This window comes from Streptomyces sp. Z26 (assembly GCF_003665095.1).
Taxonomy (GTDB): domain Bacteria; phylum Actinomycetota; class Actinomycetes; order Streptomycetales; family Streptomycetaceae; genus Streptomyces; species Streptomyces phytohabitans.
On sequence record NZ_RCHV01000002.1, the window covers coordinates 2,188,128 to 2,245,798 of the forward strand.

47 protein-coding genes, 1 other RNA gene and 1 pseudogene (2 of these 49 cut by a window edge) are annotated in these 57,671 nt (G+C 74.0%); 16 read left to right on the forward strand and 33 right to left on the reverse strand.

The window, feature by feature from the left end; genetic code table 11:
* From D7M15_RS09770 to D7M15_RS09805, 8 genes are all read right to left on the reverse strand, one after another.
* Positions 1–2,051, reverse strand: partial view of a 2Fe-2S iron-sulfur cluster-binding protein gene (locus D7M15_RS09770; RefSeq protein ID WP_240649209.1) — the 5' portion only. The gene continues 286 nt to the left of window position 1, outside the view; the window shows 2,051 of its 2,337 coding nt (coding positions 1–2,051); it begins with the start codon at positions 2,049–2,051; its stop codon lies off the left edge, out of view.
* The gene (locus D7M15_RS09775) at positions 2,048–2,914 is read right to left on the reverse strand and encodes an FAD binding domain-containing protein (RefSeq protein ID WP_121517152.1); all 867 of its coding nucleotides are present in this window, start codon (positions 2,912–2,914) and stop codon (positions 2,048–2,050) included. Before D7M15_RS09775 ends, D7M15_RS09770 begins: the two co-directional genes overlap by 4 nt.
* 379 nt (positions 2,915–3,293) lie before the next feature.
* A complete protein-coding gene (locus D7M15_RS09780; protein WP_121517153.1) occupies positions 3,294–5,066 on the reverse strand; it encodes a beta-N-acetylhexosaminidase in 1,773 nt (590 codons plus the stop codon).
* Positions 5,067–5,161: 95 nt separating this feature from the next.
* A complete protein-coding gene (locus D7M15_RS09785; protein WP_121520514.1) occupies positions 5,162–6,022 on the reverse strand; it encodes a carbohydrate ABC transporter permease in 861 nt (286 codons plus the stop codon).
* Between the two features lie 23 nt (positions 6,023–6,045).
* Positions 6,046–7,086, reverse strand: coding sequence for a sugar ABC transporter permease (locus D7M15_RS09790; protein ID WP_121517154.1), 1,041 nt, complete (start codon positions 7,084–7,086; stop codon positions 6,046–6,048).
* Positions 7,083–8,381 carry an extracellular solute-binding protein gene (locus D7M15_RS09795; protein ID WP_121517155.1) on the reverse strand — a complete coding sequence of 433 codons (1,299 nt, stop codon included), beginning with the start codon at positions 8,379–8,381 and terminating at the stop codon, positions 7,083–7,085. Before D7M15_RS09795 ends, D7M15_RS09790 begins: the two co-directional genes overlap by 4 nt.
* 326 nt (positions 8,382–8,707) lie before the next feature.
* On the reverse strand, positions 8,708–9,004 hold the full coding sequence (locus D7M15_RS09800; protein WP_121517156.1) for a DUF3039 domain-containing protein: 297 nt from the start codon (positions 9,002–9,004) through the stop codon (positions 8,708–8,710).
* Positions 9,005–9,137: 133 nt separating this feature from the next.
* Complete coding sequence (locus D7M15_RS09805) at positions 9,138–9,794, reverse strand: YqgE/AlgH family protein (protein ID WP_121517157.1); 657 nt, start codon at positions 9,792–9,794, stop codon at positions 9,138–9,140.
* A gap of 253 nt (positions 9,795–10,047) precedes the next feature.
* Between D7M15_RS09805 and murA the strand changes: the two genes are divergently transcribed.
* A complete protein-coding gene (gene murA, locus D7M15_RS09810) occupies positions 10,048–11,373 on the forward strand; it encodes a UDP-N-acetylglucosamine 1-carboxyvinyltransferase (RefSeq protein ID WP_121517158.1) in 1,326 nt (441 codons plus the stop codon).
* 93 nt (positions 11,374–11,466) lie between these two features.
* Here the strand turns inward: murA and D7M15_RS09815 are convergent, their stop codons facing one another.
* The 7 genes from D7M15_RS09815 to D7M15_RS09845 form a co-directional block, all read right to left on the reverse strand.
* The gene (locus tag D7M15_RS09815; protein WP_121517159.1) at positions 11,467–11,748 is read right to left on the reverse strand and encodes an HU family DNA-binding protein; all 282 of its coding nucleotides are present in this window, start codon (positions 11,746–11,748) and stop codon (positions 11,467–11,469) included.
* A gap of 498 nt (positions 11,749–12,246) precedes the next feature.
* Positions 12,247–13,692, reverse strand: coding sequence for an NAD-dependent malic enzyme (locus D7M15_RS09820; protein WP_121517160.1), 1,446 nt, complete (start codon positions 13,690–13,692; stop codon positions 12,247–12,249).
* Positions 13,693–14,143: 451 nt separating this feature from the next.
* A complete protein-coding gene (locus D7M15_RS09825; RefSeq protein ID WP_240649609.1) occupies positions 14,144–16,612 on the reverse strand; it encodes a UvrD-helicase domain-containing protein in 2,469 nt (822 codons plus the stop codon).
* A 254-nt stretch (positions 16,613–16,866) separates the two neighbouring features.
* Positions 16,867–17,721, reverse strand: a complete 855-nt coding sequence (locus tag D7M15_RS09830; protein WP_121517161.1) for a zf-HC2 domain-containing protein — start codon at positions 17,719–17,721, stop codon at positions 16,867–16,869.
* Positions 17,718–18,239, reverse strand: a complete 522-nt coding sequence (locus D7M15_RS09835; protein WP_276314445.1) for a sigma-70 family RNA polymerase sigma factor — start codon at positions 18,237–18,239, stop codon at positions 17,718–17,720. The genes D7M15_RS09830 and D7M15_RS09835 overlap by 4 nt, the downstream gene beginning before the upstream one ends.
* A gap of 190 nt (positions 18,240–18,429) precedes the next feature.
* The gene (locus D7M15_RS09840; RefSeq protein ID WP_121517163.1) at positions 18,430–19,566 is read right to left on the reverse strand and encodes a uroporphyrinogen-III synthase; all 1,137 of its coding nucleotides are present in this window, start codon (positions 19,564–19,566) and stop codon (positions 18,430–18,432) included.
* A gap of 230 nt (positions 19,567–19,796) precedes the next feature.
* Positions 19,797–20,651 carry a maleylpyruvate isomerase N-terminal domain-containing protein gene (locus D7M15_RS09845; protein ID WP_121517164.1) on the reverse strand — a complete coding sequence of 285 codons (855 nt, stop codon included), beginning with the start codon at positions 20,649–20,651 and terminating at the stop codon, positions 19,797–19,799.
* Positions 20,652–20,759: 108 nt separating this feature from the next.
* Here D7M15_RS09845 and D7M15_RS09850 point away from each other — a divergent pair, with 108 nt between their 5' ends.
* The gene (locus D7M15_RS09850; RefSeq protein ID WP_240649211.1) at positions 20,760–21,713 is read left to right on the forward strand and encodes a MerR family transcriptional regulator; all 954 of its coding nucleotides are present in this window, start codon (positions 20,760–20,762) and stop codon (positions 21,711–21,713) included.
* 40 nt (positions 21,714–21,753) lie between these two features.
* Here D7M15_RS09850 and D7M15_RS09855 read toward each other — a convergent pair whose 3' ends face one another.
* The gene (locus D7M15_RS09855) at positions 21,754–22,200 is read right to left on the reverse strand and encodes an ATP-binding protein (protein ID WP_121517165.1); all 447 of its coding nucleotides are present in this window, start codon (positions 22,198–22,200) and stop codon (positions 21,754–21,756) included.
* Positions 22,201–22,312: 112 nt separating this feature from the next.
* Between D7M15_RS09855 and D7M15_RS09860 the strand changes: the two genes are divergently transcribed.
* From D7M15_RS09860 to D7M15_RS09875, 4 genes are all read left to right on the forward strand, one after another.
* Complete coding sequence (locus tag D7M15_RS09860) at positions 22,313–23,146, forward strand: helix-turn-helix transcriptional regulator (RefSeq protein ID WP_240649212.1); 834 nt, start codon at positions 22,313–22,315, stop codon at positions 23,144–23,146.
* Positions 23,143–23,379 carry a DUF397 domain-containing protein gene (locus tag D7M15_RS09865; protein WP_121517167.1) on the forward strand — a complete coding sequence of 79 codons (237 nt, stop codon included), beginning with the start codon at positions 23,143–23,145 and terminating at the stop codon, positions 23,377–23,379. The genes D7M15_RS09860 and D7M15_RS09865 overlap by 4 nt, the downstream gene beginning before the upstream one ends.
* 226 nt (positions 23,380–23,605) lie before the next feature.
* Positions 23,606–23,935, forward strand: a complete 330-nt coding sequence (locus tag D7M15_RS09870; RefSeq protein ID WP_121517168.1) for a hypothetical protein — start codon at positions 23,606–23,608, stop codon at positions 23,933–23,935.
* A complete protein-coding gene (locus tag D7M15_RS09875) occupies positions 23,932–24,324 on the forward strand; it encodes a hypothetical protein (RefSeq protein ID WP_121517169.1) in 393 nt (130 codons plus the stop codon). Before D7M15_RS09870 ends, D7M15_RS09875 begins: the two co-directional genes overlap by 4 nt.
* A gap of 150 nt (positions 24,325–24,474) precedes the next feature.
* On the opposite strand, the gene D7M15_RS09880 is transcribed toward D7M15_RS09875, so the two are convergent.
* Together D7M15_RS09880 and D7M15_RS09885 are read right to left on the reverse strand one after the other, a co-directional pair.
* Positions 24,475–25,218 (reverse strand): chitinase, encoded by a 744-nt coding sequence (locus D7M15_RS09880; RefSeq protein ID WP_121520518.1) that lies wholly within the window; start codon positions 25,216–25,218, stop codon positions 24,475–24,477.
* Between the two features lie 226 nt (positions 25,219–25,444).
* A complete protein-coding gene (locus tag D7M15_RS09885; protein WP_121520520.1) occupies positions 25,445–26,485 on the reverse strand; it encodes an oxygenase MpaB family protein in 1,041 nt (346 codons plus the stop codon).
* A 146-nt stretch (positions 26,486–26,631) separates the two neighbouring features.
* On the opposite strand from D7M15_RS09885, the gene D7M15_RS09890 reads away from it, so the two are divergent.
* Positions 26,632–27,285, forward strand: a complete 654-nt coding sequence (locus D7M15_RS09890; RefSeq protein WP_121517170.1) for a class I SAM-dependent methyltransferase — start codon at positions 26,632–26,634, stop codon at positions 27,283–27,285.
* 22 nt (positions 27,286–27,307) lie between these two features.
* On the opposite strand, the gene D7M15_RS09895 is transcribed toward D7M15_RS09890, so the two are convergent.
* Positions 27,308–27,880, reverse strand: a complete 573-nt coding sequence (locus D7M15_RS09895) for a hypothetical protein (RefSeq protein ID WP_346428790.1) — start codon at positions 27,878–27,880, stop codon at positions 27,308–27,310.
* 103 nt (positions 27,881–27,983) lie between these two features.
* Positions 27,984–28,427: pseudogene (locus tag D7M15_RS29510) on the reverse strand (helix-turn-helix transcriptional regulator); the annotation flags it as partial.
* Between D7M15_RS29510 and D7M15_RS09900 the strand changes: the two are divergent.
* Positions 28,426–29,277 (forward strand): NAD(P)H-binding protein, encoded by an 852-nt coding sequence (locus tag D7M15_RS09900; RefSeq protein WP_121517171.1) that lies wholly within the window; start codon positions 28,426–28,428, stop codon positions 29,275–29,277. The pseudogene D7M15_RS29510 and the gene D7M15_RS09900 overlap by 2 nt on opposite strands.
* 102 nt (positions 29,278–29,379) lie before the next feature.
* On the opposite strand, the gene ssrA is transcribed toward D7M15_RS09900, so the two are convergent.
* From ssrA to ftsE, 5 genes are all read right to left on the reverse strand, one after another.
* Positions 29,380–29,751: a transfer-messenger RNA gene (ssrA, locus tag D7M15_RS09905) on the reverse strand.
* A 128-nt stretch (positions 29,752–29,879) separates the two neighbouring features.
* Complete coding sequence (smpB, locus tag D7M15_RS09910) at positions 29,880–30,359, reverse strand: SsrA-binding protein SmpB (RefSeq protein WP_121517172.1); 480 nt, start codon at positions 30,357–30,359, stop codon at positions 29,880–29,882.
* 18 nt (positions 30,360–30,377) lie between these two features.
* Positions 30,378–31,661, reverse strand: a complete 1,284-nt coding sequence (locus D7M15_RS09915; RefSeq protein ID WP_240649214.1) for a S41 family peptidase — start codon at positions 31,659–31,661, stop codon at positions 30,378–30,380.
* 67 nt (positions 31,662–31,728) lie between these two features.
* Positions 31,729–32,640 carry a permease-like cell division protein FtsX gene (gene ftsX, locus D7M15_RS09920; protein ID WP_121517174.1) on the reverse strand — a complete coding sequence of 304 codons (912 nt, stop codon included), beginning with the start codon at positions 32,638–32,640 and terminating at the stop codon, positions 31,729–31,731.
* A gap of 99 nt (positions 32,641–32,739) precedes the next feature.
* The gene (gene ftsE, locus D7M15_RS09925) at positions 32,740–33,429 is read right to left on the reverse strand and encodes a cell division ATP-binding protein FtsE (protein ID WP_121517175.1); all 690 of its coding nucleotides are present in this window, start codon (positions 33,427–33,429) and stop codon (positions 32,740–32,742) included.
* 293 nt (positions 33,430–33,722) lie between these two features.
* Between ftsE and D7M15_RS09930 the strand changes: the two genes are divergently transcribed.
* Complete coding sequence (locus D7M15_RS09930) at positions 33,723–33,920, forward strand: hypothetical protein (RefSeq protein ID WP_121517176.1); 198 nt, start codon at positions 33,723–33,725, stop codon at positions 33,918–33,920.
* 232 nt (positions 33,921–34,152) lie between these two features.
* On the opposite strand, the gene D7M15_RS09940 is transcribed toward D7M15_RS09930, so the two are convergent.
* The 5 genes from D7M15_RS09940 to D7M15_RS09960 all read right to left on the reverse strand — a co-directional run bounded on the left by D7M15_RS09940 (position 34,153) and on the right by D7M15_RS09960 (position 42,078).
* Positions 34,153–34,974: a collagen-like protein gene (locus D7M15_RS09940; protein ID WP_121517178.1), complete on the reverse strand. Its 822-nt coding sequence runs from the start codon at positions 34,972–34,974 to the stop codon at positions 34,153–34,155.
* A 262-nt stretch (positions 34,975–35,236) separates the two neighbouring features.
* Positions 35,237–37,192 (reverse strand): N-acetylmuramoyl-L-alanine amidase, encoded by a 1,956-nt coding sequence (locus tag D7M15_RS09945; protein ID WP_121520522.1) that lies wholly within the window; start codon positions 37,190–37,192, stop codon positions 35,237–35,239.
* Between the two features lie 199 nt (positions 37,193–37,391).
* Positions 37,392–38,507, reverse strand: coding sequence for a peptide chain release factor 2 (gene prfB / locus D7M15_RS09950; RefSeq protein ID WP_121517179.1), 1,116 nt, complete (start codon positions 38,505–38,507; stop codon positions 37,392–37,394).
* A gap of 106 nt (positions 38,508–38,613) precedes the next feature.
* The gene (locus tag D7M15_RS09955; protein WP_121520524.1) at positions 38,614–39,996 is read right to left on the reverse strand and encodes a serine/threonine-protein kinase; all 1,383 of its coding nucleotides are present in this window, start codon (positions 39,994–39,996) and stop codon (positions 38,614–38,616) included.
* A gap of 354 nt (positions 39,997–40,350) precedes the next feature.
* On the reverse strand, positions 40,351–42,078 hold the full coding sequence (locus tag D7M15_RS09960) for a serine/threonine-protein kinase (RefSeq protein ID WP_121517180.1): 1,728 nt from the start codon (positions 42,076–42,078) through the stop codon (positions 40,351–40,353).
* A gap of 534 nt (positions 42,079–42,612) precedes the next feature.
* On the opposite strand from D7M15_RS09960, the gene D7M15_RS09965 reads away from it, so the two are divergent.
* Entirely contained in the window at positions 42,613–46,233 is a 3,621-nt protein-coding gene (locus D7M15_RS09965; RefSeq protein ID WP_121517181.1) for an FHA domain-containing protein, read from the forward strand.
* 84 nt (positions 46,234–46,317) lie between these two features.
* Here D7M15_RS09965 and D7M15_RS09970 read toward each other — a convergent pair whose 3' ends face one another.
* The 3 genes from D7M15_RS09970 to D7M15_RS09980 are packed head-to-tail and all read right to left on the reverse strand — an operon-like array spanning position 46,318 to position 50,134.
* Positions 46,318–48,777, reverse strand: coding sequence for an ABC transporter permease (locus D7M15_RS09970; protein WP_121517182.1), 2,460 nt, complete (start codon positions 48,775–48,777; stop codon positions 46,318–46,320).
* Positions 48,774–49,580: an ABC transporter ATP-binding protein gene (locus D7M15_RS09975; protein WP_121517183.1), complete on the reverse strand. Its 807-nt coding sequence runs from the start codon at positions 49,578–49,580 to the stop codon at positions 48,774–48,776. The genes D7M15_RS09970 and D7M15_RS09975 overlap by 4 nt, the downstream gene beginning before the upstream one ends.
* 38 nt (positions 49,581–49,618) lie before the next feature.
* Positions 49,619–50,134, reverse strand: a complete 516-nt coding sequence (locus tag D7M15_RS09980; RefSeq protein ID WP_121517184.1) for a PadR family transcriptional regulator — start codon at positions 50,132–50,134, stop codon at positions 49,619–49,621.
* Between the two features lie 203 nt (positions 50,135–50,337).
* Here D7M15_RS09980 and D7M15_RS09985 point away from each other — a divergent pair, with 203 nt between their 5' ends.
* From D7M15_RS09985 to D7M15_RS10010, 6 genes are all read left to right on the forward strand, one after another.
* On the forward strand, positions 50,338–51,600 hold the full coding sequence (locus D7M15_RS09985) for an ABC transporter substrate-binding protein (protein ID WP_121517185.1): 1,263 nt from the start codon (positions 50,338–50,340) through the stop codon (positions 51,598–51,600).
* A gap of 241 nt (positions 51,601–51,841) precedes the next feature.
* Positions 51,842–53,512, forward strand: coding sequence for a glycoside hydrolase family 13 protein (locus D7M15_RS09990; RefSeq protein WP_121517186.1), 1,671 nt, complete (start codon positions 51,842–51,844; stop codon positions 53,510–53,512).
* Between the two features lie 279 nt (positions 53,513–53,791).
* The gene (locus D7M15_RS09995) at positions 53,792–55,120 is read left to right on the forward strand and encodes an ABC transporter substrate-binding protein (RefSeq protein ID WP_240649216.1); all 1,329 of its coding nucleotides are present in this window, start codon (positions 53,792–53,794) and stop codon (positions 55,118–55,120) included.
* Positions 55,121–55,137: 17 nt separating this feature from the next.
* Complete coding sequence (locus tag D7M15_RS10000; protein ID WP_121517188.1) at positions 55,138–56,529, forward strand: ABC transporter permease subunit; 1,392 nt, start codon at positions 55,138–55,140, stop codon at positions 56,527–56,529.
* Complete coding sequence (locus tag D7M15_RS10005) at positions 56,526–57,467, forward strand: carbohydrate ABC transporter permease (protein ID WP_121517189.1); 942 nt, start codon at positions 56,526–56,528, stop codon at positions 57,465–57,467. The genes D7M15_RS10000 and D7M15_RS10005 overlap by 4 nt, the downstream gene beginning before the upstream one ends.
* A gap of 74 nt (positions 57,468–57,541) precedes the next feature.
* A protein-coding gene (locus D7M15_RS10010) for a hypothetical protein (RefSeq protein ID WP_121517190.1) crosses the window boundary here: on the forward strand, positions 57,542–57,671 show its beginning. 1,388 nt of this gene lie beyond the right edge of the window; only the first 130 of its 1,518 coding nucleotides appear in the window; it begins with the start codon at positions 57,542–57,544; the stop codon falls past the right edge of the window.

The following is a 57,671-nucleotide window of genomic DNA, read 5'->3' on the forward strand; positions in this document are numbered from 1 at the left end:
TGGTTGCCCTCCAGCAGGTCGTGCACCGCCATCGCGAGGCCCGGCACGCAGAAGCCGCACTGCACGGCGCCGCACTCGGTGAGCGCGCGCTGCACGTCGGAGGGCGTGCCGTTGACGGCCAGGCCCTCGACCGTACGGACGTCGCTGCCCGCGGAGGTCGCCGCGGGCACCAGGCAGGACGCGACGAGACGGCCGTCGACCAGTACGGAGCAGGCGCCGCACTCGCCCTGCGAGCAGCCGTCCTTGGCTCCGGCGAGGCCGAGGCGCTCGCGCAGCACGTAGAGCAGGGACTCGCCGAGCCAGGCGCCGGTGACGGGCCGGTCGGCGCCGTTGACGTGCAGTACGTACGAGGTGTGCGGGTGCTGGCTGACGGTCGGTTCGAGGACGGCGGGCGCGGGCTCCTCCGGGACGGCCGGGTGGCCGTCCGGCGCCTCGGGCGCGGGGGCGCCGTCGGGGTCCGCGGCGTACGCGGGGGCTCCGTCGGCCGCCGCGTCGTCGCCGGGCGCGTGGTCCGCGCCGGGGACGTCCGGGGTGTCCGAGGTGTCCGGGGCGTCGGCGTGCTCCGCCTCTGCCGCCTCCGCCGCCTCCGCCGTGTCGTCGGCGTCGGCGTCCGGGGACGGCTCGTCGGCGGCGCCCTCCTCGGCCACCGCGTCCGTACCGGCGTCGCCGGTCGGGGGTACGGGGATGTGGTACTCGCCGGAGTCGTCCGCGCGCGCGTGGTCCGTACGGTCCTCGCCGCCGTCCCAGCGCGGAGCGCCGCCGGGGGCGCCGCCGTGGGCGGGCGGGTTCGCCGCCGGGAGCGGGCCGCCGGGGGGCGGCGGGGGTCCGGGCAGTACGGCGTCGACGGACGCGGGGTCGACCGGGGCCGGACCGGCCTGCCCGGCCAGCCGCAGGCCGAGCTGGTGGCCGATGTCCCCGGTGGGCACGCCCTCGGGCGGGGTGTGGTCGTGCGCGGTCGGGCCGGGCGCCTCCCCCGGCAGCCCGCCGGGCATCGGGCCCGCGCCGCCGCCGAGCGCCTCCGGCACTCCGGGCGGTCCCGCGTACGGGCCCGCGGCCTCCGCGGGCAGCTCGCCCGGCGTGCCGTGGGTGCCGACGGACGGGTCCGGCCAGTGCGTACCGCCGGGGACCGGCTGCGCGCCGGGCCCCGCGCCCGCGAACGGCACCTGGCGGCGGGCCAGCCCGTCCGCGAGGTGCGCGTCCTGCGCGGCGACGTCCTCCGGTGCGGGCGGCGCCCACGCGGCGGCGCTCTGCGCGCCCGGCCCGTACCCGCCCGGCGGTCCCGCCGCGCCGAACGGCCCGTCGTACGCGTCCGGCCCGTCGTACGCGCCGTCCCCCGGCCCGTCCCCGGACCCGTGCGCCGCCGCGCCTCCGGCGCCGAGCGGCCGCCGCTGGGTGCGTGCCTCGTGCGAGCCCGCGAGCGCCGCCGCGGCGCCCTGGCCCATCGCGGCGCCTCCGGCGCCCTGCTCGGCCCCGGGTGCGCCGTCGGCGTCGTGCGGGCCGTGCGCGTCCGGTTCCGGTGCGCCCGCCGCGCCCGGGGCGTCGTCCGTGCCGGGCTCGGCGAACGGCAGTGTCCACTGTCCGGTCGACGACGGGTCGACCGTCGCCGCGGGGGTCATCGGCGCGGCCGGGGCGCCGGGTTCCATGGGGGGCGGCGTGTAGCCGCCCTGGCCGGTGCCGGGCGCGGCCAACGGGCTCCCGCCGTCGAACTCGCCGGTGCCGTACGCCCCGTGCTCGCCCTGCGGCCCGTCGGAGCCGCCCTGCGGCTGGCGCGGGCCCGTGGGCCACGGGCCGTCGGGCATGTGCACGAAGCTGGTGGCCTCGGTGTCGTACCCGCCGCCCCAGCCCTGGGACGCGGCGGCGGGCAGGTGCTGCGCGTACGGCTGCGGGTGGCCGCCGTGGGGCGTGCCCTCGGGGTGCTCGCTCTCGTAGTGCTCGGGGGCGTACTGCTCGGGCGGGTGCTGCGCGCCCTGGTAGGGGCCGCCCTGGTACGGGCCGCCCGCGTACGGCGCGCCCGCGTACCGCTCACCGTCCGGCTGCGGCTCGTTGCTCATGCGAGTGCCCTTCCGAGTCCCCGGCGGGCCAGTGCCGCCACCGTACGCCGCAGGTGCAGTGCCACCGGCGGGAGCGGGGGCGGCGGTTCGCCGCCCTCCGTCGCGGGCTGCGGGTCGGGGATGCAGGCCATCGCGACGTAGTCGCCGAAGGCGGCCAGCGCCTCCGGCGGGAGCGTGCGCTGCCCGTCCCAGTCGATGAGGGAGGACACCCACTGCTCCGCCTCCAGCGGCCGGAGCGGCATGGGTGCCACGGCGCCGATCGCGCACCGTACGTGGCGCCGCGCCGGGTCCAGTACGACCGCGGCGGAGGCGAGGGCGCGGCCGGGGCCGGTGCGGCCGGTGGCCTTGAGGAAGGTCTGGGGGGCGTGCAGCAGCGGGACGCGTACGTAGCCGACGAGTTCGCCCGCGTGCAGCATCTCCATCCCGGCAAGCAGGTGGCTGGCGGGGACCTCGCGCCGGGAGCCGCCGGGGCCCGCGATGAGCGCGGTGGCCTCCAGCGCGGCGAGCACGGGGAGGGTGTCGCCGGTCGGGGCGGCGCTCACCAGGTTCCCGCCGAGGGTGCCCGCGTTGCGGATCTGGGCGGGTCCGGCCGCGCGCGCGCTGGCGGCGAGCGCGGGGATGAGCGCGGCGAAGTCGGGGCGGCCCAGACGGGCGAGGGTCAGTCCGGCGCCGAGGAGGGCGTTGCCGTCCAGGTACTCCCAGCCGCGGATCTCACCGATGCGGCCGAGGCCGACGAGCGCGGCGGGGCGCAGCTGTCCGGAGTTCACGCTCGCCATCAGGTCGGTGCCGCCCGCGACGGGCACCGCGGCGGGCGTCGCGGCGAGTGCCGCCACGGCCTCGTCGAGGGTGCCCGGCAGGGTCACCGGCTGCGCCGCCGGGTGTTTCTCCGCCGCTCCGGCGGGTGGCGAGACCGGCTGCGCAGCGGACTGCGCGGCCTGTGGCGCATGCGGTGCGTGCGTGCTCAATCCAGCTGCCCCTTCCCCGGTCGTCCCGGCTGCACTGCCGTACGGTACGTGCTCGCAACCCGGACATGGCAACTCTGGCACATCCCGACCGGCTGGTGACGCGAGGGTCCGTGAAGGGATGATTCGTCCGCTCGGCGCCCTGTGAAACACGTTGTGGCGCGATGTCGCCCTTGAGCGTCAATTGCGGCCCTTACAGGGGTTTGTGGGCTTTTCCCATCCTGACGCGCGGGCGCCGCGCCGTCGTTGGCGGGCGGCCCGGCACGCGCGTCGGGGAGGCTCACACGATCGGGGGTCGGCCCTCGATCGGACGGCCGAGCACGCCGGGGCGGCGCTGCCGGGGGTACGGGCCGCCTTCGGGCCGGTAGTCGACGCCGAGCGCGTCGAGGCGGGCGAGGTGCGCGCGCCGCAGTCGGTCCCGGAAGCCCTCGAAGTCCCGCTCCTCCGGCGCCGGCAGCGGGGACCAGGCGACCTCGGCGAACGCGGTGAGGCGCGGGAAGACCTGGTAGTCGACGCGCTGCCGGGTCTCGGTCACCTCGGTCCACATGTTGGCCTGGGCGCCGATGACGTGCTCGGCGGCGGGTGTGCCCGCGAGTTCGGGCGGTACGGGCTCGAAGTGGTAGACGTCGCTGAGGGTACGCACGTAGCCGATCGGCACGGGCTCGTCGGCGCCGCCGTCCTGCCGGTGGTCGAGGTACACCTGCTGCTCGGGGCACATCACGACGTCATGTCCCGCCGTGGCGGCGGCGATTCCGCCCGCGTAGCCGCGCCAGGAGGAGACGGCGGCGCCCTCGGTCAGGCCGGTGGGACGGAGGCGTACGGACGCGTCAGCGGCGTCCGCGGCACCGTCCGTACCGCCGTCCGTCGTCGGCGCGGCGCCCTCCAGGATCTCGTCCCAGCCGATGAGGCGCCGCCCGCGCGCGGCCAGCCAGCGGTCGAAGTGCCGGATGAACCACGCCTGGAGCGCGTCCTCGTCCGGCAGCCCCTCCCGCCGCATCCGCTCCTGCGCGACGGGCGACGCCCGCCACTGGTCCTTGGGGCACTCGTCGCCGCCGACGTGCACGAAGGGGGAGGGGAAGAGTTCCAACACCTCCTCCAGCACGCCCGCGTAGAAGCGGAGGACGGCGTCGGTGGGGGCGAGCACGTTCGGGTTGACGCCCCAGTCGTCCCAGACGCCGAGCGCGGAGGTGTCGACGACGTCGGTGTTGCCCAGCTCCGGGTAGGCGGCGACGGCGGCCTGGGAGTGGCCGGGGAGTTCGATCTCCGGTACGACGGTGACGTGCCGTTCGGCGGCGTACGCGACGATCTCGCGGATGTCGTCCCGCGTGTAGTGACCCCCGTGCGGGCGCTCGTCCCAGAGGTCGGACGCGCGGTGGCCGACCTTCGTACGGGGGCGCCAGGCGCCGACCTCGGTGAGCCTCGGGTAGCGGGCGATCTCGACGCGCCAGCCCTGGTCGTCGGTGAGGTGCAGGTGCAGCACGTTGAGCTTGTGCGCGGCGAGTTGGTCGATCCGGCGCAGCACCTCGTCCTTCGGCTGGAAGTGCCGCGCGGTGTCCAGCATGAGGCCGCGCCAGCGAAACCGGGGCGCGTCCTCGATCCGTTGGGCGGGTACGCGCCACGCGCGCGCGGGGCCGGTGGGGGCCTGCCGGTACGCGTCGGGGCCGAGCAGCTGCCGCAGGGTCTGCGCGCCCCAGAACACCCCCGCGGCGGCGCCCCCGGTGATCAGCAGGCCGGTCGGCCCGGCGTCCAGGCGGTAGCCCTCCGGGCCGAGTTCGGCGTGGACGGCAGGTTCGACCCGGAGCCGTACGGGAGCGCCCGCGTCACCGCCCGTACGGCCGCCCGCCGCGTCGCCGCGCGCCGTACCGCCGCCGCCCTCCCCCGCGCCGTACGGCGGCAGCGCCAGCCCGGTGGCCGCGCCGAGCGCGCCGCGCAGCCAGCGCGCGACGCCCTCCGTACCGGGTCCGGCGTCCAGGGCGCTGCCGGGCCCCAGCACGTAGTCGCCGCCGCCTCCGGCGGTGACGGAACGGGGTGCCGGGATCAGGTCGTGCGGCATGTCGGTGCTCCCCCTCGGGGCGTGCGGGGCGTACGGGTCGGGCGGTGCGGGCGGTACGGGCGCGGGTCGCGCCGACGGGTGCGCCGGGGCACCCGTCAGTCCTTCATGGCTCCCCCGATGCCGGACACGAGATGCCGCTGCACCGCGACGAAGAAGATCAGCACGGGGATCGTCATCACCGTCGAGGCCGCCATCACACCGCCCCAGTCGGGGGTCTCGGTGTCGAAGAAGACGAGCAGCGCCATCGGCAGCGTGGAGTTCTCGGTGGCGCTGATGATGAACGACTTGGCGAAGAGGAAGTCGTTCCAGGTGGAGATGAACGAGAAGACGCTCGTCGCCACGAGCCCCGGGAAGACCAGCGGGAAGAGGATCTGCCAGAGGAAGCGGGTGCGGCTGGCGCCGTCGATGAACGCCTGTTCCTCCAGCGCCTCCGGGACCGCCTTCACGAACCCGCGCAGCATCCAGATGGCGAACGGCAGCGAGAACGCGATGTGCGGAAGGATCAGCGACGTCAGGGTGTTGAGCGCGTCGACGTCCCGCATGAGGAAGAACATCGGGATCGTCAGCGCCTCGATGGGCACCATCTGCGCCGTCAGGAACATGATCAGCAGCGTCGTACGGAACTTGAAACGGAACCTCGTGACGGCCGTCGCCGCGAGGAACGCGATGAGCGCCGACACCAGGACGACGACGCTCGCGACGAGCAGGCTGTTGAGGAAGTAGCGGCCGAAGTCCTGCTGTTCGAAGACCCGTCGGAACGAGTCCAGCGAGGGGGACAGCGTCCAGGGGCGCGGCTCGTCGGACTGGACCTCGCCCGCGGGCTTGAGCGCGGACAGCACCATCCAGTACAGCGGGAACGCCACCACCGCCGCGACCAGCAGCGCCGCCGCCTCCGCCGCGAGCCGCCACGGCCTGCGGGGCCCGCGGGGCCGCCACGCGGCGCGGGCGCCCGGCACCCGCGCGGCCTTCGTCGTCGTGCTCACAGGTCCTCACCCCTCCTGCGCAGCAGCCGCAGATAGACGAGCGTCACGCCCAGCAGGATCAGCAGCATCACGACGCCGATGGCGGAGCCGAGGCTGTACTGCGAGGAGGCGAACGCCTCCTGGTAGGCGTAGACGTTCAGCACCAGGTTCTGCCCGGCGATGCCGCCGCCGTCCGTCATCACGTAGATCTGCGTGAAGACCTTGAAGTCCCAGATCACCGACTGGATCGTGACGACGATCAGGATCGGCCGCAGCATCGGCGCCATGACGCTGCGCCAGGTCCGCAGCGCCGACGCGCCGTCCAGCGACGCGGCCTCCAGCACCTCGCTCGGAATGGCCCTGATCCCGGCGTACATGGTGACCATGACGAACGGGAACGAGCACCACACGACCTCGAAGAAGACGAGCGCGAAGGCGCTGTAGCGGCCGTACGTCCACGAGTGGTCGCCCAGCCCCAGCACCTTGTTGACCGGCCCGAAGTCCGGGTCGAAGAGGAACACCCAGACCGTGGACCCGGTGATCGCGGGCGTCGCCCAGGCGCCGAGCGCGGCCATCATCAACACCAGCCGCGGCACCAGCCGTACGCGCGTGAGCAGCACCGCCAGGGAGCAGCCGACGGCCATGGTGCCGGTGACGCAGGCCGCCGCGAAGACCACCGTGGCCAGCAGCACGTCCCAGAACTTGCGGTCGCCGAACAGCTCGGCGTAGTTCGCCAGCCCCTGGAACGAGGTGGGCTCGCCGCCGCTGACCTGCGCCTGGGTGTACTCCAGCAGGGAGATCAGGCCGAGTTGGTAGATCGGGTAGGCGAGCAGCGCCGCCAGCACCACCAGCGCGGGCGCGAGGTAGAGCCACGGCGTCCAGCCGCTGCCGCGCCGGGGCGGGCGCGCGCCGCGGCGCGGCGCCTTCGCGGCGCCCCCGGCGGACCGGCCGGGCCCCGAAGCGGAACCCGTACCGGAACCCGCGCCGGAGCCCGTACCGGCCCCGGCGCCCGTACGCGTGCCGGGGCCCGCGCCCGAGGCGTCCGCCGTGGCGCTCACTGGGCGAAGGCCTCGTCCATCTGCTGGGCCGCGCCCTCGGAGGCGTCGGCCACGTCCTTCTTGCCGCTGACGACCTGCTGGAACATCGTCGGCAGCACCATCCCGGCGTCGATCTTCGCCCAACCGGGGCTGGCGGGCACGAACTTCGCCCCGGCCTCCAGCGTCTTCACGAACGGCGCGACGAACGGCTCCTCCGCGGCGACCTTCTTACGGGTGTCGCTGAACGTCGGCAGGAAGCCCATCTCCTGGAACAGCCGCTCCTGCGTCTCCTTGCCCGCCAACTGCTCCACCAGGTCGACGGCGAGGCTGCGGTGCGAGGTGGACTTCATGACGCCGACGTTGTTGCCTCCGGCGAAGCCCGGGGCGATCTCGCCCTTCTTGACGCCGGGCAGCGGCACGACCGCGTACTTCCCGCTGACGGCGCCGTCGTCCATGGCCTGGCGGTTGAAGTCGCCGCCCAGCGCCATGCCCGCCTTCCCGCTCGCGAACGCCTCGACGTTGTCGTTGCCGGTCATCTGCGCACAGTTGCTGGGCGGGCAGTTGTCCTTGCCGAACAGGTCGGTGTACGCCTTGATGCCCTTCTGCGCCGCGTCGCTGTCGATGGCGGCGGTGAAGTCGCCGCCCTTCTCCGTGGCGAGTTCGCCGCCGTGTGCCCAGATGAACGGCATGGCGCCGTACGTGTAGGCGCCGCCGACCATCAGCCCGTACATCTCGGGGCGTTCCGCCCGGATCTCGCGCGCGGCGGACGCGACCTCGTCCAGCGTCTCGGGCGCCTTGAGGTCGAGGTCCTCGAAGACGTCGGTGCGGTAGTAGAGCGCGCGTACGCCGACGAAGAGGGGCGCGCCGTAGATCTTCCCGTCGACGGTGACCGACTGCTTCGCCGTGGGGTCGGTGTCCTTGGCCTCGGCCCAGGCGCCGAACTCCTTCGAGATGTCGGCGAGTCCGCCGTCCGCGACGTACCCGGCGGTGTCGGTGTTGCCGAACTCGATGACGTCCGGGGCGGAGTCGGGGTCGTTCAGCGCGCCCTTGATCTTCTCGGCGCGGCTGTCGACGGGGATGTACTGGACGTCGACCTTCACGTCGTCGTGGCTCTCGCGGAACTTCGCCACGACGTCCGAGACGACGTCCTGCTTGGGCTTGTTGTTGACCTCGCGGAAGAGCCACACCCGCAGGGTGCCGCTCTTCTCGTCCTTCTTCGCGCCGCCGTCATCCGTGGAGGGGGCGCAGCCGGTCGCCGTCAGCCCGGCGAGGGCGAGCGCCACCACCGGGGCGGCTATGCGGGCGGAAACTCTCATGAGCGGTACCCCCAGCGGGAATCTGTTGCAGCATGCGCAACGGCTGTTTCGTGCTGCACAACTTCGCAGGAGGTTATGGGCGGCGGCACCCGCCCACAAGAGGTATCGACCAATCCGTGACCCGGGGCGGCACTCCGTGCAACGGAGCCGGTCGCCGACCGGCCCTCCGGCCCGCGTCCGACCACCCGCACAGCACAGCGCGCCCCGGGCCGCCCCTCGGGGAGGGCGGCCGGGACGCGCTGAACGGGTCCTGCGGCGCGGGTCCTACGGCGTGGTGGCGACCGTACGACGCGGGCGCGGGTGGCGACGCGGCTTGCGGGTGCGGGCTACTTCTTGCCGCCGCCCTTGCCGTCCTTGTCGCCCTTGTCCCCACCGGCGCCCATGGTCTCGAAGATCTCCTTGCACATGGGGCAGACCGGGTACTTCTTGGGGTCCCGCCCCGGCACCCAGACCTTCCCGCAGAGCGCGACGACGGGGGTGCCGTCGAGCGCGCTCGCCATGATCTTGTCCTTCTGGACATAGTGGGCGTACCGCTCGTGGTCGCCGTCGCCGTGCGATGTCTGCGGGGTCGGTTCGACGAGCGTGCCGGTGCCCGCCCCGCGCTCGGGCTCGTATGTGCTCATGTGACCCAAGCTTAAGCCCTGTGCCGGACGGACGGAGCGCCGTCACCCGGCCCACGGGACGGCCCCCGGAACAGCCCGCGGAACGGCCCCGGGACACCTCGCGGGGCGGCGTACGGGCGCGTCCCGTACGGCGTCAGTTGAGCGACGCGTCGTCGGGATACGTGGCCACCATGGCGAGTTCGCTGCGCTGGCGCCGCAGTACGTCCCGCCACAGCCGTTCCGGGTCGGGCGCGGACACGTCGCCGGGCTCGGAGTCCACCACGTACCAGGCGCCCTCGGACAGCTCGGCCTCCAACTGGCCCGCGCCCCAGCCCGCGTACCCCGCGAAGATGCGCAGCGAGCCCAGCTCGGCCGCCAGCAGCTCCGGCGGGGCCTCCAGGTCCACGAGGCCGATCGCGCCGTGCACGCGGCGCCAGCCCATCGGCCCGTCCCACTCGGCGTCGTCGCCGAGGTCGTCGGCGTCCCCCTCGTCCGCGCCGCTCCCGTCGCCGTCCGCCGCGCCGCCGCCCGTGCCGCCGGTACGGCTCCCGGACGGCACCACGGCCACCCCGAGCGCCGCGTCGAGCGAGACGGGGCCGCCCTGGAACACCACGCCGGGCTCGCCCGTGAGGGCGGCCCACGGCTCCAGGATGTCGCCGACGCCCACGGGGGTGGGCCGGTTGAGGACGACGCCGAGCGAGCCCTCCTCGTCGTGGTCGAGGAGCAGCACGACCGCGCGGTCGAAGTTCGGGTCGGACAGCACCGGGGTGGCGACCAGCAGCCGCCCGGTGAGCGAGGACACCTCGTTCATACGGCGATGATCCCGCACCCGGGCCCTCCGCGGGCGTCAACGCCCGAACCGTGGACACCGGATGGCGCCGTACGCGCGCACTCGGGACGGCCCGCCGCGCGCGGTCCGGCGCGAACCCGCCGGTGGGGGCGCGTGCGGAGCGCACCGATGGGCGCGCGGGCGCACGAGGGGGCGCCACACCGTACGGAAACCGTCCCGACGCCCATTACGCTTGCTTGTGTCCCCCAGTCCTCGCCAGGAAAAGCGGAGATCCATGACCGGCACCGATGATGTCCTGCTCGTCCACGGCGGCACGCCCCTCTCGGGTGAGATCCGGGTCCGCGGCGCGAAGAACCTCGTGCCCAAGGCCATGGTCACGGCGCTGCTCGGCAGCGAACCGAGCCGGTTGCGCAACGTGCCGGACATCCGTGACGTCCGCGTCGTACGTGGCCTGCTGCAACTGCACGGCGTCACCGTCCGCGCCGGCGACGAGCCCGGCGAACTGGTGCTGGACCCCTCGCACGTGGAGAGCGCGAACGTCGCGGACATCGACGCGCACGCGGGTTCGTCGCGCATCCCGATCCTCTTCTGCGGCCCGCTGCTGCACCGGTTGGGGCACGCGTTCATCCCCGGCCTCGGCGGCTGCGACATCGGCGGCCGTCCCGTCGACTTCCACTTCGACGTGCTGCGGCAGTTCGGCGCCACCATCGAGAAGCGCGCCGACGGGCAGTACCTGGAGGCGCCGCAGCGGCTGCGCGGCTGCAAGATCCGGCTGCCGTACCCGTCCGTCGGCTCGACGGAGCAGGTGCTGCTGACGGCGGTGCTGGCGGAGGGCGTCACGGAGCTGTCCAACGCCGCCGTGGAGCCGGAGATCGAGGATCTCATCTGCGTGCTCCAGAAGATGGGCGCGATCATCTCCATGGACACGGACCGCACGATCCGCGTCACGGGCGTCGACCAGCTCGGCGGCTACACGCACCGCGCCCTGCCGGACCGCCTGGAGGCCGCCTCGTGGGCGAGCGCGGCGCTGGCCACCGAGGGCAGCGTGTACGTCCACGGGGCGCGGCAGCGCGAGATGATGACGTTCCTCAACACGTACCGCAAGGTCGGCGGCGCCTTCGAGATCGGCGACGAGGGCATCCGCTTCTGGCACCCCGGCGGCCCGCTGAACGCCATCGCGCTGGAGACGGACGTGCACCCCGGCTTCCAGACCGACTGGCAGCAGCCGCTGGTCGTCGCGCTGACGCAGGCGTCGGGGCTGTCCATCGTGCACGAGACGGTCTACGAGTCGCGGCTCGGCTTCACCTCCGCGCTCAACCAGATGGGCGCGCACGTGCAGGTCTACCGCGAGTGCCTGGGCGGCATGCCGTGCCGCTTCGGGCAGCGCAACTTCCTGCACTCCGCCGTCGTTTCGGGGCCCACGAAGCTCCAGGGCGCCGACCTGGTCGTGCCCGACCTGCGGGGTGGCTTCTCGTACCTCATCGCGGCGCTGGCCGCGCAGGGCACGTCGCGCGTGCACGGCATCGACCTGATCAACCGCGGCTACGAGAACTTCATGGAGAAGCTCGTCGAGCTGGGCGCGAAGATCGAGCGCCCGTAGGAGAACGCACGGAGGGGCGGCCACCATGACGGTGGCCGCCCCTCCGGCTGTCTCGGTACCGGTCCGCCGACGCTGCGGGTCAGCGGGCGCGGATCACTTGCCCTTGGCTGCTTCCTTGAGCTTCGAGCCCGCGGAAACCTTCACGCTGTACCCGGCCGGGATCTCGATCGGGTCGCCCGTCTGCGGGTTGCGCGCGGTGCGCGCGGCACGGTGGGTGCGCTCGAAGGTGAGGAAGCCGGGGATCGTGACCTTCTCGTCCCCCTTGGCGACGACCTCACCGATGGTCTCGGCGAGGGCGGCCAGAACGGCGTCGGCGTCCTTACGGGTCACCTCGGCGCGCTCGGACAGAGCGGCCACCAGCTCACTGCGGTTCATAGTTCGTTACTCCCGTGTTCTTCTTGCCGATGAGGCGTGAGTTCGAAGCCGATGCTGCCAGGGCCCTCGGACAGTCCCCGGACCCGGGTCCGTTCAGACCCTCGCGCCCAGTGACGCATCCTGCCCCCACCTGCGGCGGGAAATCCAATCCGGCACGCTCCCGGGCCCCTCGGGGGGCGCCCGGAGAGCGCCGTCGGCCACGTGCGACGTGCCATCGGCTCTGTCCGGTGCGGCTCTCGCCACCCTAGGGGGCCGTCCGGGTGCCGCCTCCCGCGACGCGCCGTACGGAGCGTGCCCGCGGGGCCCGTCAGGGCGTACGGAGCGTGTCCGCGGGCCCCGTCGGGGGCGTGCGCGGGCGGGGTCGGGCGCCGGGGCGCGAGGGGGCACGGGCGGCGTGCGCCCGGCCATGCCCGCGCCGTCCCCGGGCCGTACGGGTGCCCTCGCCGGGTCCGTACGGCCGTCGCGGTCCGCCCGTTCAGCCGCCGTGCGGACGGCCGTTCACTCTCCGGGTGCGGCGCTCGTCACACTCGCGGCGGCGGCGCCGGTCGCGCGGGCGGCCTCGCGTACGGCGTCGGCGACGGCGCCCGACACCTTCTCGTTGAAGACGCTGGGGATGATGTAGTTGGCGTTCAGCTCGTCGACGAGGACGACGTCGGCGAGGGCGCGGGCCGCCGCGAGCATCATCTCCTCGTGCACCGTGCGGGACTGCGCGTCGAGCAGGCCGCGGAAGACGCCGGGGAAGACCAGCACGTTGTTGATCTGGTTCGGGAAGTCGGAGCGTCCGGTGGCCACCACGGCGGCCGTACGGCGTGCCTCGGCCGGGTCGACCTCCGGGTCCGGGTTGGCGAGCGCGAACACGATCGCGCCCTCCGCCATCGCCGCCACGTCCGCCGCGTCCAGCACGTTCGGGGCGGAGACGCCGATGAACACGTCCGCGCCGACGACGGCCTGCTTGAGGGTGCCGGTGACGCCCTCGGGGTTGGTGTTGTCCGCGATCCAGCACAGCGGCGAGTCGGCCCCCGCGTCGACCAGGTCCGCGCGTCCGGCGTGCACGACGCCGTGGATGTCCGCGACGACCGCGTGCTTCACCCCGGCGGCCAGCAGCAGCTTGAGGATGGCCGTACCGGCGGCGCCCGCCCCGGACATGACGACCCGGACGTCCTCGATCCGCTTGTCCACGACGCGCAGCGCGTTGAAGAGGGAGGCGAGTACGACGATGGCGGTGCCGTGCTGGTCGTCGTGGAACACCGGGATGTCCAGGGCCTCCCGCAGCCGCGCCTCGATCTCGAAGCAGCGGGGCGCGGAGATGTCCTCCAGGTTGATCCCGGCGAAGCCCGGCGCGATGGCCTTGACGATCTCCACGATCATGTCGCTGTCCTGGGTGTCCAGGCAGAGCGGCCACGCGTCGATCCCGGCGAACCGCTTGAAGAGGGCCGCCTTGCCCTCCATCACCGGCAGCGCCGCCTTGGGCCCGATGTTGCCGAGGCCGAGCACGGCGGAGCCGTCGGTGACGACGGCGACGCTGTTGCGCTTGATGGTGAGGCGGCGGGCGTCCTCGGGGTGTTCGGCGATCTGCGTGCAGACGCGGGCGACACCCGGCGTGTAGACCATCGACAGGTCGTCACGGTTGCGAATGGGGTGTTTCGAGGACATCTCGATCTTGCCGCCGAGGTGCATGAGGAACGTACGGTCGGAGACCTTGCCGAGCGTGACGCCCTCGATCTCGCGCAGCTTGCCGACGATCTGGTCCGCGTGGGCGGTGGAGGAGGCCGCGATCGTCACGTCGATGCGCAGCCGCTCGTGACCGGACGCCGTGACGTCGAGGCCGGTGACCGAGCCGCCGGAGGACTCCACGACCGTGGTGAGCTGACTGACCGCGGTCCCGCCCGCGGGGACCTCCAGTCGGACCGTCATCGAGTACGAGACGCTGGGCGCCGTTGCCATGGCCGCTTTCCTTCGCTTTCCTCGTCGCGGAATGCCGCCCGCGCGGCACGCCCTCAGATAGTCGCACCTACCCCCAAGTACGCGGTAACCGGGCACCGTACCCGGAATCGCCGTTCCGTGGTACGGGAACGGGCGTCGGCGGTACGGGGACGCGTCGGGCGGTACGGGAGGGCGCGTGGGAGGTGCGCGCGGCAGCGGGGAACGGCAGGCCGCCGGAGGGGGCGCGGGAGGCAGCGGGGAGAGGAGGAGGTGGCACCGACCCGCCAGCTCGCCTCGCGGCAAGTGGTCGCTCGCGGCGACTATGGTTGGGCCCGGGGGCATGGATCGGGCCGGTGCCATCCACCAGGCTAACAAACAGCTCTGCCAGGGCAATTCCTGTTGCGGGACCGATTTCCGGCCGGTCGCGGGGCCGGTCCCCGCGCGGCGGCCCGTACCGGCCCCGCACCCCGCGTCAGCCCCGCAGCAGCTCCGGCACCCCGTCGGGGCCGGGCGCGTCCCGCTCGCCCGACAGGATCGTCAGCCGCTGCGTGGCCCGGGTCAGCGCCACGTACAGCACGCGCAGGCCCACCGTGCCGGTCCCCTCCCCGCCGGGACCGGACCCGTCCCCGCCGGAACCGGACCCGCCGCGTCCGCGCGCGCCGCCTCCGCCACGCCTGCCACCACGGCCGCCGGACCCGCCGCCGGACCCGCCGTGGCGCGGCCCCGCGCCCGCGATCTCCGCGGGCGACACGACGAGCGTCGCGTCGTACTCCAGGCCCTTCGCCTCCAGGCTGCCCAGCGGCACGACCCGGTCGCCCAGCCCGGCCAGCCACTTCCGTGCCTGCGCGCGCCGTTCCATGGCGACGACGACGCCGACCGTCCCCTCCACCTCGTCGAGCAGCCGCCGCGCCTCGTCCCGTACGGCCGCGCCCAGGTCGGCGCCGTCCCGTACGGCGGCGAACCGCGGCTCCAGCCCCGTCGAGCGCACCGCCCGGGGCGGCGCGGCGCCGGGCATCGCCAACGCCAGGACGCGGTCGGCCAGTTCGGCGACCTCGGCCGGGTTGCGGTAGTTGACGGTCAGCTCGAAGCGGCGGCGGGGGCGACCGCCGAGCGCCTCGTCGCGGGCGGCGCGCGCCTCGTCGGTGTCGGGCCACGAACTCTGCGCCGGGTCGCCCACCACCGTCCACGTCGCGTGGCGGCCCCGGCGGCCGACCATCCGCCACTGCATGGGGGTGAGGTCCTGCGCCTCGTCGACGATGACGTGGGCGTAGTCGGTACGTTCCTCCGCGAGCCGTTCGGCGCGGTCGCGGCGGGAGGTGCTCCGGTCGGCGGCGGTGGTGACCTCCTGTACGCCGAGTTCCGCGAGGAGTTCGGTCTCCGTCCGCTGCCGGGGTCGGGCGGGGGTGCCCAGCAGCACCTGGAGTTCGTCGAGGAGCGCCGCGTCGTGCACGGACAGCGGCCCGTTCCCGTCGGCGTCCAGCCGCCCCAACGAGCGGGCCACGTCCGCCGCTTCGCCCGACCGCAGCGTACGGCCCGACCAGCGCGCGAGGCGCCGCCCGTCGGCCATCGCCGCGAGCACCTGACGGGGCGTCAGCTCGGGCCACCAGGCGTCCATGAACTCCTGGAACTCCGGCTCCGTGGTGACGTCCTCGTCGAAGCCGGCGCGGGTCTCCGCCGCCAACTCCGGGTCGTCCGCGTGGCGTCCGGCAGCGCCGGACTTCCGCCACAGCCCGTCGAGGACGAACCTCCGCGCGCGCGGGCGCATCAGGTTCAGCGGGGCCGTGCCGCCGAGCACCTGCCGCCGGATGTCGCGCAGTTCGTCGCCGTCCAGTTCGACGCGCGCGCCGAAGACGACGACCCGTACGCGGTCCGGCGCCGTGTCCCGTTCGAGCGCCCCCCGCGCGGCGGCGCGCAGGACGCGCACCATGCGCGCGGAGCCCTTGACGCGGGCGACGCGCGGCGAGTCGTACGCCGTGCCGGGGGCCGCGCCGTCCGCGCCGTCGCCGCGCGCGCCGCCCGGCCCGTACGTGCCGCCGGAGACCTCGACGCCGTCCGCGAGGGAGCCGAGGGCGCGGATCGCGACCTGTCCCTCCTCGCCGAGGGACGGCAGGACGCCCTCCGTGTACGACACCAGCAGCGGCGTGGGGCTGACGATGAGGATGCCGCCCGCGTACCGGCGCCGGTCCTGGTACAGCAGGTACGCGGCCCGGTGCAGCGCCACGGCCGTCTTGCCCGTGCCGGGGCCGCCCTCGACCTCCGTCACGGAGGCGGCGGGCGCCCGGATGACGAGGTCCTGCTCGGCCTGGATGGACGCGACGATGTCCCGCATCGCGTGGCTGCGCGCGCGGCCCAGCGCCGCCATGAGCGCGCCGTCCCCGACGACGGGCAGTTCGGCGCCGTCCAGGCGCGCGGTGACCTCGGGGCGCAGCAGGTCGTCCTCCACGCCGAGGACGCGCCGCCCCTTGCTGCGGATGACCCGGCGGCGTACGACGCGGCCGGGCGCGACGGGTGTCGCCCGGTAGAAGGGCGCGGCGGCGGGCGCGCGCCAGTCGACGACCAGCGGCGAGTAGCCGGCGTCGAGGACGCCGAGGCGGCCGATGTGCAGGGTCTCCGCGATGTCGGCGCCGCCGTCGGGGCGTACGGCGTCCTCGGCGGGTTCGACGGAGAGGTACGCGCCGTCCGCGCCGCGTTCGCCGTCCCGTCCGGCCAGCAGGTCGACGCGGCCGAAGAGGAAGTCCTCGAACTCGCTGTTGAGCCTGTTGAGGTGGACGCCCGCGCGGAAGACCTGCGCGTCCCGTTCGGCGAGCGCGCCGGGGGTGCCGACCTGGGCGCCCCGGGAGGCGTCGTTCATCAGGAACTCGGCCTCGTCGATCTTCTCCTCCAGACGCCGGTACACGGCGTCGAGGTGGCTCTGTTCGGCGCGGATCTCGCGGTCGCGCACGCCGTCGTCGTGCGCGCCCGTCCCCTCCCCGCCCGTTCCGCCGCCGCCCCGCGCGGCGCCGCCGCCCGTTCTTCGGGGGGTGTCCTGCGGAGCGTCCTGCGCTGCCTTCTGCGCTGCCAACGCGGCGCCTCTCTCTCGTGGTCGGGGCAGCCGTCAACCGTACGCGACACTCCGCGCGGCGCGCACACGGCGCGGCCCGTGGGCCCCGGCTCGTACGCCCTGGTCCGCGCGCCCTGTCGGGGGTTGTCGGGGGTTCAGAGGGGGACGGAGGCGAGCCGTTCGCCGTCGAGGGTACGCACCTCGAAACGGTCGATGCGGTCGGGCGTCAGTCCGGCGCCGCCGGTGATGTAGAGGGGCTCGTTCCAGCGGGTGCCCTCGATGCCGTAGCCGTACTTCGGTACGGACCAGCTGCCGACCGTGCGCCGTTCGCCGTCCAGGCCGACCACCACGAGGTCGCACTCGCGCGGGCCGCGGAGGTTGCCGATCCGCAGCGTCACGTACGTGCCCCAGGGCTTGCGCAGGAGGGAGACCGTCGCGTCGACCTCGGTGCCGGGGTCGGTGGCGCGGTGCTGCTCGCCCTCCCGGAACATCGCGCGGACGCTCGCCGCCTCCGTCGTACGGCCGCCGGTCCCGCCGTCGTCCCCGCCGCCCAGCGCGCCCAGCGCGGCCCCGCCGCCCCCGACGAGCAGCACGGCGGCGGCCGCGACGAGCACGCGCCGCAGTCGGTCGGCGCGGCGGCGGCGGGCCGCGCCGTCGAGGAGGCGGTCGAGGAGTTCGGGGCGGGGGCGGGCGAACAGGCCGTCGGCGGCGGCCTCGTCGCGTACGGCGGCGGGCGGGGCGTCGTCGCGTACGGCACCGGCGGCGTCGTCGCGTACGCCGTCCCCCCGGGCCTCGGCGAGCACGTCCCGCAGCGCGAGCATCCCGTCCAGCTCCCCTTGGCACCGCTCGCACCCGGCGAGGTGCTCCTCGAAGGCGGCGGCCTCCGCGCCGTCGAGCAGGCCCAGGGCGTACGCGCCCACGTCGCTGTGCGCGATCCGCGCGGGGGGCGGCTCGCCGGGGCCGCCGCCCGCGTGCTCGGCGGGCCCGTTCCGGTCGTCCGGCGGCGTCATGGCGTCACCCCCCGTTCCTCCAGCGCGAGCCGCAGCGAGCGCAGCGCGTAGAAGACCCGCGACCGCACCGTGCCGGGCGGGACGCGCAGCACCTCGGCGGCCTCGTTGACCGTACGCCCCTTGAAGTACGTCTCCACCAGCGCCTCTCGGTGCGCCCGCGTGAGGTCCCCGAGCGCCTCGGAGAGGAGCATCTCCCGCAGGGCGCGGTCGATCTCGTCGACGGCCGGTACGGACTCCAGCCGCCCCGGGTCGACCTCCTTCGGGCGGGCCTCGCGGCTGCGGTGGCCGTCGATGACGATCCGCCGCGCGACCGTGACCAGCCACGGCCGTACGGAACCGGTCGCCCGGCCCAGCTGTTCCGCGTTCCGCCAGGCGCGCAGCAGGGTCTCCTGCACCACGTCCTCGGCCCGGTGCCGGTCCCCGGCGACGAGCCGCAGCACGAAGGCGTACAGCGGGCCGGCGTGCTCGGCGTACAGCGCTCGCATCAACGCGTCGTCCTGTGCCGCCCTGTCACCCACGACGGCATCCTTGCGCACCCATGACCTCCGGTCGAGATCCCGTTCCGCGACGTACCGTTCCGTCACCTCTGCCGTGGATACGGGCGCGGAGGGCGGTGCGTTCAGACGGCGGCGGAATCGGTGTCCCTCCGCGCGTTTCCGTCGTCCGCGCGCGCGGACGACGGAAAGGTCCCCGCCGAGGCGCCCCGGCTCACTTGGGTACGCGCGCGGGACCGGGTTCCACGTCCAGCCGGTAGCCGCGTTTCACCACGGTGAGGATCAGCTCCGGCCTGCCCAGCGCCGCCCGCAGCCGCGCCACCGCCGTCTCGACGGCGTGCGGGTCGCGCCCGGCGCCGGGCAGCGCCCGCAGCAGGTCGCCGCGCGAGACGACCCAGCCCGGCCTGCGGGCCAGTTCGCGCAGCAGCGCCATCCCGGCCGGGGGCACGGGCCGCAGCTCGCCGTCCACGACGGCGGCGTGCCCGCGGATCTCCAGCCGGTGCCCGGCGGCCGTCAGGGCGGGTACGCGCGCGGGGAGCGCCGACGCCAGCAGCTGTACGAGGGGCGCGAGCCGGAAGCGTTCCGGCTGGAGCGTCGGTACGCCGCGCTCCGTGAGGGGCCCGGCGGTGACCGGCCCGACGCACGCCACGAGCACGTCGCGGCGCAGGGCGGTGAGGAGCGCGTCCCGTACGCCGCGCTCCCCGGCCCGTTCCAGCAGGGACGCCACGGCGGGCGCGCTGGTGAAGGCGAGCGCGTCGACGTGCCGGGCGAGGAGCGCGTCTGTGAGCCGGTCGACGGGGCCGATGTCCTCGGGCGGCAGCCAGCGGTAGACGGGTACGCCCACCACGTCGGCCCCCGCCTCCCGCAGCGCCCGCCCGAACCCGGCCAGTGGCTCGCCGTGCAGCTGCACCGCGATCCGCCGCCCGCGTACGCCCTCTGCCAGCAGCCGGTCCTGCACCTCCGCCATCGACTCCGACGCGGGCGACCACACCTCCCGCAGGCCCACCGCCCGTACGGCGCCGCGTACCTTCGGGCCGCGCGTCAGCAGCTCCGCGTGCGCGAGGCGGTCGCGGAGCGCGTCGCCGAGGTCCCAGCCGTCGGCCGCCTCCAGCCACCCGCGGAAGCCGACGGCCGTAGTGGTGACGACGGTGTGCGGCGGGTCGTCGAGCAACCGCCGTGTGGCGTCCCGTAGTTCACCGTCGTCCGCGAGCGGCACGATGCGCAGGGACGGCGCCTGGACGACGACGGCGCCGCGCCGTTCCAGGAGCGCGCCCAGTTCCTCGGCGCGGCGCGCGGCGGTGAGGCCGACGGTGAAGCCCGCGAGGGGCTGCGGGGCGGTGGCGTCTTCCATGCGTTCCTCGTCCGCTGAGCTGGCGTGGGGCGGTGGGGCCCGTGGGGCCCGGTGCGTCCCGTGGGGTTCCGTGGGGCCGTACGTCTCGCGCACGCGTACGGCCCGACACGTACCGAGCGTGTCAACGGCACGTGTCCTCCGCCGACCGCCACGGTTTCCCCAGTGTTACGCGCGCCGGGCCGACACCTCACCGCGCCCCGCCGGGCCCCCGCCCCGCGCCTCCCCTGCCGCTACAGGGCCGTGTGGGAGAGCCAGTGGTCCACCAGGGCGCGGTCACCGGTGATCTTGACCGCCGGGGAGTCGGCCGGGAGGCGCCGGGCCAGGACGAGCATCACGTCCGCCACCGGCCCGGACACCGTGACGTCCGCCTCGGGCGCCGGGTCCGCCGCCGGTACGTGCCGCCAGCTCACACCCTCGGGCGTACGGGTGACCAGCCAGCCCGGTACGGACGTCTCGTCCGGCCGCAGGCTCAACGTCTGCCCCTCGCCGCGCAGTTGGGCGAAACCGGGGAGCGCGGCGACGGCCGCGGGGGTACCGGCGATCTCCAGCAGCTCGTTCAGCGCGTCGGCGGCGAGGTCCGCGTCGATCGCGTAGCCGAGGCCCGCGCTCGTGTCGGCGCCCGCGCCGACGCCCGTGAGCAGCGCGTCCGCGTAGTGGACCGACGTGTCGTGCAGCATGCGCCGGGGCCAGAACGCCGCGGGCCGCTCCCCCACCAGCGTCCACACGACGGTGGCCGGGCCGATGTCCCGTACGGCGGCGGCCAGTTCGGCGGCGCCCGTGTTCAACCAGTCGGCCCAGGCGGCCGGTTCACCCGGGTCGGCCTGCGCCGGGTCGGGTACGGCGTCGGGGCGGCCCGTCCGTACGATCGCCGCGCCCCACCGGTGCGCCTGTCCGACGTGCGCGGTGAGTTGGCGCAGCGCCCAGTCCGGGCAGGTGGGCACGGTCGCGTCCGGGTCACCGTCCCGCACGGCGTCCGCGAAGCGGGCCGTCTGCGTCAGCAGCCCCTCGATGAACCGCTCGGCCGCCGCCTCGACGGCCCCCGCGCCCGTTCCCGCGCCCGTCTCCGTACCGCTGTCGATCCCCATTGACCCGCTCCTCCGTGCCGTTCGCCCGCTCGCCTGCCGCGCGGCGCTCCTGGCGCGCCGCCGTCCCCGTACCGTAGGAACTCCAGCCGGGTGGAGGTTCAAGTGAGTGTGAGCGGTCCCACAGCGGGCGGCGGCGGAACGGCGCTCGGCATCGGGGAGTTGGCACGGCAGACCGGCGTGCCCGTCCGCACCATCCGCTTCTACTGCGACGAGGGCGTCCTCGAATCCGACCGCAGCTCCGGCGGCCACCGCCGCTTCGCGCCCTCCGCCGTCGAACGGCTCGCTCTCGTACGGCGGTTGCGCGCCCTCGGGCTCGGCCTGCCGTCGATCACGGACGTGCTCACCGGGCGGCGTTCCGTGGGTGAGGCGGTCTCCGCCGAACGGGCCGCGCTGGACGTGGAGTTGTCGGCGCTCGCGTGGCGCCGCGCCTGCCTGCGCGCCGTCGAGGAGGCCGGGCCCGCCGAACGGGCCGCCCGCCTCGACCTGCTCACCGCAGCCGAGGACGGCCGCGCCGCGCACGGCCTGCTCACCGACTTCTGGCGCCGGATGGCGGTGGCGCCGCTGCCGGAGGACAGCCTGGCGGCTTTCGTCGCGATGGCCGCGCCGGAGCCGCCCGCCGACCCGACGCCCGAACAGGTCGTCGCCTACGCCGAGTTGATCGTCCTCGCCCGCGACCGTTCCCTCACCCGCGACATGGTGCGGCGCGCGCACGCCAACATGCGGCAGATCTCCGACGAGAACGCCCTCCTCACCGGCATCGGTGAGGCGTGCCGGATGGCCGAACCGCTGCTCGCGGCCGGGCGGGGGCCGGGCCCCAGCGGCGCGTTGGACCGCTACGTCGCGGCGCACGCGTCCGTACGCGGCGAGCGCGACACCCCGCGTTTCCGGCGCACCCTCCTGACCCACGTGGCGGTGGACCGCGACCCACGCATGCACCGTTACTGGGGCCTGGTCGGCGCGGTCTCCGCCGAGCCCCTGCCGGTGGGCACGGCGCACCTGTGGCTGCTCGACTCCCTCGAACGGGCCGTGGAGCCGGAGGGCCCCGCCACCGCGAGCCGGTAACGGCAGCGGTCATCCCTCACGTGTCCCCCGGGCAACGCGTTCACGTGCTCCTGCCCGCGCCGAGAACTCCGCCCGTGCGCGCGTACGGGCCGAACTCGCACCACACCACCTTGCCCGGCCGCCGCGTCCCGACGCCCCACTTGTCGGACAGCGCCTCGACGAGCAGCAGTCCGCGCCCGTTCTCCCCGTCCTCGTTCGGGCCCGTCCGCGCGCGCGGGTGGCCGTTTCCGCTGTCGTGGACCTCGATCCGCAGTCCACGGTCGGTGTTCAGCCACAGATGGAGGCGGTAGCCACGGCCGGAGGGAACGCCGTGCAGCAGCGCGTTCGTCGCCAGTTCGCTCACGCACAGCAACACGTCGTCCGCGCGCGCGGTGCCGCCCCAGTCGAGCAGCGCGCGGCGGGTGAACGCGCGCGCGGCGGGCACGGAACGGCGCTCCCGGCGGAAGAAGCGCTGGCGGTGACGGGGCAGTTGGGTGGTGGAGTCCATGGCGCCGATCGTCGCCTTCTGCGAGCACCGGTGAGCAGCGAGTGAGCCCGTACAAAAAATCCGTACGGGTTTATCCGGGTCGATTCCGGGATCCACGGGGGAGCACTGCTTCATGAACCCGAAGCACCAGAGGAAACAGCGCAAGAAGAACGCCTCCGCGATGCGCCTCGTCGGCGCGCAGGTCGGCTTGTTCCGGCGGGCGGCGTCTCTGACGCAGACACAGCTTGCGGAACAGGTCTGCGCGGACTACGAGACCATCGCCTCCATCGAGCAGGGCCGCCGCCTGCTGAAGCCGGACCTGGCGGCGGAGCTGGACGAACTGCTGGAGACCAAGGGCGCGTTGACGGTGGCCCTGGAGAACATGCCGGAGATGGACAAGTACCCGATCTGGGCCGCCGAGTTCGTGGACCGCGAGTCGGACGCGGTGGCGCTGTGCTCGTTCCAGACCCAGGCGGTGCCGGGGCTGCTCCAGACCGAGGCGTACGCACGGGCGGTCTTCCGCAGCCGCGTACCGGCGCTGAGTGAGGACGAGATCGAGCACCAGGTGGCGGCGCGGATGGAACGGCAGGAGATCCTGGAGCGGAAGGTCCCGCCGAGCGCCAGCTTCATCCTCTCGGAAGCCGTGCTGATGGACCGGCTGGGCGGGCCGGTGGTGTTCCGTGAGCAGCTGCGCCACCTGCGGCGGTGCGCCGAACTTCCCGGTATCTCGCTCCAGATCATGCCGTTCGGCAGGGAGACCCATGCCGCGCTCGACGGACCCTTCGTCCTGCTTGAGACCCCGGACCACGAGCACCTGGCGTACATGGAAACGCAGCGCGGCAGCCAGCTCATTTCGGACCAGGACGAGGTCAGCATCCTCGCGCAGAAATATGCGATGCTGCGGACGCAGGCCCTCAACCCCGAGGATTCCAGGGCCCTGTTGGACCGGCTGCTAGGAGAGTCATGAACAGCGAACTGGTGTGGTTCAAGTCGAGCTACAGCGGCAGCGAGGGCGGCGACTGCGTCGAAGTCGCCTACGACTGGCACAAGTCCAGCTACAGCGGCAGCGAAGGCGGGAACTGCGTCGAGGTCGCGACCTGTCCCGAGGCCGTGCACGTACGGGACTCCAAGGACGTCACCCGCCCCGGCCTCACCGTCCCCTCCGCCGCCTGGTCGGCCTTCACGGACTTCGCCGCGTAGCCCCGACCCCTCGAAGCCCCCCAACTCCCCGCACGATGACGGCATCCGGCCACCGGGTGCCGTCATCTTCGCGAAGGGCGTTCACCAGTTCGTATGAGTTACCCGGCGGGCGCTGGCATATGATCACGACGATTGCTTAGCGTAGCCACGTGACCACGGAACCCTCACGGACCCCGCCCTGCCGGAGTCCGCCACCGACCCGTATACGCGCCGTATACTCCCCGCCATGGCTGACGCGATGATCCGGGTACCCGCACATGTCCGCGACCGACTGGCCGTCCTGGCCGAGGCCCAGGACACGTCCATCCGCTCGCTGATCCAGGATTTCGCCGAATCCACCTTCACGCAGGAGGAGTTGGACGCGAGCGCGGAGCGCGCCAAGACCTACCTCTCCACCTACCTCGGTGTCGACGTGACACCGGCGGAGGAAGAGGCGATCCAGCGCAAGATGGACGCCCTCGAAGCGGCAGACGCAGTGGCGTGCGCGGACGACACGGAGGCCGCGGAGAAGCCCGCCGACGCACCCTCGACACCACCAGATGCGGCGGCAGCGTGAACAACAACAAGTACTACATCCTGGACGACCCCGCCCTGCTCGCGCTCGGCGGCGGCAACCGCGCCGCGTCGAGCCTGATCGTCCGCGGGCACCGTACGCAGCACATCAAGCTGCTCGCACCCGCGCTCTGCGTGCTTCAGGCGGACCAGATGCGGGAGGGAGTCGGCATCCACGTCGGTGCGTTGGAGATGCTGGACACGGTCGACCTGGACTTCGCCTCGACCCTGGCCGTCTCCCAGCTCGTACGGAAGGGCGTGCCGCTCGGTATCGCCCACGCCCGGGTCGCCGCAGCACCGAGCGCGTACCGTCCGGACGGTGCCACGATCGCGACGGTGGCACCGGAGAACTACGCGCGCGTGGAGGTGCGCGTGCTGGACCTCAACGCGTAGAGCCCGGGACACCTGAAGTCCTGAACACCGAGGGCCCTGAACGGCGGAAAGCCCGTCGCGACACCGGCCGCCGCCGGTGCCACCACGGGCTTCTTCCGGTGGCGCGGAGGTCGACTCCGCGCCAGCGGGACATCGTTCAGGGCTTCGGACTCAGCAGCTCAGGTTGTCGCCCGTGCTGGTGCCGAGGATCTGGGTGAACTGCGTGTACTTGTCGATGCGGCTCTGGACCTGGCCCGGGTTGCCGCCGTTGCACTCGATCGAACCGTTGATCGCGCGGATCGTCTCGCCGAAGCCACGGCCGCCGGTGATCGCGTCGTGGGCGGGCATGCTGCCGGGGCCGGACTGGGTCATCCAGTACCAGATGCCGGTCTTCCAGGCCACGGCCGCGTCCTGCTCGACCAGGAACGGGTTGTTCAGCAGGTCGATGCCGAGCGCGTCACCCGCGGCCTTGTAGTTGAAGTTCCAGCTCAGCTGGATCGGACCGCGACCGTAGTAGGAGGCGTTGCCCGCGGGGCAGCCGTAGGACTGCGAGGTGTCGCAGTAGTGGGGGTAGTTCGCCTCGTTCTGCTCGACGATGTGGACGAGACCGCCGGTCTCGTGGCTCACGTTCGCCAGGAAGGCCGCGGCCTCCTGCTTCTTGCCGGTCTCGTCGCCGGTGTTGGCGAACGCCGGGTACGCGCTGAGGGCTTCGACGAGGCCCTGGTACGTGTAGAAGGAGTTCCGGCCCGGGAACATCTGGTTGAACTGGTCCTCGCTGACGATGAAGTCAGCGGCGGCCCCGCTCTTGCCGTCCTGGCCGTTCTGCCCTGCCGAAGCGGTGACGGGAATGAGTACGGCCAGCGCCGCCACCAGGGCGGACACGGCGAACACCGCCTTGATTCTCTTCCTCAGCAGATTCAACACTTGATCACTCCTTGTGGGGGCCCGGCGTACGCACCGGTTTCGCGGAGAAAAGGTTGACTGGCCGCAGTCAACTGCCTTGGTCTATACCAGTCAAGGCGTAGACCAATGTTTTCTCCGGGGAATCTCCCGGTGCGCGGGCTTCCCACGCACGTCCGGGGCTACCGCCAACGCCCTTGCGCGGGAAGCCAGTTGGAATCCGATCGCGCGTCTCGCCCGGTCAGAGGCGCGGCGCGTGGTGCCGGGGGCTGCCGCGCTCCGACGCGGGCGGCAGGTTCCGCGCCGGGGTCTCCACCACGGGCGCGTCCGGCGAACGGCGGCCCGCCGCACGCTCCCAACCCGCGCGGGCGCGCGGGTGGTAACGGCGGGCGGGCGGCACCAGCCTCCACCCGTGATGGACGACGCGGCCGAGCCGCCGCAACCGCCGCTCGTCCCGTACGGTCCAGTCGTACCCGAGGCGGCGCCGCGCCGCGGGCGGCAGCAGCCCGACGGTCACCCACACCGTCAACCGCGCCTGCGGGCCGCGCAGTACACGCCACACGACGTCCGGCAGCCGGGACAGCGCGGGCGGCTTGGCGATCCGGCGGATGTCCAGCACGTCGCGCGCGGGCCGCGTGTCCTCCAGCACCTCCGCGGCCATCCGGTCCCAGTACGCCTGGAACTCCTCCCAACTCCCCGGCACCGGCCGCATGCTCATGCCGTACAGCGCGTACCAGCGCACGTGCTCCGCGTACAGCCGCCGCTTCTCCCCCTCGTCCAGACCGGGCCCGAAGCGGTCCGCGACGAGGACGGTGAGCATGAAGAAGGTGGCGTGCGCCCAGTAGAACGTGTCGGGGTCGAGCGCGTGGTACGGGCGGCCGTACGCGTCCACGCCCTTGACCGTGTCGTGGTAGCCGCGCACCTGGCGGGCGGTCTCGGCGGCGCGCGGGCCGTCGTACACGACGCCGCCTATCGGGTACAGCGAACGGTGGAGCCGCTGCCACCGCTCCTCGAAGAAACGGGAGTGCTCGGCGACCCCGGCGCCGAGGCCCGGGTGCATGTTCTGCATGACCCCGGCCCAGGGCGCGAGCAGCACGCCGCGCCAGTCGCCGAAGTAACGCCAGGTCAGGGAGTCCGGCCCGAGCGGCTCGACCGCTCCGGGCCCACGGGCCGCACCGCCGGCGCCACGGGCGCCGGGCGCGTCACCCGTACCGACCGGGTCCACCGTACGGGCCGGGTCCACCGCGCCGTCCGGATCGCCCGCGCCGTCCGCTGCCGCCATCCGGGACTCCGTCTCCGCCGGGACCACGCCGCCGCTGCCCGGCCTCCCCCCAGTGTCGCAGCCACCACCGAACCCGCCGAGGGGCGGGACCGCGTGGCCGGACGACGCCGGGAGGGATTGTCCGAGGCGGCTGCGAGGATGCGTACGTGACCGATGCCACCGCCATCGCCCGCTACTGGGACGCGGCAGCGTCCTCCTTCGACGACGAACCGGACCATGGCCTGGCCGCCGCACCGACCCGCCGCGCCTGGGCCGACCTCCTCCGCGACCGCGCGCCGTCCGGCCCGGGGGCCGTCCTGGACGTCGGCTGCGGCACGGGGTCGCTCTCCGCCCTGCTCGCCGCCGACGGCCACCACGTGACCGGCGTCGACCTGTCCCCCCGGATGGTCGGGCGCGCCCGGGAGAAGCTGGCCGCCGCCGGGCTCCCCGGCACCTTCGTCGTCGGCGACGCGGCCGAACCCCCCACCGGCGACGCGCGGTTCGACCTCGTCCTCGCCCGCCACCTGCTGTGGACGCTGCCCGACCCGTGGGCCGCGCTGCGCGCCTGGACGGCCCGCCTGCGCCCCGGCGGCACCCTGCTCCTGGTGGAGGGGCGCTGGCGCCAGCCGGACGGGGACCCCACCACGTACGCGACGGGACCCGGCACCCTGCCGTGGCACGGCGGCGTCCTGCCCGCCGACCTCACCGCCGCCGTCCGGCCGCTGGCCACCGACGTACGGGTGGAAGACCTCAGCGGCCGGGCGGAGTTGTGGGGCCACCCGGTCGACGACATCCGGTACGCCCTGACCGCCCAGGTCTGACCCGGCCACCACGGACCGTCGATCACACCGCCCCGGACCGATCCCCCGCCCCGTCCGCTGCGCAAGCCGCCCCGAGGACGGACAGCAGCCTCAGCTTCCCGGCAGCTTCACTGCCCGGAGCCGCCGTGTAGACGACGACACGCACGTCCGACCCGGACGCCGAGAGCACGTCGCAGTCGACCTCCAGCGGGCCGACGCGCGCGTGGTCGAAGGTCTTGACGGCAGTCTCGTGGCGGGCGACACGCCCCTCCGTCCACAGCCGCGCGAACTCCGTGCTGGACCGCCGCAACTCGTCCACCATGGCGGCGAGTTCACGGTCCGCCGGGTAGCGCGCGGCCGTGTCGCGCAGGTCGGCCACGAGCGCCGCCCGGTGCCGCTCCGGGCTCGGGTGACGTACGGGCGCGGTGTCTCCGAAGAAGGTGCGCCGGACGAGGTTCGCCGCATCGCCCCCGTACCCGTCCGCCCGCCCCTCCCCGCGCACCGGCCAGTCGCTCCCGGTCAGCGCCGTCCACAGGTCGTTGTGGTCGAGGTGCGTCCAAGCCGCGTCGAAGACGGCGACGGGGGTGTCCGAGAGCCGGTCGACCAGCCGCCGCACGCCGGGCCCGACCGTCCGCGTGCCCGGCGAGCCGGGACGCGAGCGCGAACTCCGCCTCCGACAGCCGTAGCGCCCGCGCAAGCGCGCGCAGAACGCTGTCGCTGGGGTGGGCGCGGCCCTGTTCCAGCCGCTTGAGGTACTCCGGCGAGACACCCGCGAGCCCGGCGACCTCCTCCCGCCGCAGCCCGACGGTCCGCCGCGTGCCGTGCGCGGCGGACAACCCCACGTCGTACGGCTGGAGGCGGGCTCGCCAGGTGCGCAGCAGCGCCGCCAGCGCCAGTGGTCCGTCCATGCGCCCATTGTCGACCACCCGCGCGGCGGCCCGCGGCGTACGGCCACCCGGGACCGCCCGCAGCCTGGCCCGATCAGGGCCACGCTCGACACGTGCGCGGCACGGGCCGCGCGCGCTCCAATGAATTGGCGGGGCGCCGACGCACGGCCCCCGCCCGCGACTCGCCGCGCCCGTACGGCGGTACGCGCCCGTCGACCCGTACGACGGCACACCTTCCGGCGTACCGCGCCACACCTCTCGAAGGGAACGCACCATGCTCCTCGTCACCGGAGCCACCGGCAACGTCGGCGGCCCGCTCGCCCGGCGCCTGCACGGACAGGGCCACCACGTGCGCGTACTGGTACGCGACCCGGCCCGCGCCGCAACGTTGCCGAACGGGATCGAGCGCGTGGTCGGCAGCCTCGACTCGGCCGCCGACGTGGCGAGGGCGGCCGACGACGTCGAGGCCGTCTTCCTCGTGCAGACCGGCAGCGGCACCGCACAGACCGCGACGGTGGTCGACGCCCTGCGCGGGGCGGGCGCACCCCGGGTCGTCCTGCTGTCTTCGGTCGGCGCCCGGCTGATGCCGCTCGGCGACAACCCCGTCATCGGCGGCGCCCTCGCCGCCCGCGAGGACCTGCTGCGCGCCTCCGGCCTGGAAGTGACGTACCTGCGGCCCAACGCCTTCGCGTCCAACGCCCTGTGGTGGCTCGACGGAGTCCGCGCGGGCCGGGTCGTCGCCGCGACCGGCGAGGGCCGCCAAGCCGTGATCGCCCCGGAGGACATCGCCCGCGTCGCCGCCGTGGCGCTCACCGAGGACGGCCACGCCGGGAAGGGCTACACACTGACCGGCCCGGAGGCGCTGACCGCGCGGGAGATGGTCGCCACGGTCGCCGAAGTGACGGGCCAAGAGGTCGAGTTCGAGGACGTCACACCCCGCGCGTACGCCGAGACGTCGATCACGGCGGGCGTGCCCGAGGAGCAGGCGTACGCGCTGGAAGCGCTGCACCACGTCTTCCGCCTGGGCCGCGCCGCGTACGTCACCGACGACGTCCGGAACCTCACCGGCGAGGCGCCGCTCACCTTCCGCGCCTGGTGCGAACGGCACGCGGCCTCCCTGCGCTGACACGGCGGTCCGGGCCTGCGCCGGAACCGGGGACCGCGTGGACGCACAACGAAACAGCCCCCGCCCCGCCGGTGCACGGCAGGTCGGAGGCTGTTTCCTCATGAGTGGAGATGGCGGGAATCGAACCCGCGTCCAACGGAGCGGAAGGAGGGCTTCTCCGAGCGCAGTCCGTTACGATTTTCTCGGCCCCGGAGATCACACGGACAAGTCTCCGACGGGCTCAGTCACTGTGAAGTGTCCCGGTAAACCCCGTGACCGGGCTTACGCGGTGAGTCCCCTAGCTGATGCCGGAGACCGGGGAGGGAACACCCCCGGGCCGACACTTCGCAAGTCGCTGCTTAGGCAGCGAGGGCGAAGGAATCGCGCTTGGAATTGGCGATTATTTTTTTGCGGCAGATGGTTAACGAGATCATTGCCGCGTTCCTCGGCTCGCTTCCCCTGCTTCGACATCCGCTGTCGAAACCGATCATCCCCATGTTGAGTTGACAAGCCCGACTCCCGGAGGAGCAGGCGCACGGCCCATCGTACGTGACCGACGGGCGCAGCGGCCAGTCCATTCCCGCGCCGCCCGCCCCGGGCGCGCCCCGGCCACGTACGCCGCGCTACGCCCGTTCCTTCCGCTTCACCGCCGACATGACGCGGTCCGCCTCCCTGCGGTCCTGCTTCTCGCGCAGGGTCTGCCGCTTGTCGTACTCCTTCTTGCCCTTGGCGAGCGCCAGCTCGACCTTGGCCCGGCCGTCCTTGAAGTACAGGGCGAGCGGCACCAGCGTGAAGCCGGTCTCCTTGGTCTTGCCGATCAGCTTGTCGATCTCGGCACGGTGGAGGAGCAGCTTCCGCTTGCGGCGCGCGCTGTGGTTGGTCCAGGTGCCCTGCGAGTACTCGGCGATGTGCACGTTGTGCAGCCAGACCTCGGCGTCGTCCAGCTGCGCGAAGCCGTCCACCAGCGAGGCGCGGCCCTGGCGCAGGGACTTCACCTCGGTGCCGGTCAGCACGAGCCCGCACTCGTAGGTGTCCAGGATCAGGTAGTCGTGCCGCGCCTTCTTGTTCTGCGCGATGATCTTGCGACCCGTCTCTTTAGCCATAACGCGGGCCATTTTCCCCTACGACCCGGAGGTGAGGCCACTCAATACCGAACGGGCCCGCGCCTCCGCGTCCCGCGTCGACGGCACCGCGAGGTCCGGCACGAGGCCCTCCTCCGGTACGGCGCGGCCCGACGGGGTCGCGTAGTCACCGACGGTCAGCTCCGCGACGGAGCCGTCGGGCATCTGGTGCGGCATCTGCACGGAGCCCTTGCCGAACGTACGGGTGCCGACGACGACCGCGCGGCCCCGGTCCCGCAGGGCGCCGGTGAGCAGTTCGGCGGCGCTCATCGTGCCGCCGTCGACCAGCACCACCACGGGTGCCTCGGTGTCGCCGCCGGGCGCGGCGTGGAGGGTGCGCTGCGTGCCGTCGTCGTCGTAGGTGGCGACGAGTCCGCCGTCGAGCAGCGCGGACGCGGCGTCGGCGGCCTCGGTGACCAGGCCGCCGGAGTTGCCGCGCAGGTCGAGCAGGATGCCGTCGCCCTCGGGCAGGTCCCGTACGGCGCGGCGCACCTGGGAGCCGGAGTCCTCGGTGAAGCGGGTGATCCTGATGCGGGTCACGTGCGGGGCGAGCTTGTCGGAGGTGACGGTCCCGGCGGTGAGCCGCGCGCGTTCCACGTCGGCGGTCCAGCGGCGGCCGTCCCGGCCGAGGTCCAGCACGACGGGGCTGCCGGGTGCGGCGCCCTCGTCGGCGGTGGCTTCGTCGTCGGCGGCGTGCCCGTCGCCGCGCTTCCCCGTGCCGTACGCCTGCGCGCCCGCACCGTCACCGGCGCCGCCGTCGACCGAGCCGCGCAGCATGCCGACGACGTCGGTGACGGGCCGGTCGCCCACCTTCGCGCCGTCCACGGCGTGCAGCCGGTCACCGGCGCGGATACCGGCCTTGGCGGCGGGGCTGCCGTCCTGGACGCGGGCGACGACGACCGTACGGCGGCCCGTGCTGTCGACCGCGCGGCGCACGGAGATGCCGGTGCCGACGTACTCGCCGTCCAGGGTGCGTTCCAGCCCGGCGTACTCACGGGCGGTGTACGCGGCGGACCAGCGGTCGCCGCTGCGGCTCACGAGCCGTTCGGCCGCCTCGTCGGAGTCGGCGTCGCGGCCCTCGTCCGCCTGGCGGGCGGCGCGCGAGCCGTCCTCACCGGCGGCGCCGGGGAGGGCTCTGTCCGCGGATTCCGGTACGGGGGCACCGGGCTCGCCGCTCCACGACTCCGTGGCGGCGCCCGTCGCGAGGACACCCGCGAAGACCATCGTCAGGGCCGCCCCGCGGCGAATTCGGCGGGGCCGCGCGGAATTCCACATGGCCGACATGTTTCGGAGTGTAAGCCAGACGCGGGCGCCGCAAAGGGAGTTGCCCGTACAGCGCCCGCGTCTTGTGTCACACCTTGAGGTACTTGCGCAGGGCGAAGAAAGCTGCAACGGCGGGCATCAGCATGCCGACCGCGAGGATAAGGGGAAGTACCTTCGCGACCGCGTCCCAGCCGATGAAGTTGATGAGCGGGATCTTCTCCTGGAGCCAGTTGTTGATCAGGAAGAACTTGCCGCCGATCAACAACACGCAGGCGAAGCCCGCCCCGATCAGGCCCGCGATCGCGGCCTCCAGGATGAACGGCATCTGGATGTAGAAGCCCGAGGCGCCCACGAGCCGCATGATCCCCGTCTCACGGCGACGGCTGAACGCCGACACCCGTACGGTGTTGATGATCAGCAGCAGGGCGACCACGAGCATGAGCGTCATCACACAGAGTGCCGCGACGTTCATACCGTTCAGGAGGTTGAAGAGGTTCTCCAACAGGTCCTTCTGGTCCTGGACCTCCTGGACGCCCTGTCTCCCGGAGAACGCGGTGTTGATCACGTTGAACTTGGTGGGGTCGGTCAGCTTGACGCGGTACGACTCCTGCATCTGGTCCGCGGTCAGCGAGTCCACCAGGGGCGAGTCCTTGAACTGCTCCTTGTAGTGCTTGAACGCCTCGTCTGCGGACTCGTGGTAGACCTTGTCGACGATCTCCAACTCTTCGAGGTCGGACAGGATCTGCTTCTTCTGGTCCTCCGTGACGGCGCCCTTGGCGCAGTTGGGGTCGGACTCGGCGTCGTTCTTGTTGCAGAGGTAGATCGACACCTGGACCTTGTCGTACCAGTACCCCTTCATGGTGCTCACCTGGTCGCGGGCGAGCAGCGAGCCGCCCAGCAGGGCCAGCGAGAGGGCGACCGACACGATCACCGCGAAGGTCATCGTCAGATTGCGGCGGAGACCGACACCGATCTCCGACAGTACGAACTGGGCGCGCATGGCGTCCTTTCCTGCTTTCCTGGCCTGCTTGGCCGGCCTGCGTCCCGCGCCCGCGTACGACGCGCTCGCGGCGCCGTCCGGTGCTGGTACGGGTGGCCGCTAGTGCTGGTAGCCGTAGACGCCACGCGACTGGTCGCGGACGAGCCGACCGGTCTCCAGCTCGATGACGCGCTTGCGCATCTGGTCGACGATCTGCTGGTCGTGCGTCGCCATCACCACGGTCGTACCGGTGCGGTTGATGCGGTCGAGCAGCTTCATGATGCCGACCGAGGTCTGCGGGTCGAGGTTGCCCGTGGGCTCGTCCGCGATCAGCAGCAGGGGACGGTTGACGAACGCCCGCGCGATGGCGACGCGTTGCTGCTCACCACCGGACAACTCGCCGGGCATGCGCTCCTCCTTGCCGCCCAGCCCGACCAGGTCGAGGACCTCGGGGACGGTCTTGCGGATCTGCCCGCGCGACTTCCCGATGACCTCCAGGGCGAACGCGACGTTCTCACCGACCGTCTTGTTCGGGAGCAGCCGGAAGTCCTGGAAGACGCAGCCGAGCTGGCGGCGCATCTGCGGCACCTTCCAGTTCGACAGGCGGGCCAGGTCCTTGCCGAGGACGTGCACCTGGCCGTGGCTGGCGCGCTCCTCGCGCAGCAGCAGCCGGAGGAAGGTGGACTTGCCGGAGCCGGAGGAGCCCACCAGGAACACGAACTCGCCGCGGTCGACCTCCAGCGAGACGTCGCGGAGCGCCGGGCGGTTCTGCTTGGGGTAGGACTTGGAGACGTTGTCGAATCGGATCACGGTTTTTGCACCACGTCGGCCTGGGTAGGGACATCGGGAGCCGTCCGGCGGCTCCCTCGGTGGAGCGACCCTACGCGAAGGGGTGCGGGCCGCGCAGTCGGCGTCCGGTACAGGAAGGTTTCCGCCGGAGCGAACGGGCATATTCCCGGCACCGGTGGCCTGCCACCCGCTCACGGACGTGTCATCGCGCGGTGTCATTCTGCGTTCCGGACCGACACCTGGCACAGTGGACGCCGGAGCCTTGGGGAACGAATCACCCGTCGGCGGCGTTGGCCGTCTGAGGAGGAGATCGCATGACGTGGTGCGACCGACTGGTGTGTGCCAACTGCGCGGGCCCCGTGAGCGAGGGCCGCTGCTCGGTCTGCCGTGCCCACCGGGCGCGGATGCAGAGCGACGGGCCGCTGGCCGCGCTCAGTTCGACGGCGCTGCTGGCGTTCCTGCTGGCCGTGATCGCCGTCGCCGTCGTGGCCCAGCGGATGACCACGGCGTGACCACGCGGTAGCGGCCGCACGGCCGTTGACGCCCGAGCCGTACGGACGCTGGTGGCGTACGTCACGCGTCTCACCCACCGTGGCCGTGCGCGAACACCGTGCGAGCGCACGACGGAGCCGCACACCCGGCGCACACCCCCGGAGCGGACACCGGAGAGCCCGGAACGCCTCGCGTTCCGGGCTCTCCGCGTGCTGTGCGCGGTGCGCGCGTACGGTGCCGGGGTGCGTGACCTCAGGCGGCCGTACGGCGGTTGATCAGGCGCGGCATGGCCCGGAAGCCGACACCGCCCGCGATCATGGTCGCGGCGCCGACGAGCAGGAACGTCGTCTCGCTCGAACCGGTCTCCGCCAGCTCGTCCTGCGGCTGCTGGTCGCCGACCGGCTGGCTGCCGCCGACGTCCGGCTCGCTGCCGCCGGTGGCGCAGTCGACCTCGGACTCGCTCAGCTCACAGGTCGGGGTGTCGTCCTGACCACCGCTGCCGCCGCCGATGGTGGCCGGCTCCTCGCCACCGCCGGTGCTGCCACCGTCCGTGGTGCTGCCGCCGTCGGTGGTCGAACCGCCGTCGTCACCACCGGTGTTGCCGCCGTCGTCACCTCCCGTGGTGCCCTCGTCGGTGCCGCCGTCGGAACCGTCGGTGGTCGAACCGCCGTCGTCGCCACCGGTGTTGCCCTCGTCGGTGCCGCCGTCCGCAGTCGAACCGCCGTCGGTCGTGGTGCCGCCGTCGGTGGTCGTGCCACCGTCCGTCGTCGTGCCACCGTCGGTCGTGGTACCGCCGTCGGTCGTGGTGCCCTGGTTGGCACCCTCGTCCGCACCCTGGTCCGCGCCCTCGACGACGCCGACGATGGCGCCCTCGTCAGCGCCCTCCACGACGCCGACGATGGAACCACCGTCGGTGGTGTCGCCCTCGTCCGGAGCCTTCGGGGCCTCCGTCGCCGGCTTGTCCGACGGGCTGACCGCCTCGGCCACACCAGCCGCGGTGAGCGAAGCGCCGGCGACGAACACCGCGCCTGCCGCGATCCGCGCGACGCGCAAGCGCGTCCTGGAATTGGTCATGTGCCAACTACCCCCATTGGATACTCGATCGATGGGGCAACTGTGTGAACGGCCTCCGCGTAGGGGGAACTTCGCGCCGCGGGTCCCCCGTCGTTCCCGTTCGGGCACCGCGCTCATCGTGCTGATCCCGCCCGCACGCGTCCGGTCACACGCCTGCCGAGCAAACAGCTTTCCCAGTTTTCACACCATCGTCAAGCGAGTGCCAAGTCGGGGCGGGTGAAGGGAGTGTGACGCTTCCGACATCCCCGGCGTGCCGCGCTGGTCACCGCACGTGCCGCACCCGTACGTCGTCGGTCTTCACGAACGCGACGCGGTGTCCGAACTGCACGCGGTGGTACGCGACTTCGCCCCGCACCACCTGGTGCTCCGCCGGGTCGAAGGTGACCGCCCGGAAGTACGAGCCCCGTTCCCGCTGCCCGACGGCGTACGACTGCCCCGCGCGCAGCTCGTACGGCAGCGGCGTCAGCTCCTGCCGCGGCACGCCCTCCGGGTACGCCTCCGGCTCCGGGTAGGCCCGCCCGTACACCGGCACGGTGTCCCGGCCGGGCGCGGGCGTGACCACGGCGCCCCTCGCCGGTACGGCGGTGGGGCGGCGCTTCGGGTTCTCGAACCACGCCTTCCGGCCCAGGTACCAGATCGCCGTCCAGTCGCCGCGACGTCCGGCGACCGCGTACTGCTGGCCGGTGGAGGCGCGCGCCCCGGTGTCGTTCACGCCGTCCGTGGACGGGGCGCCGTCGGGGTGGAGGCCCTCGTCGGCGACGAGGGGCGCGTCGGCGCGCGGCTCGGTGTGCAGGCGTACGGCGGTGGAGCCGTGCGCGGGGCAGGCGGTGCCCGCCTCCGCGCAGCCGGTGTAGACGGGCCGGTTGCGCGCGTAGTCGGGGCGGATGGTGAGCAGCTCCGAGTCGCGGCTGCCGGTGGCCTCGAAGGGCCGCCCCAGCAGGGTGAAGTAGTGGGCCCAGTCCCAGTACGGGCCGGGGTCGGTGTGCATCCCGGCGATGGTGGAGGGCAGCGTGCCGGGGACGTTGTCGTGGCCGAGGACGTGCTGCCGGTCCAGCGGGATGTCGTACTTCCCCGCGAGGTGGCGGACGAGCCGGGCCGACGCGCGGTACATCGCCTCCGTGTACCAGGCGTCGGGCGCCGTCAGGAAGCCCTCGTGCTCCAGGCCGATCGAGCCGCTGTTGACGTACCAGTTGCCCGCGTGCCAGCCGACGTCCTTCGTCGGCACGTGCTGCGCGACGTGCCCGTCGGAGGAGCGCAGGGTGTAGTGCCAGGAGACGTACTCGGGGTCCTGGACGAGGCCGAGGGTCCGCTCGTACGTCTCCTCCGTGTCGTGCACCACGATGGAGTCGACGCGCGGGGCGCGCGGCCGGTCGGCCTTGTCGTGGTTGCCGTACTGGGTCTCGCCGGCGTCGTCCACGTACTCCTCGTACGGCGCCGGGACCCACTCGCACGAGACGTTCCGCGGGCACTCCGTACGCCGGTCGCGCTCCGCCGCGCGCAGACCCGAACCGCGCAACTGGCCCTTGTCCGGGCGGAGTCCGGGGTGCGCGGGCAGGGACACGCGCTGGCCGGAGTCGGTGGTGCGGGCGGCGCCGGAGGTGAGGACGCCGAAGACGTCGTCGGCGTACGCCGCGGCGCTCGCGGTGTCGGCGGCGCCCGCGTAACCGGCCACCGCGCCGTACCAGTCGGCCGGGTCGGCGCTCAGCGGCCGGCCCGCCCGGCGCTGCGCGGCGGCGAGCAGCGCGGCGCCGCCCTCGACGTTCGCCGCCGGGCGCTCGCGCAGTTCCCGGGCGGACAGGCCGGTGAGCCGCGCCGCCTCGGGCAGGGTGCGCAGCCGCTCCGGCAGGTCGGCGGCCTCGGCGGCGGCGGGCGCCCCGTGCCGTACGGACAGCGGGCGGGCCGGGTCGCCGCGCGGGTCCTCGGCCGGGCCGGAGTGGTGGCCGGGCCCGGCGGCGTCCGCGAGGGCCGTACGGGCGTCGGTGAGGTGCAGGGGGCCGTAGCCGCCGGAGACGCTCGGCGCGCCCTCGTGGCCGTCCCAGCGCGACTGGAGGTACGCCACCCCGAGGAGCACCTCGACGGGCACGTCGTACCGGTCGGCGGCGCGCGCGAACGCCCGTTGCAACGCGTCCCGTCCGGCCCCGGCGCCGCCCCGGTCGGCCGTGGCGGCGGGGCCCGCCGTCAGCAGCGGCGCGAGCAGCGCGGCCGCCGTGACGCCCACGGCGGCGCCGGTCGCGCGGGTACGGGTACGGCGGCGGGCGCGGGCGCGCGCCTCGCCCACGGGTGCGCTCTCCGGCGGGTCCACCTCTGACGCGTTCGTCGCTGACACGTGCGGCCTCCTCGGCTGACCCGCTGACGGACGCCCCCATGACTACCGAGCGCCCGCGCGCGCGTCAACCGTTTCCGGCGCCGCGCGCCGGTCAGTCCTCCGACTGCTCCTGCTGCTTGCGCCAGCGGATGCCCGCCTCCAGGAACGGGTCGATGTCGCCGTCGAGCACCGCCTGCGGGTTGCCGACCTCGTACTCCGTACGCAGGTCCTTGACCATCTGGTACGGGTGGAGGACGTACGAACGCATCTGGTTGCCCCAGGAGTTGCCGCCGTCGCCCTTCAACGCGTCCATCTTCGCCTGCTCCTCCTGGCGGCGGTACGCGAGGAGGCGGCTCTGCATGACGCGCATGGCGGCGGCGCGGTTCTGGATCTGGGACTTCTCGTTCTGGCAGGAGACGACGATGCCGGTCGGGAGGTGCGTCATGCGCACCGCCGAGTCCGTCGTGTTGACGGACTGGCCGCCGGGGCCGGAGGAGCGGAAGACGTCGATCCGCAGCTCGTTCTCCGGGATGTCGATGTGGTCGGTCTGCTCGACGACGGGCAGCACCTCGACACCGGAGAACGACGTCTGACGGCGGCCCTGGTTGTCGAACGGCGAGATGCGCACCATCCGGTGCGTGCCCTGCTCGACGGAGAGCGTGCCGTACGCGTAGGGCGCCTTCACCGAGAAGGTCGCGGACTTGATGCCCGCCTCCTCCGCGTACGAGATGTCGAACACCTCGGTCGGGTAGCCCTTGCGCTCGGCCCAGCGCAGGTACATGCGCATCAGCTGCTCCGCGAAGTCCGCGGCGTCCACGCCGCCCGCCTCCGCCCGGACGCTGACGACGGCCTCGCGGGGGTCGTACTCGCCCGAGAGCAGCGTACGGACCTCCATCTCCTCCACGACCTTGCGGACCGAGGCCAGCTCGGTCTCGGCCTCGGCGCGCGTGTCGGCGTCGTCCTCGCTCTCGGCCAGCTCGAACAGCACCTCCAGGTCGTCGATGCGCGACCGCAGGTCCTCGGCCTTGCGCAGCTGCCCCTGGAGGTACGACAGCCGGCTGGTCACCTGCTGCGCGTTCTCGAGGTCGTCCCAGAGGTCCGGGGCCGCGGCCTGCTCCTCCAGCACGGCCACGTCCGCCCTCATCCTGTCCAGGTCGAGGACGGCCTCGATCGACTCCATGGTGGAGGAGAGGGACTTCAGTTCTTCGGATACGTCGACGGCTGCCACGGGTCCAGCCTAGCGGCTGGCCGTACGGGCTCCGCCGGTCCGTGCGCGGGGGCGCCCGCACCCCCGCGCACCCCCGTACGGGGCGTATCGGGACACAGCGGAACGATCAGGGCCGCCCGGCCGCCGGAGCGGGGTCGGGTACGGGAGCGGGCGCCGGTCCCGAGGCGGGGACCGGTGCCGACACGGGGACCGGCGTCGGGACCCGCAGGCTGGACGCGTCCCCCTCGGACGTCGCCAGCCAACCGCCGATCCCCACCACCACGACGACCCCCGCGGCCACCGCGCCCAGCCGCAGCCGGCGCTTCCGCAGCGCCTCGGCCTGCGCGGCGCGGTTCCGCGCCGAGCCCGCGCGGCGCGCGCCCGCCGCGCGCGGGGCGCGGGCGGTGCCGTGCGCGCCTCCGGCCAGCTCGTCCGCGCCGGGGACGCGCATGGAGGTGTGGGTGTCGCGGTTGGAGTCCGGGCCCGCGGTCGGCTCCACCAGCGGCACGGCGCCGCGTACCGGCTCCGTGTACGCCGCTTCGGGGCGCGCGGCCTCGGCGCGCTGCTCGTCGTACGCCTCGTCCGGCTGCTCGTCGATGTCCAGCGGCGGCAGGCCCTTCAGCGCGGGCAGCACCTCCCGCAGCCGCGCCGCCAGCTCCGGCGCGCGCAGCCGCGACGCCGGGGCCTTGGCCAGGCACTGGTGGATGAGCTGCCACAGCTCGTCGGGGATACCCGGCAGCGGCGCGACCCGCTCGGTGACGTGGCGGCGCAGGATCGCGCCGGGGTGGCCGCCGCCGAACGGCGTGAAACCGGCCAGCAGTTCGTAGAGGACGGTGGCCAGCGCGTAGATGTCGACGGAGGCGCGCGGCGGCAGGCCCTCGACCAGCTCGGGGGCGAGGTAGTCGGGGGTGCCGATGATGCCGCGCGGGGTCTGCGCCGTACCGCCCCCGGCGCCCGTACCGCCGTCCGCGCCGGACTGCGCGCCGGACTGGCGGAGCAGGGCCGTACGGCGCGGGGAGTCGATGAGCTTCGCGATCCCGAAATCCGTCAGCAGCGCGGGCGGCGCACCGCCCGGACCGGCCTGGGCACGCGCGTCGAGCAGCACGTTCTCCGGCTTGACGTCCCGGTGCACGATGCCGGCCGCGTGCGCGGCGGCGAGCGCGTCCGCCACGTCCACGGCGATCGCCACCGCCGCCTCGGGCGCCAGCCGCCGGTCGTGCTCCAGCCTCGTACGCAGGTCGGTGCCGCGTACGAGGTCCATCACGAGCGCCACCTCGTCGCCGTCCGCGACGAGGTCGCGGAGGCCGACCACGCGCGGGTGGTCGAGCGACTGGAGCGCGGTGCGCTCCGCCACGAAGCGGTCCACGAGGTCCTGGTCGGACGCGAGGTCCTCGCGGAGGATCTTGACGGCGACGGGACCGTCCGGCCCCTCGCCGAGCCAGACCGTGCCCGCGCTGCCGCGCCCCAGGACCTGGTGCGCGGTGTAGCGACTGCCGATCTTCCGTGCCACCATCCGTCCCTCGCTGATCCGAGTGGGCCACCGGGCAGGATGCCGCCGGTGGCCGGGAGTGAGCCGAGTGAGCCAGCGCCTCCGTCGCGGAACAGCCGTCACGGGACGGGGCGCGTCACGGCGACAAAGCTACGCGCCGCCGGGCCCCCGGGAAGCCCATACGGAGGTCATTCGTCGCCCGGAGGCATGAATTGCCCCCTGGAAGTCGACAAATCACCGGACTGACGGACCCGGAGGGCGCACCGGACGGCCGACGGGCGCACCTGCCGGAGGTACGGCGGGTGCGCCCGTGGACGGACGTACGGGTGAGGCGGGACGTACGGGTGAGGCGCGCGTACGCGTGGTGCGTACGGGTCAGCCCCCGGCCTTCTCGACCAGGTCCCGCATCTCGCCGAACAGGTCCTGGGTCTTCTCCCAGAAGCTCTTCCCCTCGTCCCACCACTCCGGGACGGGCGTGAAGTTCCAGATCAGCACACCGATGACGACGAGGATCAGGACCATGAACAGGCAGCCCTTGAGGCAGCCGAGGCCCGGGATGCGCATCGGGTTCGCGCTGCCCCGGCGCGGCTGCTGGGGCTGCCGCGGTTGCTGGGGCGCGGGCGGCTGGGGCTCGTACCGCTGGGGCGGCGGCTGCTGACGGCGCCGGGACGGCGCGGGCTGCTGCGGGGGCGCGTACTGCTGCTGCTGGGGCGGCGGTTGCTGCTGCGCGCGCTGCCGACGCTGCTGCGGCTGCCTGGGCGACTGCTGCGGCTGTTGCGGCTGCTGGCGCTGCGGGCGGCGGCGGAGCGGGTCGAGGCTCGGGTCGAGCGGCTGGACCTGCGTCTGCTCGTTCCGGTCGCGGGCGGCGCGCAGCTGGCTCTGCCACGGGTGCGGGCCGTCCGGCTGCTGCGGGGACTGCGGCGGGCCGCCGGGGCCGGTCTGCGGCATGACGTTCGTGGCCGCGTTCGGGTCGTAGCCCTGACCGCCGGAACCGCCGGGGCCGGTCTGCGGCATGACGTTCGTGGCCGCGTTCGGGTCGTAGCCCTGGCCACCGGGACCACCGGGGCCGGTCTGCGGCATGACGTTCGTGGCCGCGTTCGGATCGTAACCCTGGCCGCCCTGGCCGGTGTTGGGCAGCACCTGGGTGGGCGCCGCGTCGCCGCTGAGCTGCCCCTCCGGGACGGTGGCGGGCTGCGGGTCCGGCACCAGCAGCGCGGCGACGCCGAGCGCCGCGCGCGCCTGGTCGGGCGTGGCGCCCGCGCCGACACCGGCGGCGACCGTACGCAGCGCGTGCGCGAGGTTCGCGGCGCCGGGGCGCTCCTCGGGCCGCTTGCGCAGACACGTCTCGATGACGGTCCACAGCGGGTCGGGCAGGCCCGGCGGGCGCTGCGGCTGCTCACCGAGGTGGCGGTGGAGCACCTCCAGGGAGGTGCCGCCGCTGAACGGGGGCCGCCCCGCGACGAGTTCGTACAGCAGGATGCCCGCGCCGTAGATGTCGACGGCGGACGTCTGCGGCCTGCCCTCGGCCGACTCCGGCGCCACGTACGCGGGCGTGCCGACGAACTCCTGCGTACGCGTCAGCCCCGGGGAGTCCGCCAGCCGCGCGATACCGAAGTCGGTGAGCAGCGGGCGCATGCCGTGGGGGCCCTCGGAGAGGAGGACGTTGGCCGGTTTCAGGTCGCGGTGCACGACGCCGTCGGCGTGGCTGGCGGCGAGCGCGTCGGCGACCTGCGCGGTCACCAGGGCGGCGCCGATCGGCGAGAACGGGCCGTTCTCACGGAGGTAGCGGTGCAGGTCCGGGCCCTCGACCAGGTCCATCACCAGGGCGAGGAGGTCGCCCTCGACGACGAGGTCGCGGGTGCGCACGATGTTCTCGTGGGTGAGCCGCAGGAGGACGGAGCGCTCGCGCAGGAAGCGCATCACCACGTCCGGGTCGTTGGCCAGCTCCTCCTTGAGCACCTTGATCGCGACGGTCTCGCCGGGCTGTCCGGCGACCGCCGCCTCGGAGCCCGCGACCTCGCGCTGGCGGGCCCTCCAGACGGTGCCCGTGGCGCCGCGTCCCAGCTGCTCCTCGAGCAGGTATTTGCTGCCTACCGGCCGCACGTCATGCGCTCCCTGCTGGTCTGTCCGGTCGTGCCGTCCCGCACACTGTAATGCCGTCCGAACGCCGTCCCGATGGCGCCCGGCGGGCGCTTCCCCGCCGCGTGTGCGGAGCGGGCCCGGACCGTACCGGCCGGGTGGCGCCCGGGTGGACTCCGTCTACCCCGGCTTCCCCGGGAAGACGCGTCGTACGGGGCACCGGTTGCGTGCGCGGCGGGTCCGATCGCGTACGGCGGTCCCGCGCGGAGCCCGTACGGCGGTCCCGCGCGGAGCCCGTACGCCGTCCGCGCGCCGCCCCCGCCGTGCCCCTCCGTGACGGTGGTCGGGGCGACGGGCCGGGGCGTGGCCGGGAACGGCGGAGGTCCGTAGCGGAACGGTCGACACCGATCGTGATTGGTCGGGCACAGTCCCGAACAGGCACTCTTGCGCTCCGGCCCGCGCATTCAAGATCATTGGGGCGCGACGACGGGGTGGGATGTCCGTACCGGGTGCGAAGATGCATCCAGCACGGAGCGTTGGTGGGACCGGGAGGGGCCGATGCAGATCCGTCTGACTGTCCTCGTGTCGCGTGGCGGCCAAGCCGCGGCGCGACCCTGCGACGTGCTCGTGACCGCGCCGCCGGGCACCGTGCTCGCCGCCGTGACCGACTCCCTGGCGGCGACCGTCGCCGGAGCGACGGGCGGCGCCGCCGACGGCCCGTCACCCGGCGGCCAGGGCGCGCCGCCCGGACCCGGCGCGCACGACGCGGTGACCGTCCACCACGGCACGGAGCGGCTCGACCCGCAGCGCCGGGTGATCGGTGAACCGCCGCTGATAGACGGCGCGGTGCTCGCGCTGTACGGCCCCGCGGCGCCGCCGCCCGCGTCGGCGTACGGCCCGGCGAAGGCCCGGTTGCACGTCACCGCCGGGCCGGACGCGGGCGGCGTCCACCTGCTGCACGGCGGCGCGGTGCAGCTCGGCCGCTCCGCCGACGCGGACGTGGCGCTGGACGACCCCGACGTGTCCCGGCTGCACTGCACGGTCACCGTCACCGACGGCGGCGCCGTCACCGTGACGGACCTCGCCTCCACCAACGGCACCAGCGTCGACGGCACCGCCGTCGACGGCCGCCCCGCGATGCTGCGCACCGGCGCGGTGTTACGGCTCGGGGAGTCGGCGGTCCGGCTGGAGGCGTCGCCGCCCGCCGCCGCGCCGCCCGCTTCCCTGCCGACCGTCCCGGACGGCGAGGGGCAGTTGCGGCTGGCGCCGGACGGCGCGCGGGACGAGGCGTACGGGACGGACGGCGGCGCGCACGGGCACCGCGACGGACAGGACGACGACGGCCGCGCCCGCCGGGCGGGCGCACCGCCCGCCCGGCACGAGGCGGCGGCCCCGGGCGGGCCGGGCACCGCCTCCGCCCACGCGTACGCGCCGGTGGCCCCCTTCCCCGGCGAGGGCACCCGCGGCGCCGGGTGGGCCGGACCGCCGGACGCCGACGGCCGGGCGTACGGGCCGGGCTCCCGCACGGGCCCGGACGGCGGCGCGGACGACCAGCGCGCGCGGCGCGGGCGCGGGCTGGGCGCCTGGGCGCGGCGGCTGGCCGGACCCGGCGACGCGGACGACGAGGGCGGCGCGGGCGGGCCGTACGGCGCCCGGACCAGCGGCCCCACCCCGGCCGAGACCGCCGCGTGGGACGCGCGTTGGCCGGACCCGGCGACCGTGCTGCTCACCGCGCTCGGCCCCGGCCCCCGGCTGTGGGAGCGCGGCCCGGACGACCCGGAGGCGCTGACCGTACGGCTGGGACGGGCGCACCGCAGCGACGGTTCCGGCGGCCCGGTGACGCTGTGCCTGCCGGAGGAGGGCTCCGTCGGGCTGGCGGGCCCGCGCCCCCGGCTGGCCGCGCTGGCCCGCTCGGTGCTGGCGCAGCTCGCCGCGCTGCACGCGCCGGGCACGCTGGAGATCGTGCTGGTCTCGGCCGACCGCGGGCGGAGCGTGGCGAGCCGCACGGACGAGTGGGGCTGGCTCGGCTGGCTGCCGCACGTACGCCCCGGGCAGGGTCAGGACTGTCGGCTGCTGCTGGCGTACGACACCGAGCAGGCCGCCGCCCGTACCGCGGAGCTGGCCCGGCGGCTGGACGAGAGCGCGGCGGCACGGGCCGGGCGCGGCCCGGCGGGCGACGCGCCCCGGCGGCCGTACACGGTGCTCGTCGTCGACGGCGACCCCGGCACCGCCGAGCTGCGCCGGTCCGTGACGCGGCTGGTGCGCGAGGGCCCGGCCGCGGGGGTGCACGTGCTGTGCCTCGCCGACACCGCGCCCGCCTCCCCCACCTCGCCGCTGGCGGCGACGGTGGAGTCGGCCCGCGCGGTCGCGCCGCCGTTCGCCGCCTGCGCCACGCTGGCGCTGCTGAGCGGCGCGGTCGCGACGGCGGTACGGGTGGTGCGGCGGGCCCCGGCGGAGTCCGCGCCACCGGGTGGGACAGGCGCGGCGGGCGGCCCGGAGGGGCCCTCGCGGCGGGAGGCTCCGGACGAGGCGTACGCGCCCGCCGGACCCGGCATGGCGTACGGCGGCGGGTGCGGCGACGGCCTGGTGAACGGCACGATAGCGGCGATGGACGGCGTCTCCGGCGCCTGGGCGGAGCGGTTCGCGCGGGCGCTGGCGCCCCTGCGCGAGGCCGAGCCGGCGGGCGGCGGCGGGGACGCCCGCGCGCGGGCGCTCGGCAGCGCGCTGCCGCAGAGCTGCCGCCTGCTCGACGAATTGGGACTGGCCCGCGCGACCCCGGCGGCGGTGCTCGCCCGCTGGGGCGCGACCGGCGCCACGGGCGGCAACACGAGCGGCGCCGCGACCGGCCGCGCCCCGCTGGTCCTCGGCGCCGGACCGCGCGGCACCGTGGGCACGGACCTGGCGGCGGACCGCGGGCACGCCACGGTCACCGGCCCGCCCGGTTCCGGGCGCACCGAGCTGCTCCGCGCCGTCGCCGCCTCCCTCTCCGCCGGGGAACGCCCCGACCGGCTGGGCCTCGTCCTCGTCGACGGCGGGGGCGGCGCGCGCGACGGCGGGCTCCGGGTCTGCGCCGACCTGCCGCACGTCACCTCGTACCTCACGACGGGCGACCCGGTGCGCATGCGGGAGTTCGCGCAGGCGCTGAGCGGCGAGCTGAAGCGCCGCGCGGAGCTGGTCGGGGAGCACGGCACGTACGAGGACCTCGTACGGGACGCCGCGCCCCCCGGCTCCGGTCGGGACGCGGCACGGGGGCGGAGACCCGCGACCGGGCACGGCGCGACGGGCGACGGGCCCGCGGAGCACGGCACTTCGGGCCAGACGGCTTCGGGCCGGGCGGCCCCGGGCCAGGGCGATTCCGGCCAGGGCCCGGCCGGGCACGCGCGCACGGACGCGCGGAGCACGGACGCGCGGATCGTGGCGCCGCGGCGGCCGGTGGAGGGCGACCTCGGCCCGTCGCGCGTACGGCCCGCGGCGCCCGCCGACGGCGCGGGGCCGGGCCCGGCGGCGGGGCCGCCGCCCCGGCTGGTGGTCCTCGTGGACGACGTCGACGCGCTCGTCGACCCCGGCCTGGGCGACCCCGGCCGCCCGGCGGCGGGTTCCGTGGTGCGCGCGCTGGAGTCGGTGGCGCGGGACGGCGTACGGCTCGGGGTGCACCTCGTCACGGCGTCCGGGCGGCCGGACCGCACCGGCCGGAGCGTCCTCGGCCGGGACGCCGCCGTACGGGTCGAGCTGGCCGGGCGGGACGGCGAGGAGGCGACGCCGGGCCGGGGCCTGGTGCGGCTGCCCGACGGCAGCGCGATCCCGTTCCAGGCGGGGCGGGTGACGGGCCGCATCCCCCGTACGGCCACGGTCCGCCCCACGGTGGTGCCGCTGGACTGGGCGCGCCTGGGCGACCCGCCGACGCGGCGGCCCGTACGGGAGCTGGGGAACGGACCGACGGACCTGGCGTTGCTCGCGAGCGCGATGGAGCGGGCGGCGAAGTCCCTGGGTACGGCGGCGGGTTCGCCCGGCGCGGCGGGTACGGCGAGCCCCGCGGGCGGGTCCGGGCCCGAGGGCCCCGGCACGGGCACGGCCGGGCGCGGTGAGCCGGGGCGGGACGCGGCGCGCGGCACGGGCGGCGGGTCCGGTGGCGCGGCCGAACCGGGCCTGGCGCGCAGCCGCTCCCGCTCGACGCGGTGACGCCGGGCCCGGCGACCCCGACGCGGTGACCCCGACCCCGTGACGGCGCGCGGCCCCCGTCCCCGGGGGCCGCCGCCCGCCGCGCTACAGCGTCTCGCTGAGCGAGTCCGCCAGCCGCCGCCGCGACACCCGTGCCGCCGGTACGAGCGACGCCGCCGCCGCGCCCACCACGGCCGCCACCCCCAGCCCTGTGAGCGTCCACGGCGCGGGCAGCTGCGCGATGCCCGCGCCCATGCCGCTCACCCGCCCCTGCGTGTCGATCAGCCAGCCGCTGAGCAGCACCCCCGTACCCGTCCCGGCCACCGTCGCCGCCAGCGTCAGGAACGCGGTGGACGCGACGACCACCGCGCTCACCTGACGCGGCGTCAGCCCGACGGCGCGCAGGGCGAGCAGGTCGCGGCCCCGGTCCCGTACGCACGCGCCGACCGCCGTCAGCAGCTCCGTGAGGACGATCAGCGCGAGGACCCCGATCATCCCGGCGATGGCCCACCGGGCGGGCGTGAGGCCGTCGGCGGGGTTGGGCACCTCGGTGATCTCCAGGCCGCCGTCGACCCCGTCGCCCAGTTCGGCGCCGACCGCGCGGGGGTCGGCGCCGGGCCGCAGCTCCAGCAGGGAGAAGTCCTGGCGCAGCCCCGGGTCGCGTTCGCGGAGGGTGTCGAGGGTGGTGGAGACGACGCGCCCGCCCTCGGTCGGCTCCAGGTTGCGGCCGACGAGGTGCAGGATCTGCGGGCGGCCCTCGACCGTCATCCGCACCCAGTCCCCGACGTCGGCCTGGAGCAGGTCGAGCAGCCCCTCCCCCGCGACCGCCTCGTCGGGTCCGGTCGGGCGGCGGCCCTCGGCCAGCGCGAACGGGTACGGGTCGGCGGCCGTGCCGACGCCGCGCAGCGTGATGGTGCCCGTCTGGCCGGGGACGAGCGCGTCGACCTCGGTGCTGGGGTGGACGGCCCGGACGTCGGGGTGCGCGGCGAGGCGGCGCCGGTCGGCGCGTTCGCCGTCGCGCGCGTCCCGTTCGCCGTGGTGGGCGTCCCGCGCGTCGTACGTGCCGCGCGCGGAGAGCGCGGCGGGCAGGCCGACCTCCTCGGGGTGGCTCTCGAAGCGGTCGATGGTGGCCCACACGCTGAGCGCCACGGTGATCAGCATCAGCGGTACGGCCAGCCGCAGCACCGACGTCGCCGCGCGGGCCCGGCGCGGGAAGGCGCTGCGCCAGCCGAGCAGCAGCGTCGACGACCCGGCGAGGGCCAGCGCCCGGCGGGTGGCGCGGGACATCGGCCGTACCGCCGGGGGCGCGACCCGTACGGCGGGGACCGGCGGCACCCGCCCCGCCCGCCAGGCGGCGAGCCCCGCGGTGACCGCGATGAGCAGGACGGCCCCGGCGGGCAGGCCGAGCAACAGCGCGAGGTGGCCGGGGAGTTGCTGCCACACGGCGACGGCCTCACCGATCTGCCCGGGGACGTGCGGGCCGACGGCGAGGAGGGTGCCGGTGCCGAGGGCGACGGCCAGTACGGCCATCGCGACGTGCTGGATGAGCAGCGAGCCGACGAGCTGGGCGGGCGTGAAGCCGATCGCCTTGAGCATGGAGATGTCGCGCAGCTGACCCCGTACGCGGGTGCTGATCGCGCCGGACGCCACCAGCGCCCCGGCCAGCAGCGCGCCGAGGCCGAAGACCCCGAACACGAGGCCCAGCAGCCGGTACCCGCCCTCCGCGTCGGCCCGCGCCTCCTGCCACTTGGTGACGTTGGTGACCTGGTCCGAGCCGAGTTCGGTGACCGCGCGCTGGACGACGAAGTCGGTGTCGCCGGGGTCACCGAGCCGCAGCCCGACGGTCTGGCCCCGGCTCTTGCGCTCGGTGGTGTCGAGCGTGCGGGGCAGGACCCAGCCGACGCCGGGTTCCTCGCCGGGGCGGTAGTGCGGTTCGGCGGTCTCGGCCACGCCGACGACCTCCAGCGTCCGGGACGAGCCGCCACGGCCGGGGAACGTGAGCGTGTCACCGGGCTCGGCCCACATGGCCTCCGCGAGGGACTCCTCCAGCACGATGCCGTCGTACGCGGAGCCCTGGCCGCGCGCGCCCTCACCCCGTACGCCCTCGTCCCGTACGTCCCCGGCGCCGCCGCGCCCGCCCGTGCCGCCGCCGTCCGGGGCGGAGGCGTCCGCCGGGGTGTCCTCCAGCCAGTCCCCGGACAGCAGTTGGGGACCGGCGACGTCCGGCGGGGCGCCCGCGTCCGCCGCCCGCATCTCGACCATCGCGCGCACGCCGCGGAACTCCACCGTCGTACGGGCGGTGCGGAACGGCCCCGACACCCCCGTCACCTCGTCCAGCCGCGACAGCCCCGCGGTGTCCGTACCGGCGCTGGTGCTCAGCCAGACGTGCGCGCCGCGGGTCTGGGTGAAGATCCGCTCCCAGGGGTTGGTGGCGTAGCTGAACAGCGCGGCGGCGAGCAGCAGCGAGGCGATGACCCCGGCGGTGGCCAGCACGCTGAACAGCGCCTGCCCCCGGTTCGCGCGCAGGTCGGCGTGGGTCCAGCGCAGGGTGGCGCGTACGGTCATGGGTCGAGTTCCAGCACGCCCGACACCCCGCCGTACGGGCTGGCCGACCTGCCGCCGAGGTCCGCGTCGTCCGCGATCCGGCCGTCGAAGAAGCTGATCACCCGGTCCGCGGCGCTGGCCATCCGCGCGTCGTGGGTGACCATCAGGATGGTCTGGCCGGTGCGGTGGAAGGCCGACAGCAGCCGCAGCACCTCGCGGGTGCCGGTGCTGTCGAGGCTGCCCGCGGGTTCGTCCGCGAGCAGCAGGCTGGGCTTGTTGACGAGGGCACGGGCGAGGGCGACGCGCTGCTGCTCGCCGCCGGACAGCTCGTACGGCATGGCCCGTTCCTTGCCCGCCATGCGCAGCCGCTCCAGCAGCTCCGTACGGGAGTCGCGCGCGGCGCGCGGGGAGGCGCCCGCGAGCAGGGCGGGCAGCTCGATGTTGTCCGCGACGGTCAGGTTCGACACGAGGTTGAAGAACTGGAAGACGACGCCGATGCCGCCGCGCCGCAGCACCGCCCAACGGGCCTCGCTGAGCCCGTCCACGCGGCGGCCGTCGATCCAGATGCGCCCGCTGTCGGGCCGCTGGAGGCCGCCGAGCAGGTGCAGGAGCGTGGACTTCCCGGCGCCGGAGGGGCCGGTCACGGCGACGAACTCGCCGCGTTCCACGCGGAGTCCGACGCCGCGCACCGCCCGTACGGGGGTGCCCTCGCCGTGGTGGGTCTTCGTCAGCCCCTCGGCGCGGACGATCGCGTCGCCGCCGCCACCGGCCGTACCGCCCGGGTCCGTCCCGCCGGGGGCGGCCGGGGGTTCGTCAGCGGTCATGCGCCCTCATTCCGCGGCTCGCGCCCGCTCGTTCCGGCTCATTCCAGCTCCTCCTGGCAGCGTTCCAGCCAGTCGAGGTCGGCCTGCAGGTGCAGTATCGCGCCCTCGATCAGCAGCTGGGAGATCCGGTGGTCCTCCTCGCCCCCGTCGTCGGCCGTGCTGAGGCGCGACAACTGCCGCATGGTGTTGAGGTACTGCCGCCGCTGCCGGTTGATCAGCGCGATCCGGTCGGCCATCCCGGTGTGCGAGGCGAGTGCGAGTTTCATGAAGAACTCGTCCCGTACGCGGGGCTCCTCCGTCGTCTCCTCGAACCACGCGAGTACGGCCTCCCGCCCGGCGTCGGTCAGCACGTAGATGCGCTTGTTGGGCCGGCTGGCCTGCTCGACGTCCTCGCCCGCGATCAGGCCCGCCTTCTCCAGGCGTCCCAGGGTGACGTAGATCTGGCCGACGTTGGGCTGAGGGTACGCCGTGCCCAGGAGCTTCTCAAGGTGCTGCTTCAGCTCGTAGCCGTGGGCGGGGCCGCGCGCGAGGAGGGCAAGGAGCGGCAGACGCAAGCGCGCTCTCCTCCTCCTGTTTCCGGTGGCCGTGGGGGTGTCCCTCGGCTCGCCGTCGAGCCGGGCGCGAGGCGGCGTGCGGACGCGTCAGCCCGCCCCCCGGCGCCGCTCATCGCGTCTAGTATCGCCCATGCCTAACGGGTATATATGAGCCCCAGACACCGGGGCAAGGAACCCTTTGCCGATGCACGAGGAGGCAAAGAATGCGCTGGACGCGGGCTGCCGGACGCGGCCTGCTGGCCGCCGTCGTGGTCCTGTCCGGATACGCCGGATTCACGCCGCAGCCCGTCGGGGCCGCCGACCGGGGCCCGTTGACGCTGGTCACGGCGGACGACCTGACGCAGTACCTGAAGCCGGTGCTGGACGACTGGAACGCGGACCACCCCGACCAGCAGGTCGAGTTGGTCGAACTGCCCGAGTCCGCCGACGAGTCCCGCTCGCAGCTGATCACCGAGCTGCGGTCGGGCAGCAGCCGCTACGACGTGCTGAACATCGACGTCTCCTGGACGTCCGAGTTCGCCGCGGCAGGCTGGATCTCGCCCCTCGAACGGGACCGTTTCGCGCTGGACGCGTTCCTGCGGCCGGTGGTGGACACCGGCACGTTCGACCACCGGCTGTACGCCGTCCCGTACGTCACCAACGCCGGGCTCCTCTACTACCGCAAGGACGTGCTCGACCGCGAGCACGAACGCCCCCCGCGCACCTGGGACGAACTGGCCCGGCTCGCCCGTACGGTCGCCCCCCGGCACGGACTCGACGGCTACGCCGGGCAGTTCCTGCCGTACGAGGGGCTGACCGCGAACGTCACCGAGGCCGTGCTGTCGTCCGGCGGCTCGCTCCTCGCGGACGAGGGCGCGCGGGTCACCGTGGACGGGCACGCGCGCCAGGCGCTGGAGTTCCTCGCGCGGGGCGTACGGGAGGGCTGGATTCCGCGGGCGGCGCTGGACTACAAGGAGGAGGAGTCCCGGAAGGCGTTCCAGGACGGGAAGCTGCTGTTCCTGCGGAACTGGCCGTACGTGCACGCGCTCGCGGGCGGCGCCGGGTCGCGGGTGGCGGACCGGTTCGGGACCGTGCCGCTGCCGGGGCCGCACGGGCCGGGCACAAGCGTGCTCGGCGGCTCGAACCTGGCGGTCAACTCCCGGTCCCGGCACCGGGAGTCGGCCGCGAAGCTGATCGCGTACCTGACCAGCGAGAAGGTGCAGCGACGCGTGCTCACGGAGGGCGGGTTGCCGCCCGTACGCGCAGACCTCTATACCGATCCGGCCCTCGTGCGGGACCATCCCTATCTGCCGACCCTTCGGCAGAGCGTCCTGAGCGCGGCGCCGCGGACCAAAAGTCCGCGCTACGACCAGGTGACACTCGCCGTACAGGCGGTCACCGACGACGTGCTGGCGCTCCGGCAGACACCGGGGCAGGCCGTCGACCGGCTGCGGCGTGAGCTGGAGGAGATCGCCCGCCGGGGCTGATCCGGGCACGGGGCAGGGGCGTACGGCGGCGGGTGGACGGGCCCGTGGGGTGCGACGGCGAGCGGCCTACTTATCAGTTAGGTAACTGCGGGGCAGTCAACGTCGGTCATTTAGGGGCATTACCTGAGGTGGCCTGTACCGCCGTTGACACGTGCTGGTCATCTCTACCTAACATGCATGCACTCGACGGCGAGTGATGGCCGTCACCCCTGCGCTCCTCCGACGAACAGGTCAGCGAACGATGTTGACAACCCCGGCCGGTGACGGCCTCCACCGCCCTGCCCCCGACGGCTGGTGGCGGGACGCGGTGATCTACCAGGTGTACGTCCGCAGCTTCCTGGACAGCACCGGCGACGGGATCGGCGACCTGGCGGGCGTCAGAGCCGGCCTGCCGTACCTCCGCAAGCTCGGCGTCGACGGCATCTGGCTCAGCCCGTTCTACCCCTCCCCGCAGCACGACCACGGCTACGACGTCGCCGACTACCGCGACGTCGACCCGGTCTACGGGGACCTGGCCGAGTTCGACCGGCTGGTGGCCGACGCGCGACGGCTCGGCCTGAAGGTCCTGCTCGACATCGTGCCCAACCACTGCTCCAGCGACCACGCCTGGTTCCAGACGGCGCTCGCGAGCGAACCCGGCAGCGACGCCCGCGCCCGGTTCCACTTCCAGCCCGGCCGGGGCCCGGACGGCGACGAGCCGCCGAACAACTGGCACGCCATGTTCGGCGGTCCGGCCTGGAGCCGGGTCACCGAGGCGGACGGCACGCCCGGCGAGTGGTACCTGCACCTCTTCACCCCCGAGCAGCCCGACCTCAACTGGCGGGACCCGCGCGTCGCCGCCGACTTCGACGACACCCTCCGCTTCTGGCTGGACCGCGGCATCGACGGCTTCCGCGTCGACGTCGCCGCGGGCCTGTTCAAGAACCCGGAGCTGCCCGACTCGCCGGACCCGCGCGCCGACGAACGCTCCCGCGACTCGGTCAACCAGCTCGCCTGGAACCAGCCCGAGGTGCACGACGTGTGGCGCCGCTGGCGCGCTCTGTGCGAGGAGTACACCGCCAAGGACGGCTGCGACCGGCTGCTCGTCGGCGAGGTCTCGGTGCCCACCCCGCAGGAGCACGCCCGCTACATCCGCCCCGACGAACTGCACCAGGCGTTCTTCTTCGACCTGCTGAGCGCGCCCTGGCGGGCCGACGCCTTCCGCAAGTCGATCGGTGACGCGATGTACGACATCGTCGGTACGGGCTCCACCACCACCTGGGTGCTCAACAACCACGACCAGGTGCGGTCCGTGACCCGCTACGCGGGCGAACCGGGCCTGGAGAGCAGCGGGTTGGGCTCCGAGCGCGCCCGCGCGGCGGCCCTGCTGATGCTCGCGCTGCCCGGTGCCGCGTACGTCTACCAGGGCGAGGAACTCGGCCTGCCCGAGGTCGTGGACCTGCCCGACGAGCTGCTCACCGACCCCATCTTCCGCCGCACCGGCAGCCGTAGCCGGGTCCGCGACGGGTGCCGGGTGCCGCTGCCCTGGTCCGGCCCGGTGTCGCCGTTCGGCTTCACCTCCGGGGTCGAGGGCGCGCAGCCGTGGCTGCCGCAGCCCGAGTGGTTCGCGGAGCACTCCACGGACCGCGCCGTGGCGGACCCCGGCTCGTTCTGGCACCTCTACCGCGAGGCGCTGCAACTGCGCCGCAGCATGCCGCAGCTCGGCAGCGGCGACATGCGGTGGCTGGACTCGCCGCCGGACGTGCTCGCGTTCGTCCGCGGTGACGGGCTGGTCTGCGCCGTCAACTTCGGTACGTCCCCCGTGGAAGCGCCCGTTCCGGGCACACTGCTGCTGGCCAGCGGGCCGTGCGAGGGGCCGGTCCTGCCGGGCTCCACCGCGGCGTGGTGGATCACCGACCACGTCACCGCCTGAGGCCGGGCACCCGCGGCGGGCTCCCCACCCGCCGCGGGCCGACCGCACCACCGCTCCACCCGGCGCCGCCGCTCGACCCGCTCACCTCGGCGCCGTTCCCCCGCGGCACCCGCCGCACCCGCCGCACCCCGTCCCCGTTCCGGAGCCTCCCCGGCTCCACCGAAGCATTCGACCGACCTGGAAGGAATGTCCGTGAAACGACGCGAAGCACCACCCGGCAGGACGGCGGCGCCACCGACGGCCGTACGTCCCGCCGCGTACCGGAGGACGCGCACCGGCGTGCGTACCGCCACCGCCGTCGCCGCCGCGCTCGCCCTGTCGCTGACCTCGGCGTGCAGCGGGGACGGCGGGGACGACGACGGCGGTGCGAGCGAGAAGCGCACGGTGAGACTGCCGAACCTCAAGGGCGAGAAGATCCAGGTGGCCGCCGTCTGGACCGGGCCCGAGGAGGAGAACTTCCGCAAGGTCCTCGACGAGTTCGAGAAGCGCACCGGCGCGACCGTCGAGTTCGTGCCGACCGGCGACAACGTCGCCACGTTCCTCGGCTCGAAGATCGGCGGCGGCGCCCCGCCGGACGTCGCGATGCTGCCGCAGGTCGGCGTGCTGCGGCAGTTCGCGGAGAAGAAGTGGCTGAAGCCGCTCGACGACGCCACGACGCAGCAGCTGAACAAGAACTTCTCCAAGGGCTGGCAGGACCTCGGCTCCCACGAGGGCGAGCAGTACGGCGTCTACTTCAAGGCCGCCAACAAGTCGCTGATGTGGTACAACACGGCGGCGTACGCGGCCGCGGGCGTCGGTGAGCCGAAGAACTGGGACACGTACCTCGAAGACCTCATGACGATCTCCGACTCCGGCGTCAAGCCGGTGTCGGTCGGCGGCGCGGACGGCTGGACGCTCACCGACTGGTTCGAGAACGTCTACCTCTCGCAGGCGGGTCCCGAGAAGTACGACCAGTTGGCCGCGCACGAGATCAAGTGGACCGACCCGTCCGTGAAGAAGGCGCTCACGACGCTCGGCCAGCTGTTCGGCGACGACCTGCTGCTGTCCGGCGGGAACGAGGGCGCGCTCCAGACGCCGTTCCCCGAGTCGGTCACCAAGACGTTCACCGACTTCGACGCGCCCGAGGCGGCCGTCGTCTTCGAGGCCGACTTCGTCGGCGTCAACGTGCAGAACGACACCAAGGCGGAGATCGGCGAGGACGTGAAGGTCTTCCCGTTCCCCCGCGTCGGCGCCAAGGAGCCGGTCGTGACCGGCGGCGACGTGGCCGTGGGGCTGAAGGACAGCAAGGCCGCGAAGGCCATGCTGACCTTCCTCGCCTCGACGGACGCGGCGGGCGTGATGGCGGAGCAGGGCGGCTTCATCTCGCCCAACAAGGCGCTGGACAGGGCGGCCTACCCGAACGACGTGCAGCGCGAGATCGCCAAGGCGCTCACCGACGCGGGTGACGACTTCCGCTTCGACATGTCCGACCAGGCCCCCGCCGCGTTCGGCGGCACCAAGGGCGCGGGCGAGTGGAAGGCGCTCCAGGACTTCCTGAAGAACCCCGACGACGTGGCGGGCGCCCAGAAGGCCCTGGAAGCTTCCGCCGCCAAGGCATTCGAGAACTGAGGCGGAGGCGGACCAACATGTCGTCGCACATCACCGCGGACGGCCCGGGAACCCCCGTCGCAGACGGACCCGGCGGACGCGGCACACCCAAGAACCCCGCACCGGACGGCCGGGGCGGCGCCAAGCCGTCGTCGGGCCGTACGGGGCCGTGGATCGCGGCGGGCTTCCTGCTGCCCTCGCTGCTGCTGCTCGGGGCGCTGGTCGTCTACCCGATCGTCTACTCCGCGTACCGCAGCTTCTTCGACGCGTCGGGCTCCGGCTTCGTCGGGTTCGACAACTACGCCGACGTGTTCTCCGGCGACGGTCTGACCGCCGTCAAGAACACGCTGGTGTGGGTCATCGTGGCGCCGTCCGTCGCCACCGCGTTCGGCCTGCTCTTCGCGGTGCTGACCGAACGGGTGCGCTGGGGCACGGCGTTCAAGATGGTCGTCTTCATGCCGATGGCGATCTCCATGCTGGCGGCGGGCATCATCTTCGGCCTCGTCTACCAGCAGGACCCCGACCGCGGCGTCGCCAACGCCGTGTGGACCGGCGTCCACGACACGTTCACCGACGACTCGGTGTTCCCCGGCGCCCGGCCGCGTCCCGACGCGGGCCTGGAGAAGCAGGGCGGCGCGTTCACCACCGAGGCGCCGGTGGAGGCCGGTTCGCCCGCGGGGCTGCCGCTCGTCGGCATCCCCCCGGCCGACGTCGGTGACGCCGGTACGGCGAAGGAGGCCGACAAGGGCTCCGGCGGCGAGGTCACCGGCGTGGTCTGGAACGACTTCACCAAGGGCGGTGGCGGCCGGGAGGGCGTCATCGACCCGGGCGAGAAGGCCCTGCCCGGGGTGAAGGTCGAGGCCGTCAAGGACGGGAAGGTCGTCGCGTCCGCCAAGACGTCGGGCGACGGCACGTACTCCCTGCCGAAGGAGGCGGCGGGCGCCCAACTGCGGCTCCCCGCCTCGAACTTCGCCGAGCCGTACAACGGCGTGGACTGGCTCGGCCCGTCCCTGGTGACCCCGGCGATCATCGCCTCGTACATCTGGATGTGGGCCGGTTTCGCCATGGTCCTGATCGCGGCGGGCCTGGCCGGTATCCCGCGTGAGCTGCTGGAGGCCGCCCGGATGGACGGCGCCAACGAGTGGCAGGTCTTCCGCAAGGTGACGGTGCCGCTGCTGGCCCCGATCCTCGGCGTGGTCGTCGTCACGCTCATGATCAACGTCCTGAAGATCTTCGACCTCGTCTACATCATCGCGCCCAGCGCCACCCAGTCCGACGCGAACGTGCTCGCGCTGGAGCTGTACCTGTCGTCCTTCGGCGGCGGCGGCAACCAGGGCTACGGCAGCGCCATCTCGGTCGTCCTGCTGCTCCTGGTGGTGCCGATGATGATCGTCAACATCCGCCGTCTGCGGAAGGAGAACAGCCGATGAGCACCGTGCCCCCCGCGTCGTCGAAGGCCGCGGCAGCGGACCCTTCCGCGGCGCCGACGGCCACCGCACCGGGGTCGGGACGGCCCCGCCCGTCGCTGGCCTCCCGCCTCACCTCGCTGACCGGCGGCGCCGCGACGCAGTTCGTCCTCGTGCTGATCGCGCTGTTCTGGCTGCTGCCGACGGCCGGTCTGCTCGGCTCCTCGTTCCGCGAGTCGTCGGACATCGCGACCTCCGGCTGGTGGCAGGTCTTCACCGACCCGGGCCAGATGACGCTGGGCAACTACGACACGTTGCTCGGCAACGAGGCCATCACCGACTCGCTGCTGGTCACGGCGATGATCACGATTCCTACGACCGTGCTGGTCGTCATCCTGGCGGCGCTGGCCGGATACGCCTTCGCCTGCCTGGACTTCCCCGGCAAGGACTGGTGGTTCCTGCTGGTCGTCGGGCTGCTCGTGGTGCCCGTACAGGTGGCGCTGCTGCCGGTGTCGAAGCTGTTCAACACCCTCGGGCTGTTCGAGACGACACCGGGCGTGGTCCTCTTCCACACCGCCTTCGGACTGCCGTTCGCGGTGTTCCTGCTGCGGAACTTCTTCGCGGAGATCCCGCGCGAGCTGCTGGAGGCGGCGCGGCTGGACGGCGCGGGCGAGATCCGGCTGTTCACCCGGGTCGTGCTGCCGCTGGGCGGCCCGGCGATCGCCTCGCTCTGCATCTTCCAGTTCCTGTGGGTGTGGAACGACATGCTGGTCGCGCTGATCTTCGCGGACGCCGGTTCGCCGCCGATCACCGTGGCGCTCCAGCAGCAGGTGCGGCAGTTCGGGAACAACATCGACGTGCTGGCGCCCGGCGCCTTCGTGTCGATGATCGTGCCGCTCGCGGTGTTCTTCGCCTTCCAGAAGCAGTTCGTGTCCGGCGTGATGGCGGGCGCGGTGAAGTAGCCGCCGCGGGGCGCGCGGTGACCCCGGCGGGCGAGGCACAGTAACCTGCCCCGCTGTGGCGAGTTGGGCCGGACATGGACGACACCCCCGCCGCTGTCCTCGCCACCACCGCCACCGCGCGCCCCGCACCGTCCGGACCCCGTCCGGACCGCACGACGGCCGCGGGCACCCCACTGACCAGGGGTGCCCGCGGCACCGGCCGTA

What these genes read in the sequence shown, in the direction of transcription:
- D7M15_RS09940 (WP_121517178.1), bottom strand. Translation starts at nt 34,974, where the DNA reads ATGACCAATTCCAGGACGCGCTTGCGCGTCGCGCGGATCGCGGCAGGC.
- D7M15_RS09970 (WP_121517182.1), bottom strand. Translation starts at nt 48,777, where the DNA reads ATGACCGTACGCGCCACCCTGCGCTGGACCCACGCCGACCTGCGCGCG.
- D7M15_RS09860 (WP_240649212.1), top strand. Translation starts at nt 22,313, where the DNA reads ATGAACCCGAAGCACCAGAGGAAACAGCGCAAGAAGAACGCCTCCGCG.
- D7M15_RS09830 (WP_121517161.1), bottom strand. Translation starts at nt 17,721, where the DNA reads ATGACGCCGCCGGACGACCGGAACGGGCCCGCCGAGCACGCGGGCGGC.
- ftsX (WP_121517174.1), bottom strand. Translation starts at nt 32,640, where the DNA reads ATGCGCGCCCAGTTCGTACTGTCGGAGATCGGTGTCGGTCTCCGCCGC.
- D7M15_RS09930 (WP_121517176.1), top strand. Translation starts at nt 33,723, where the DNA reads ATGACGTGGTGCGACCGACTGGTGTGTGCCAACTGCGCGGGCCCCGTG.
- smpB (WP_121517172.1), bottom strand. Translation starts at nt 30,359, where the DNA reads ATGGCTAAAGAGACGGGTCGCAAGATCATCGCGCAGAACAAGAAGGCG.
- D7M15_RS09840 (WP_121517163.1), bottom strand. Translation starts at nt 19,566, where the DNA reads ATGGAAGACGCCACCGCCCCGCAGCCCCTCGCGGGCTTCACCGTCGGC.
- D7M15_RS10000 (WP_121517188.1), top strand. Translation starts at nt 55,138, where the DNA reads ATGTCGTCGCACATCACCGCGGACGGCCCGGGAACCCCCGTCGCAGAC.
- D7M15_RS09900 (WP_121517171.1), top strand. Translation starts at nt 28,426, where the DNA reads ATGCTCCTCGTCACCGGAGCCACCGGCAACGTCGGCGGCCCGCTCGCC.
- murA (WP_121517158.1), top strand. Translation starts at nt 10,048, where the DNA reads ATGACCGGCACCGATGATGTCCTGCTCGTCCACGGCGGCACGCCCCTC.
- D7M15_RS09855 (WP_121517165.1), bottom strand. Translation starts at nt 22,200, where the DNA reads ATGGACTCCACCACCCAACTGCCCCGTCACCGCCAGCGCTTCTTCCGC.
- D7M15_RS09870 (WP_121517168.1), top strand. Translation starts at nt 23,606, where the DNA reads ATGGCTGACGCGATGATCCGGGTACCCGCACATGTCCGCGACCGACTG.
- D7M15_RS09975 (WP_121517183.1), bottom strand. Translation starts at nt 49,580, where the DNA reads ATGACCGCTGACGAACCCCCGGCCGCCCCCGGCGGGACGGACCCGGGC.
- D7M15_RS09805 (WP_121517157.1), bottom strand. Translation starts at nt 9,794, where the DNA reads ATGAACGAGGTGTCCTCGCTCACCGGGCGGCTGCTGGTCGCCACCCCG.
- D7M15_RS09990 (WP_121517186.1), top strand. Translation starts at nt 51,842, where the DNA reads ATGTTGACAACCCCGGCCGGTGACGGCCTCCACCGCCCTGCCCCCGAC.
- D7M15_RS09795 (WP_121517155.1), bottom strand. Translation starts at nt 8,381, where the DNA reads ATGAGAGTTTCCGCCCGCATAGCCGCCCCGGTGGTGGCGCTCGCCCTC.
- D7M15_RS09820 (WP_121517160.1), bottom strand. Translation starts at nt 13,692, where the DNA reads ATGGCAACGGCGCCCAGCGTCTCGTACTCGATGACGGTCCGACTGGAG.
- D7M15_RS09985 (WP_121517185.1), top strand. Translation starts at nt 50,338, where the DNA reads ATGCGCTGGACGCGGGCTGCCGGACGCGGCCTGCTGGCCGCCGTCGTG.
- D7M15_RS09865 (WP_121517167.1), top strand. Translation starts at nt 23,143, where the DNA reads ATGAACAGCGAACTGGTGTGGTTCAAGTCGAGCTACAGCGGCAGCGAG.
- D7M15_RS10005 (WP_121517189.1), top strand. Translation starts at nt 56,526, where the DNA reads ATGAGCACCGTGCCCCCCGCGTCGTCGAAGGCCGCGGCAGCGGACCCT.
- D7M15_RS09885 (WP_121520520.1), bottom strand. Translation starts at nt 26,485, where the DNA reads ATGGCGGCAGCGGACGGCGCGGGCGATCCGGACGGCGCGGTGGACCCG.
- D7M15_RS09915 (WP_240649214.1), bottom strand. Translation starts at nt 31,661, where the DNA reads ATGTCGGCCATGTGGAATTCCGCGCGGCCCCGCCGAATTCGCCGCGGG.
- D7M15_RS09800 (WP_121517156.1), bottom strand. Translation starts at nt 9,004, where the DNA reads ATGAGCACATACGAGCCCGAGCGCGGGGCGGGCACCGGCACGCTCGTC.
- D7M15_RS09965 (WP_121517181.1), top strand. Translation starts at nt 42,613, where the DNA reads ATGCAGATCCGTCTGACTGTCCTCGTGTCGCGTGGCGGCCAAGCCGCG.
- D7M15_RS09845 (WP_121517164.1), bottom strand. Translation starts at nt 20,651, where the DNA reads ATGGGGATCGACAGCGGTACGGAGACGGGCGCGGGAACGGGCGCGGGG.
- D7M15_RS09780 (WP_121517153.1), bottom strand. Translation starts at nt 5,066, where the DNA reads ATGCCGCACGACCTGATCCCGGCACCCCGTTCCGTCACCGCCGGAGGC.
- D7M15_RS09815 (WP_121517159.1), bottom strand. Translation starts at nt 11,748, where the DNA reads ATGAACCGCAGTGAGCTGGTGGCCGCTCTGTCCGAGCGCGCCGAGGTG.